Below are 53,448 nucleotides of genomic sequence, written 5' to 3'. Positions count from 1 at the left end.
CTCGAGGGCGGCGACCGCGTAGTCGGCGTGGAACCGCACGGGCGCGAGCACGTGCACGGCCCGCACCACCTGCCGACGCACCCGGTCGCCGTCGTCGAGGCCGCCCGGAGCGCTGTCGCCGCCGCCGTCCCCGAGCAGCGCGGTCAGCGCGTCGGCGCCCAGCCGACCGGGCGGTCGCGCGGCGTCCAGGTCGGCGAGCAGCTCGAGCACCTCCTCGCGTCCCAGCCAGAAGCCGGCGCCCTCGTCGCCGAGCAGCCAGCCGTGGCCGCCGGCCGTCCTGGTGAGGACGTGGCCGCGCACGACCCCCGCGCTCGCGCCCGTCCCGGCGATGAGCACCAGGCCGTCGGGGTCGGGGGAGCCGGCGGCGTAGGCGACGGTGAGGTCGGGCAGGTACTCGGGTGCCGCGTCGACGCCGCAGCCGGCCAGGGCCGCGGCGAAGCCCGCGGCGACCGGTCCCTCGCGCAGCGCGGACCCGCCGGCCACGCCGAGCACCACGCGCCCGACGCGTGGTGAGCCCGCCTCCGCCAGCGCCCGCCCGAGCGCCTCGCCGAGAGCGCCGGCGGCGGTCGCCGGGCTCGACACCGGGTTGCCCGCGCCGGCCCGGCCGCGCCCGAGGACGCGACCGTCCCGGTCGGCCACCACGACCCGGGTGCTCGTGCCGCCGAGGTCGGCGCCGACGACCGTTTCGCTCACGTTTGACGATCCGTTCTGATCGATCCGGGTCCTGGACGGGCTCATCCGATCACGCTACGGTTCCCGACGGCCGGGGTCGAGGACGACCGCGCGACCCGCCGACGCGTCCGAGGGGAGCACGATGACCGACCCGTCCGCGCCCACCGCAGCAGCCTTCCGCACCGCGCTCGACGAGGTGCTGGCGCGCGTGCAGGAGCAGGCCGACGGGCCGGTGCAGGACGCCGCCGACGTGCTCGCCCGCTGCGTGCTCGCCGACGGCGTGGTGCAGGCCTTCGGCACCGGCCACTCCGAGGCGCTGGCGATGGAGGTCGCGGGTCGCGCCGGCGGGCTGGTGCCGAGCAACCGGATCGCGCTGCGCGACCTGGTGCTGCGCGGCGGGGCCGACCCGGCGGTGCTGTCCGACGGCACGCTCGAGCGCGACCCGTCCGTCGCCGCCCGCCTGTACGAGCTCACCTCGCCGGCGCCGCAGGACGCCTTCGTGGTCGCGTCGAACTCCGGCGTGAACGGCTCGACCGTCGAGATGGCCCGCGTGGCGCGGGAGCACGGTCACCAGGTCGTCGCGATCACCTCGCTCACCCAGACCGCGCAGGTGCCGTCGCGGCACCCGTCCGGCCTGAAGCTGAAGGACGTCGCCGACGTCGTCCTCGACAACGGCGCGCCGTACGGTGACGCGATCCTGCCGCTGCCGGGCGGTGGCACGGTCTGCGGCGTCTCGTCGATCACCAGCGCGCTGCTCGCCCAGATGATCGGCGCCGAGGTCGTGCGCCGCGTCCTCGAGGCGGGCGTCGTCCCGCCGGTCTACCTGTCCGCCAACGTCCCCGAGGGCGACGAGCACAACCACGCCCTCGAGGCCCGCTACGCCGGCCGCATCCGCCGCGGCGCCTGACACCGCACCCACCCAGAGAAGGAGCACCAGATGTCCCTCCCGAACCAGCACTCCCGCAGGGTGTTCCTGCAGCGCGCGGCGTTCGCGTCGTTCATCGCCGCCGGCGGCGCCGGCACGCTGGCGTCGTGCGCGAGCGGCGGCAGCGGTGGCGGCGAGGCCACCGGCGAGGGCGAGGTGTCGGCCGACAACCCGTTCGGCGTCACCGCCGACGCCCCGCTCGACGTCGTCATCTTCAAGGGCGGCTACGGCGACGACTACGCCAAGTTCCACGAGGAGCTGTACGGCAAGAAGTTCCCCGACGCCGAGGTGAAGCACGCCGGCATCACCGACATCCGCCAGCAGCTGCAGCCGCGCTTCAACGCCGGCAACCCGCCCGACGTCGTCGACAACTCCGGCGCCGAGTCGCTGCCGATCTCGACCCTCGCCGACACCGGCCAGCTCGCCGACCTGACGATGCTGTTCGACGCCGAGTCGGTCGACGGCGGCACCGTGCGCGAGTCGCTCGTCCCGGTGGCGATCGAGGCCGGCACCTACGACGACAAGCCGCTGGTGCTCAACTACGCGCTGGAGTGCTACGGCCTCTGGTACGACGCGACGCTGTTCGAGTCGAAGGGCTGGACGCCGCCGGAGACCTGGACGGACTTCCTCGCGCTCTGCGAGGAGATCAAGGGCGCCGGCATCGCGCCGATGGCGCACCAGGGCAAGTACCCGTACTACATCCAGCAGGTCCTGATGGACATGGCCGTCAAGCACGGCGGCCTCGACGTCATCTACGCCATCGACTCGCTCGAGCCGGACGCCTGGAAGCACGAGTCGGTGCTCGCCGCCGCCGAGGCGCTCGCCGAGATCAAGGCGAAGGGCTACATGCTCGAGGGCACCGAGGGCCTCGACCACATCCAGTCCCAGACCGCCTGGAACGAGGGCAAGGCCGCGTTCATCCCGTCCGGCTCCTGGCTCGAGAACGAGCAGAAGGACGTCGCGCCGGCCGAGTTCCGCACCACGGTCGCGCCCACGCCGCTGCTCGACGGCGCCACGCTGCCCTACGGCTGCACCCGGCTCAGCGCGGCCGAGGCGTTCATCGTCCCCGAGCAGGCGGCGAACAAGGCCGGCGGCATGGAGTTCCTGCGGATCATGCTGTCGAAGGAGGGCGCGGCGAAGTTCACCGAGCTCACCGCAGCGCCCACCGTCGTGCAGGGCGGCGCCGAGGGCGTCGACCTCACCCCGGCGGCCGAGTCGGTGCAGGCGCTGGTCGACTCCGGCGGCGACGACAACTGGAACATGTACTTCCACGTCTGGTACACGCCGCTGGCCGACAAGATCGAGACGATCGTCGGCGAGCTCGCCGCCGGGCGCCTCGACGCCGCGGGCTTCACCGCCGAGGCGCAGAAGGCCGCGGACGAGACCGCCGCCGACCCCTCGACGAAGAAGCGCACGCGCGGCTGACGCGCCGCCGCACCGACCGCACGGACGACGAGGAGGCCCACCCATGCAGCACGGCAAGTACCGGTTCGTGGTGGGCTTCCTCGTCGTCCCGATCGTGCTCTACGCGGTCTTCGTCCTCTCGCCGTTCGTGCAGGCGTTCTACTACTCGCTGACGAACTGGACCGGCGTCTCGCCGCAGTTCGACTTCGTCGGCCTGCAGAACTTCGAGCGGCTCGCGAACGACTCGGTCTTCCTGCGCGCGATCCGCAACAACGCGGTGCTGCTCGTCGTGGTGCCGGTCGTGACGATCGTGCTGGCGCTGCTGTACGCGTTCCTGCTCAACGTCGGGGGGCGCGCCGGCGCGGCCGGCGTCCGGGGGGTGCGCGGCGCAGACTTCTACAAGCTCGTGTTCTTCATGCCGCAGGTGCTGTCGGTGCCGGTGATCGCCGTGATCTGGTCGGTGATCCTCACGCCCACCGGCGACGGCCTGGCCAACAGCCTGCTCGGCCGGCTCGGCGTCGACCCGAAGGGCTGGCTCGCCGACCCCTCGATGGCGCTGTGGTGCGTGGTGTGGGTGCTGGTCTGGGGCGGCGTCGGGTTCTACCTGGTGCTGTTCAACGCCGCGATGAGCTCGATCCCGCGCGACATCTTCGAGGCCGCGCTCATCGACGGCGCCGGCCGCGTCACGACGTTCGTGCGCATCACGATCCCGCTGCTGTGGGACACGATCCAGACCGCGTGGGTCTACATCGCGATCCTCGCGCTCGACGTCTACGCGCTGGTCGCGGTCATGACGGTCGGGCCCGGCGGGCCCGACAACGCGACCCAGGTGATGTCGCTGCAGATCGCGAGCAACGGCTTCCAGTACGGGCAGGCCGGGTACGCGTCCGCGATGGGCGTCGTGCTGTTCCTCACCACGCTGGTCATCGCCGTGGTGATGCTGCGCGCCACCCGGCGCGAGCAGATCGAGTACTGAGGGAGGCGACGTGTCGCTGACGAAGCAGGAGCCGGTGGCCCCGGCCGCCGCACCCGCGCGCCGGCCGGAGCAGGGGCGCCACGGGTCGGCCAAGGCCGACCTGGGCAACGCCGCCGCGCACGTGGTGCTGGCGCTGTGGACGGTCACCGTCGTCGTCCCGTTCGCCTGGGCGCTGCTGGCCTCGACCAAGACCACGCGCGAGATCTTCGGCAGCCCGTGGTCGCTGCCCGAGACGCCGCGGTGGGGCAACTTCGCCAGCGCCATGGACAAGGGCGTCGGGGAGTACCTGCTGAACAGCGTGGTCGTGGTCACCGGCGGCGTCGTGCTGACCATGCTGCTGGGCTCGATGGTGGCCTACGTGCTCGCGCGCTACCCCTTCCCGGGCAACCGCGCGATCTACTACCTGTTCGCCGCCGGGATGATGTTCCCGGTCTTCCTGGCGATCGTGCCGCTGTTCTTCGTCGTGCGCGGGTTCGGCATGCTCTCCACCTACCACGGGCTGATCCTCGTCTACACCGCGTACTCGCTGCCGTTCACCGTGTTCTTCATGCACGCCTTCTTCCGCACCCTGCCGACCTCGGTGGCCGAGGCCGCGGTGCTCGACGGCTGCTCGCACACCAGCGCGTTCTTCCGGGTGATGCTGCCGATGGCCAAGCCGGGGCTGCTCAGCATCGGCGTCTTCAACGTCCTGGGGCAGTTCAACCAGTTCGTCCTGCCGTCGTTCCTCTCGCCCGAGAAACCCGTTCTGGCCCAAGGCATCGCGACCATGCTCGCCAGCACGAGGTACGAGAGCGACTGGGGCGGCTTGTTCGCGGCGCTCGCGATCGCCATGCTTCCCGTCGTGATCGTGTACGTGGTGTTCTACCGGCAGATCCAGGCCGGGCTGACGAGCGGGACGCTGAAGTGAGCGCCACGCCCGACGAGCTGGCGACCGACCTGGTCGACGAGCCGCGGCGCGGCGAGCAGGTGCTCGACCGGTCCCGCCGCTGGCAGGCGCTGCTCGACGCCGTCGCCCAGCACGGCCGGCTGTCGGTCACCGAGGCCGTCGAGCGGCTCGGGGTGTCCGGCGCCACGATCCGCCGCGACTTCCTCGCCCTGGCCGAGCAGCAGCTCGTCACCCGCACCCACGGCGGCATCGTCGCCACCGCGGTGGCCTACGACCTGCCGGCCCGCTACCGCGGCGCGGGCCGCAGCGGCGCCAAGGAGCGCATCGCCGCGGCCGCCTGCGACCTGCTCGACGAGGGGACGGTCGTCGCCTTCAACGGCGGCACCACCACCTCGGCGGTCGCCCGCCGGCTCGCCGCCCGTCCCGACCTCGCCGCGACCTCGACGCGTCCGGCCATCACCGTCGTGACGAACGCGCTGAACATCGCGACCGAGATGGTGCTGCGCCCGCACGTGCGCACGGTGACCCTCGGCGGCGTCGCGCGCCAGCAGTCGTACGAGCTCACCGGGCCGCTCGCGGCGATCGTGCTCGAGCAGCTCTGGATCGACACCATGGTGCTCGGCGTCGACGGCTTCTCGCAGGCCGACGGCGCGTCGGCCCAGCACGAGGGCGAGGCCGGCATCAACGCCGAGATGGTGCGCCGCAGCAAGAAGGTCGTGGTGGTGGCGGGCTCGGAGAAGCTCGGCCGCCGCGCGTTCGCCCGCATCTGCGACGCCGGCGACATCGACGTGCTCGTCACCGACGACCACGCCGACGACGACCACGTGACGGCGCTGCGCGAGGCGGGCGTCCAGGTCGTGCTGGCCTGAGGTCCGCGTCGTGAGCGACCTGCAGTGCCCGGTGACGCTGCTCGTGACGACCGTCGCGCCGCAGGAGCACCCGGGCGAGGTGGTGCGCGTGGCGGCGGGTGCGGCGGACGCCCGGGAACGGCTCGACGACCTCGCCGACCTGCGCCGGGGCGAGACCGTCGTGGTCGTCACCGACGACGTGCCGGCCCTGGTGCTGCTGCTGACCGGGCGGCCGGCTTCCGGTGACGCGGTGCGCGTCGACGGCGACGCCGACGGGTGGCGGGTGTCAGCGCAGGGCTGAGACCTCGCGCAGCACGTCGTCGGCGCAGCCCCACGACAGCGTCACGCCGGCCCCGCCGTGGCCGTAGCAGTGCACCACCGCCCGCTCGTCGTCGACGACGGTCTCGAGCCGCACGGCCGGCCGCGCCGGCCGCAGCCCGACCCGGTGGGCGAGCACGCGGGCACCCCGCAGCCGCGGCTCGACCGCGGTCGCGCGCGCCAGGACCTGCTGCGCCACAGCGGGATCGGGCGTGGTGTCCCACTCGCCGTCGTCGGCGGTGCCGCCGACCACGACGTCGTCGCCGCGAGGCAGCACGTAGAGGGGACGGGCGGGGTCGGCGTCGTCGACCCACCAGCGGGTCAGGCCCGGGTTCTCGAGCACCACCACCTGCCCGCGCACGGGCCGCACCTCGGGGTCGCGCGCGGTGGCGCGGGCGCTGACGCCGGTGGCGTTCACGACGACGCCGCGCTGGGGGAGCGCGGCGAGGGGCATCCGCGTGATGGTGCCGCCCGCGGCAGCGAGGCGGGCGGCGAGCCACGGCAGGTACGTCGTGGTCCGCGCGACCGGCACCGTCGTCCGCCAGCCCGAGGCGTACCCGGGCAGCGGGTCGCGCTCGAGCTCGACGGCCGGGCGGCCGTCGAGCACCCAGTCCGGCCGCGGCGGCGACGGGTCGTGGTGCAGCTCGTGGCCCTCGGTGAGGCGGACGCCGGTCGCCGGGTCGTCGGCCAGCGCGGTCAGCTCGGTGAGCGTGGTGGCGGCCCAGGCGGCGACCCGCTCGCGCGGGTGCGCGAGGTACGGCAGCCACAGGCCGCCGGCGACGGCCGAGGTGGTCTCGAGCGGCAGGTCGCGGGCGAGCACGTGCGCGTCGTACCCCGCCTCGGCCAGGCGGACGGCGCAGCTCAGCCCGATGACCCCGGCCCCGACCACGACGACGCGCTGCACGGGTTCATCCTGCTGCATCTGGGACGCTGTGCGGTGGCCCGGGCGCCCGGTGCCGACGACCACGAGGGGGAGCCCGTGCTGAAGATCCTGCTGCAACCCGTCACCCGCCTGTTCGTCTGGACGACGTCGAGGCTGCGACGGGTGGTGATGGCGTACCTGCTCACCCGGTTGATCGCGGTGCTCACGTTCGGGGTGATCGAGAACTGGAGCTTCCTCGACGCCTACTGGTGGGGCGAGGTCGCGTCGCTGACGATCGGCTACGGCGACCTGTCGCCCGAGACCACGCTCGGGCGCCTGCTCGCCGGGCCGTTCCACTTCTTCTGGGTCTACTACTGCGGCCTGGCCATCGGCGGCCACATCGTGCTGATGGTGTTCAAGAACCGCAACGAGATGACGCACGAGGAGCAGGAGTGGCTCTTCCACGTCGTCACCGTGGTGTTCGGGTGGACCCGCTGGCTCGTGCAGGCCCGCCTCGACGACGACCCCACGCTCGCGCAGCGGGTGCCCGTCCCGTTCCGCGACGAGGCCGGCGTGCTGGCCGAGTGCCCCGAGCAGCCGCACGACACCGAGGAGGGCGACCTCGAGCCGTCCCGCTACGTGCGCGGGCTGGCCTCAGAACAGGCGTGAGGTGACGTCGTCGACGCCCTTCATGGCGTCGTAGTCGAGTGTCAGGCAGGCGATCCCGCGGTCGGTGGCCAGCACCCGCGCCTGCGGCTTGATCTCCTGGGCGGCGAACACGCCCTTCACCGGCGAGAGCAGCGGGTCGCGGTTCAGCAGCTCGAGGTAGCGGGTGAGCTGCTCGACGCCGTCGATGTCGCCGCGGCGCTTGATCTCGACCGCGACCGTCGTGCCGGACGCGTCGCGGGCCAGGATGTCGACCGGGCCGATCGCGGTGGGGTACTCGCGCCGCACCAGGCTGTGGCCGGTGCCGAGCCGCTCGATCTGCTCGGCGAGCAGCTTCTGCAGGTGCGCCTCGACGCCGTCCTTGACCAGTCCGGGGTCGACGCCGAGCTCGTGCGCGGAGTCGTGCAGCACCTCGTGGATGCGCACCAGCAGCCGGTCGTCGCTCTTGGCGTGCTGCACCCGCCAGACCGCCACGACCCCGGTGGCGGCGTCGTCCTCGTCGGGCTCGGCCTCGGCCATCGCGCACGGCGGGCTCATCCAGTTCAGCGGCTTGTACGAGCCGCCGTCGGAGTGCACGAGCACCGACCCGTCGGCCTTCACCAGCAGCAGCCGGGTGGCGAGCGGGAGGTGGGCCGTCAGCCGTCCCTCGTAGTCGACCGAGCAGCGGGCGATGACCAGGCGCACGGCCGACACCCTAGCCGGGGCGCCCGCCCGTCCCGGAACTCAGTCGTCCTCGAAGTACGTGAGCTCGACGGTGGCGACGACCGCCACCTGCGACGACGCGCGCAGCGCGTCCAGCACCGGCGCGGCGGGCTCCTGCCCGGTGAGGTCGACCCGGCTGAGCGGCAGGTAGCTCGAGACGTCGTCGGGGAAGGTCACCTCCACGACGAGCACGGCGTCCGGCGCGTCGGGGTGCTGGTAGCGCCCCTCGAGCGGGCCGCTGGCCCCGCTGCGGTCCATCTCGCCGTACTGGGTCGGCTCCCAGCCGAGCGCCCGCACGCGCTCGTCGACGTCGGTCGCGGCCAGCTGGGGGGTGGCGGCCGAAGAGGTCGCCCCGAGGACGCTCGCCCGCGAGCAGGACAGCGTGTACCCGTCCTGGACCTTCCAGTTGTTCTGGCCCTCCTCGCAGCCCTCGACCTCGACCCGCCCGACGCCCGCGCCGGCCTCGGCCAGCGCGTCCTCGACCGGGTCGGTGAGCTCGGCCAGCGGGGCCACCGCGTCCTCGCCCGCCTGCACGACCCGGCGGTCGTCGGGCTGCGCGGCGGGACGGATGCCGTCCCACCCGCCCGACAGGCCCCACCACAGCGCCCCGACGCCCAGCAGCACCAGCAGCACCACCGAGCCGAGGACCCACGCGACCACCTTCAGGGCTGTGCTCATGCCCCCACCCTGCCCGGCGGACGCGGCCGCGCCACTGAGTACGCGGGCCCGTCCGTGCTGGTGTGACGTGCGTGACGAAGCCCGGGTGCGGCGCGGACCCTCTGCGAGGATCGGCCCGGTCGAGGGGGCACCGACGAGTCGAGGGAGAGTCATGGCACGCGAGTTCGCCACCGTGGGCGTGGTGGGTCTGGGCACGATGGGCGCCGGCATCGCGGAGGTGTTCGCCCGCAACGGGCTCGCCGTCGTCGCGCACGAGCCCGACGCCGACGGCCTGGAGCGCGGCCGCGGCCACGTCGAGTTCTCCACCGGCCGGGCCGTCTCCCGCGGCAAGCTCGCCGAGGACGAGCAGGCCGCCCTGCTCGGCCGCATCACCTTCACCAGCGACCTCACCGACCTGGCGCCGTGCGACCTCGTGGTCGAGGCGGTGCCCGAGCACCTCGACCTGAAGCGGCAGATCTTCACGGCGCTCGACGCGATCGTGCGTCCCGAGGCCGTGCTCGCCACGAACACCTCCTCGCTGTCGGTCACCGAGATCTCCGTCGCCACCAGCAACCCGCGCCGAGTGGTGGGCATGCACTTCTTCAACCCCGCGCCGGTGCAGAAGTTCGTCGAGGTCATCCGCACGGTCGTCACCGAGGACGACGTCGTCGAGGACGTGAAGGCGCTCGCGGACCGGATCGGCAAGATGCCCGTGGTCGTGGGCGACAAGGCCGGCTTCATCGCGAACGCGCTGCTGTTCGGTTACCTCAACCACGCCGTCTCCATGTACGAGTCGCGGTACGCGACCCGCGAGGACATCGACGCGTCGATGACGCTGGGCTGCGGCCTGCCGATGGGCCCGCTCGCGCTGATGGACCTGATCGGGCTCGACACCGCCTACGAGATCCTCGACACGATGTACAAGCAGGGCCGCGACCGGCTGCACGCGCCCAGCCCGATCCTCAAGCAGATGGTCACGGCGGGCCTGAAGGGACGCAAGAGCGGCCGCGGCTTCTACACCTACGCCGAGCCCGGCTCGTCGAAGGTCGTCGCGGACGCGCTGACACCGGCGGACGGCGCCGCCGACACCGCTGGCCTGCGCCCGATCTCGTCCGTCGGCGTCGTCGGCTCGGGGACGATGGCCACGGGCATCGTCGAGGTGTTCGCCAAGGCCGGGTACGACGTGGTGGTCGTCGCGCGCAGCGTCGACAAGGCGCAGGCGGTCGTCGCCAAGGTGACGGCGAGCCTGGCGAAGGCGGTGGGACGCGGCAAGATCGAGCAGGCGGACGCCGACGCGGCCCTCGCGCGCATCACGCCGTCGTCGTCGCTCGAGGACCTGTCCGGCGTCGACCTCGTCGTCGAGGCGGTGGTCGAGGAGCTGTCGGTGAAGCAGGCGCTCTTCCGCGACCTCGACGGCATCTGCAAGCCGGGGGCGGTCCTCGCGACCACGACCTCGTCGCTGCCCGTGGTGGAGTGCGCGGCCGTGACGCAGCGTCCGGACGACGTCGTCGGTCTGCACTTCTTCAACCCGGCGCAGGTGATGCGCCTGGTCGAGGTGGTGCGCACCGTGGCGACCGCCGACGACGTGGTCGCGACCGCGGTCGACCTGTGCCGCCGCATCGGCAAGCACCCGGTCACCTGCGCCGACCGCGCCGGCTTCATCGTCAACGCGCTGCTGTTCCCGTACCTGAACGACGCGGTCAAGATGGTCGAGGCCAACTACGCCTCGACCGACGACATCGACACGGCGATGAAGACCGGCTGCGGCTACCCGATGGGCCCGTTCGAGCTGCTCGACGTGGTCGGGCTCGACGTCTCGCTGGCGATCGAGCGCGAGCTCTACCTCGAGTTCCGCGAGCGGGGCTACGCGCCGGCGCCGCTGCTCGAGCACCTCGTCACCGCGGGCTACCTGGGACGCAAGACCGGACGCGGGTTCCGCACCTACGCCTAGGTTCTGGGACGACTAGGGTGGCGCGATGACGCCGTCCGACGCCGAGGTCGAGACCGCTGCGGGCACCTACGCCGTGGCGACGTACGCGGGGGAGTCCGCGCCGGTGCTCGCCGTGCACGGCGCGACCTCGACGAACCGGCTGTGGCTGTGGTTCCACGAGGCGGCGCCGTGGGCCACGCTCGTGGCGCCCGACCTGCCCGGACGCGGCCTCACGCCGGCCCGCCCGGTCCGTCCGTCGTCGGTCGGGGTGCACGCCGACGAGCTGGTGGGGTTGCTCGACGAGCTCGGTCTCGGGACGGTCGACGTGCTCGGCATGTCGATGGGCGGGTTCGTCGCGGTCGAGCTGGCCGCCCGTCACCCCGACCGCGTCCGGACGCTCACGCTGCTCGACGGCGGGCTCCCGGTGCCGGCGCTCCTGCCGGAGGACCTGGTGGAGAAGACGTTCCGCGACCAGCACGACGGGACCGATTGGCCCGACGTCGCGACCTACGCCGCGCACCTCGCCGCCACCAGCACCCCGCTGATCGACCCGGCCGACCCGCGGTTCGTCGAGATGTGCGCGCGCGACCTCACCCGTGGTGCCGACGGCGGGCCGGTGCAGCGCGACGTCAACACGGTTGCCGCGGACGCGGTCTCGGTGCTGGCGTCCCCGCGGCCGGCCGAGGCGTTCGCCGAGGTCCGCGTGCCGACCCGGTTGCTGCACGCGGAGTGGGCGACGGGGGAGGGGACGGCGCCGATGTACCCGTCCGAGCACGTGGCCGGCTTCCCGACCCTGATGTCGGCCGCGCACGTGGCCGGCATCGACCACGCCGGGGTCGTCATGACCGACCGCGGCGCGGCAGCCGGTGCGGCGTTGCTGCGGGCGTCCCTCGACGAGGTCTGAGCCGTGGGCACCGGGGCTCAGTCGGAGGTCGACGACGCCGAGCCGGCGTCGGCGTAGCGGCGCGCGAGCTCGGCGAAGGCGTCGGCGAGCTCGGCGGGTCCGACGACCTCCATCGTCGTGTCGAAGCGGCCGTACGACGCGGCCAGGGCCGGCCACGACCAGGAGCCGAGCTCGAGGCTGCAGCGGTGGTCGTCGACCGCGCGCACCGTCCCGTCTCCCGCGAAGGGCAGCACGTCGCGAGCGGGCAGGTGGAGCACCACCGTGCCGCGGCACGGCCACTCGTTCACGTCCCGGCCCTTGAACCGTGCCGAGACGAACTCGTGCACGTCGCCGCCGGGGACGTCACGGGCGGTGAAGCGCGGTCCGGTGGGGGTCCGGGGGCGCACGCGGTCGACGGAGTAGAGCCTCCAGTCCTGGCGGTCCAGGTCCCACCCGAGCAGGTACCAGCGTCCGCGAGAGGTGGCGACGTGGTGGGGCTCGGTCCGGCGCGGTGGCGCCTCCGCCTCCGCCTCCGAGGACGGGTCGGCGGCGCGGGGGAGGTAGTCGAACCGGAGCACCTCGCGCGCCCGGATCGCGTCGGCGAGCGCGACCAGCACGTCCGGGTCGACGGTGCCGGGTGCGCCGTCCCCGCCTCGTTCGCTGATCGCCGTGACGTCGAGGGCGTCCAGCCGGTACCGGAGGCGCGACGGCATCACCTGCCTGATCGTCGACAGCGCCCGGACCGCCGCCTCCTCGATGCCCACGCCGGACGCGGACGCCGTCTGCAGACCCACTGCCACCGCGAGGGTCTGGTCGTCGTCGAAGAGCAGCGGCGGGAGGTCCTCCCCGCGGCCCAGCCGGTACCCGCCGTCGGGACCCATGGTCGCCTCGATCGCGTACCCCATCTCGCGCAGCCGCTCGATGTCGCGTCGCACGGTGCGGTGGGTGACGCCGAGACGCTGCGCGAGCAGCGAGCCCGGCCAGTCGCGACGGGTCTGCAGCAGCGACAGCAGGCCCAGCAGCCGCGAGGTCGTCGTCATGCCGGAAGTCTAGGTCCGTGTAGGACCGAAACGGCCCTATACAGGCCCGATGCTCGTTCCAGGCGGCGCCGACCGGCGCCGAGCCCCACGCCCGACGAAGGAGCCACCCATGGCCATCCGGACCACCACCCACCTGAACTTCCGCGGCGACGCCCGGGCCGCGCTCGACCACTACGCATCGGTCTTCGGCGGCCACGCCGTCGTCCGCACCTACGCCGACGTCGGCATGCCGCAGGACGTCCCGGGGTCCGATCGCGTCGTCTTCGGCCTGGTCACGTCGGACGCCGGCTTCCGCGTCATGGCCTACGACGTCCCCGGGGAGCAGACCGGGTCGCTCGTCGGCGGCGGCAGCGCGCGCCGCGAGCAGGGCACCACCCTCACCGACCAGGCGCTGTTCGTCTCGGTCGAGGCCGACTCGCTCGAGGAGGCGCAGGGCTACTGGGACGGCCTCGCCGACGGCGCGACCACGGTGGAGCCGCTCGCCGCCTCGGCCTGGAGCCCCGGCTTCGGCATGCTCACCGACCGGTTCGGCGTCACCTGGAGCATCAGCGTCGCGGCCTGACGAGGTCGCGCGTCCCGCCGGGGTGCCGGCCGCTCGACGACGAGCGGCCCGGCGCCCCGGTCCGACCGTCCGCCTGAACCCGCACCACGCTGGCGCTCGCAATCCACCGACGCCGTCAGCCGCGCAGCGACCGGACCATGCTCTGCAGCAGCCGGAACGCCTCGGCCTGCTCGGCGGCGGACAGGTCGGCCAGCATCCGCACCTCGACGGCGCGGACCGCGGCCGACGCCTCGTCCAGCAACCGGCGCCCGGCGGGGGTCAGTCGGGTCGGCAGCACCTTGCCGACCGGCGCCTCGGTGGCGCGGGTCACCTGGCCGTCGCGCTCGAGGGTCTGCAGCAGCACGTTCATCGACTGCCGGGTGACGAAGGTGCCGCGGGCGAGCTCCGAGCTCGACAGGCCGGGGCGCTGGGCCAGCAGCTCGAGGCACGCGTACTGGGTGACGGTCATCCCGAGCGGGCGCAGGACGTCCTCCATGGCGGCGCGCAGGACGCTGGAGACCTCCTTGAGGAGGTAACCGAGCGAGGTGCCGAGCTCGATCCCGTCTTGACCCATGTCAGTAGTCTGACATACCGTTGGTGTCAGTCACCTGACACAGGGTCGGGGGCGTCTACACGAAGGAGCACCATGCCTGCCACCGGCCCCGACTTCCTCTCGCTGCAGGCGAGCGACCTCGACGCCTCGCAGGCGTTCTACGAGACCTACCTCGGCCTGGTCCGCTCACCCACCGGCCCGCCGCACGCGGTCGTCTTCGACACGCAGCCGATCGCCTTCGCCCTGCGCGAGCCGCTCCCCGGTACCGACCTGGCCTCGGTCCCGCAGCCCGGCGTGGGCACCGCGATCTGGTTCCACGCCGACGACGTCGACGCGATCCACGCCCGGCTCGTCGCCGACGGACGCACCGTCGTGGGCGCCCCCGTCGACGGGCCGTTCGGCCGGACCTTCACCCTGGCCGACCCGGACGGCTATCTGATCACCCTCCACGACCGCCGCTGAGCGACCGCGACCTCAACTGACTCTCGCGGCGGAATGACTCGGGTGGCGCGGTGGCATCACTGATCGCACGGGAGCCACGATGCCGCGGGTCGATTGAGGGCCTCTTCCGCGTGCGAGATCTCGAGGGTGTTCGTTCAACCGACCCGCACCCGGGCGTCCGACCCCAATTTGACCCAGGACCTCGGTACCCGTGCTTCACTCAAGGCGTGGGCGTCGATTACACGTACTTCTCCGCAGCAGATGACGACGCCGCGGCGGCAACAATCGGTCGCGCGGGCGGCCCGAGCTCGCAGGAAGTGCTTGTAGCGGTGCCCGCTGCGACTGCGGAGCAGGGCGGATGGTGGCGACGCCGCAAGACGCCGGAACCCGAGTTCGCCGTCGATCTCACCCTGCCCGTTCTCGACACCCTCGAGCTGCGCGGCATCGATCCGTTCGTGCAGTTGGCGACGCTCGAGGCGATTATGACCGGACGTGCGTACGAGGACGTCATCCAGGACGAGCGCCACGGGCGCGCCGTTGCGGAGGACGACGAGGGTGTGGCGGCAGTGGTGACGCTGACGGACTCGGTCCGCGATGCGTTGGCCGCCGCAGACGAAGCAGAGCTCGCCAGGGTGGCACCTCTGTGGCTGCGGACCGAGGAGTTCGCGGTCAGGGACGACGAGGACCGCGAGTTTTTCACAGGGCTCTTCGCCGACCTCGCTGCACTGGCCCGACGGGCACACGCGGACGAATTGCATCTGTACTGCTGGATGTCTGTCTGACCTCATCACGGGAGCCGGCCGGCTCGCGGCGGAAGGACACGCCTCTCCGAGTCGCCCGTAGGGTCGAAACGTGGACGACATCTTGGAGGTCACCGTCGACCGGCTGACGCTGCTCTCGCACGTTGAGTGGCTGGAGTTGGAGCAGCCGGTCCTCCTGCAGCCGGGTGATCGCTGCCGGGCCGATCTCGTCGCTCGGCGGGTGGAAGTCACAACGGCCGCAGGGCGGACTATCAAGTTGGCAGTGAAGCCGACGACGCCCGACTCCAGCAGGTAGCACCCCAGTCGCTCTGCGCAGCGCCGGCAGGCGGCGAAGGAGGCTACACCGACTGCCGGCGAAGGACTCATCAGTGGGCTGTAGCCGACGTACCCTTGCGAAGCGGTCACGTCGTCAAGGGCCTATGGGAACGAAGGCACTAACGCCTCCCGCGTTAGTAGCTCCAAAGGAGACGAGCCGGTTCGAGTCCGGTATTCGGCGTGGCCGCACTGCAGCGTCCCTGACCTGACGTCAGCTGCGGGTGCCGCCAGTGTCCACGGCAAGCGTCCTCGATGTCGGACTGCCTGGCCGGGGGGTGAGCAGGCTCGCGGCGGAAGGACGCGAGTCAGCGAGACGCCAAGGCCTCTTCAACCGGCATCAGGGCGACGTGCGTCGAACGTGCAGCGAGAATCTGCGGTGCAGGCGATCATCTTGGTTGTGGGGGATCGCCGGAGTGATGACGTGGACGGGCTGCGCCGGGTGCTCGGAGAAGCACGCGCGGTCCGTGTCTTCGACGCCGGCTGCTTGCACTACGGCCCTGAAACGCCAGATCAGATTCTCAGCGACGAACCCGTCCTCGTGATCGACAGGGCCAAGGACGTTGCCGAGCTCATCGACCTGCTGGCCGTGACAACAGTCAGTGACGTGATGTGCATGTGCCCCGTCGACGCCACCGTCGAGCTCGTGGACCACGCCGGAACCAGGTTGGCCGCGGTCGGGCTGCATCACGGCAGCCACCTGCGCTGGTCGGACTGGATCGGCGACGCCGAACTCCATCAGCCCATGGTTCTGCTGGAGTGGCTCGCCGCTCGCGGCCTCGGCGCGCTGCTCGATGAAGCGCGGCGCTCGGACCTTCGACGGGACATCGCGCTGGCGCAGCAGGCGACGTGGAAAGCGGCCGTGCCGGACTGTGTGCAGGGGCTGGCTGATGACATGGTCGCGGCCGGCCCGTGGGAAACCGATCTTGTCGCCCTCGTCGATCAAGCGATGACGCAGACCTTCCCGGATGACGTACAGCGTTCTCGCTCGCTGCTGTCGTGGTTCAGCGCGGGCTCGGGTGCCTGCACCGCAGTTCCGGCCTACGAGGAGCTACCCGGTCGCCTCGTAGCAAGCATCCCAATCGACGTCGTGATGGCGGCGCTCGACGAGGAGCCAGTAGATGGTCCGGTCTGGGCGGGTGGCCTGCGGCACGTCGCGGGATGGAAATCACGTGCTGACTTCGAGCTGCGCCAGATCCCCGCATCCGTGTGGGACCGCCTGCTCGAACTTGCCAACTCGGGCAATGACCCCGACAAGCTGAAGCGCATCCGAACCAAACACGCCAAGTTCCGCTCGCCCGCATAGGTCGAAGCCCTCGCACGCCCTGTTGCGATCACCAGGCACAGGTCTGCCCGCACGACAGGCGGCGAAAGGACACGCCTCGCGGGACTCGGACTCCACCGCGCCAGACGGCTCGAGTCGGCCGACTGGACGTCGTCGCGTGGCACTGTTCGGGACATGAGCTACGACCTGGCGGTGTGGGAGGGGCCCACTCCTGAATCCGATCAATCGGCGGCGGAGCACTTCGCTCGGCTCATGGGCCAACTCGACGCCGGCGCGAGCGTCGCGCAGCCGTCGGCCGCCATCAACGAGTACGTCAACGCTCTTCTTGCTGTGTGGCCAGACATCACAACAGATGCTGGAGAGGACTCGCCCTGGGCCGACGGTCCCCTGATCGGCAACGCCTTCGGCAATGCCATCTACTTCGCGATGGTGTGGAGCCGGGCCGAGGAGGCCTCCGAAGTAGCTGCCTCGATAGCTCATCGACATGGGTTGGTCTGCTACGACCCCCAGCTGGAAGCCGTTCGATCACCCAGCTCGACCCGGCCCTCCAGTCCGTGAGGCTTGCAGCCCTCCGGTAGTCGGCGCGGGCCAAGCGGCTGGAATGCGGCGGCGTGGGGCACGACGCGTCGTCGAGCGCGAGTCGATCAAGCGAGGTGGTGCCACCAGTGGGTGCATTCATCGCCGCATTTCGACTGTCGGCGCCGGCGGTCAGCGACTGCATGGATCGCGATCAGCAGGCGGAAAGTAGTGCGCAGCTCGGACTCCGGCAGGTTGGTGACCGTGGCCAGTCGCTGTGCCAGACCGGGGCGGCTCAGGACCACCGCGGGTGTCGCCGTCGGCTTGATCCCCGACTCTTCGATTCCCTGGCGCACGTCGTCGGGACCGGCGCCAGCCTGGGTGATGTACCCGGCCAGCTTGTAGAGGACGCGGCGCATCTGGGACTCATCGAGCGCGTCGAACCACCGAACGCCCTCGTCGGAGGCGCGACGACGTTGCGCAAGCTCGTTCAGCAGAGTCTCGTACAAGTTCACCCCTCGCCCCTCGTCGACGAGCATGCCCGCGGGCACTTCGAGGTATCAAATGACTCGTCGCCCCCCTGCTGCGCGCGCCACGCCGTCAGGCGGCGCTATGTCGCGGCTGCGATGCGCGCAGCGAGCCAGGCCGTGATCTGCGGAACGTCCAGCCCGCCGGCGGTTGCCTCGAGCATCATCTGCTCGGCGTTGTCGAGGGTGTACGTCAGATCGCGGCCGTTGAGCAGGCAGAAGATACGGGCGGCCGACCACGCGAGGCGCTTGTTGCCGGCGAGCCTCGGCTGGGAAGCCGATCTCAACCGGTGTTGTCGAGGATCAGCTGGGTTGCGTCACGTGGCACGTCCCATTGTGGAAAGTGACCGCAGCGCTCGAACCAGTGCAGCGCCGCGTCGGGGAACAGCTCCGTCGCGCGGGCGGCCTGTCTCGGCGGGGTCACCAAGTCACGGCGCCCCCACCCGATCGTGACCCGGCCAGGCACGGCGCCAGCCGGGGCACCCGGTTGCTTGGGCCCCTTCGTCAGGGCGTCCATGGTCGCTGCTGTCGCCGGCGAGTCGGCCAGCCCGCGCACGTCTGGCAGCACCGTGTCGCGAGATAGCGCCCACGGCCGCGCAGACAGCTGGGCCAAGAGCAACGTCCGGGTCACGGGGTTTCCAAGCAGCGAGGGCAGGGCGCCTCGCAACACTCGGACCAGTGCGATCGAGGGCCGCAAGGTGGCGCCGAAGACGACCAGCTCGCGATCGCTCCAGAAGCCGCCCGGGTCCAACGCCACGGTGTCGCCGCCGACTCCCCGCCGCGCGAGCTCGAGGACGATGCGGCCGCCCATGGACTGGCCCACGGTGGAGACCCCGTCCAGCCCCTGTTCGCCGATGAACCCCGCAACGGAGTCGGCCAAAGTCGCGATCGAGACTTCACCGGTCAACGACGGTGTCTCACCGAACCCGGGTAAGTCGACAGCAATGACCTCGCGGCGCTCAGCCAAGGCGTCGACGATCGGGGCCCAGGACTGCCACCCTGCGCCCAGCCCATGCACTAACAGCAGAGGACTACCGCTTCCGCGTCGAACATGGTTGAGCGTCACGACCAGACGCTATCTCAGGCGGACCCGGCGGGCTTGGCCACCGGACCGTCCACGTCCAACCCCCGAAGGTGTGCTCGATCGCTTGACGGGCACCCGCGGCGGAGTGCAGCAGGTCGCCCAGGTAGGGAGCTCACGAGTGCTACCTCGGTCGTACCAGAGTAGGATGGCGTGATGAAGCTCAGCATCAGCCTCCCCGATGAGGACATCGCAGCACTTGATCGCTACGCACGCGAGGCCGGCATCTCGAGTCGGTCCGCGGCCATCCAGAGGGCCATCCGGCTCCTTGCCCAACCCGAGCTCGACGATGCCTACGCCGCGGCTTGGAAGGAATGGGAGGCATCTGGCGAGGCCGCGGCATGGGAGGACACCACAGCCGACGGGCTCGCCGATGCGTCGCGGTGAGATCCGCCTGGTCGACCTCGACCCAGCCCGTGACGCCGAAGCCAACAAGCGCCGCCCGGCCGTGATCGTCAGCAACGATCGAGCCAATGCCACCGCTGACCGGCTCGGACGGGGCGTCGTCACCGTTGTCCCGGTCACCAGCAATGTGGCGCGGGTCTACCCCTTCCAGGTCGCACTGCCCGCAGAGCGGACCGGCTTGCGGACGGACTCCAAAGCCCAGGCGGAGCAGATCCGCTCGGTATCGGTCGAACGCATCGGGCCACCGCTGGGATTGGTGCCGGCGCGACTGATGGGGCAGCTGGACGACGCCTTGCGGCTACACCTGCAGATCTAAATCAGAGCCATCCTCGACGTGGGCCTCGCCGATACGCGGCGGAATGGGGCACCTGCCCGAGGCCGTCGCAGGGGAGCGAGGCGGTTGCTGACTTCTAAAGTGGGCTCGTGCCGCTGAAGCCCGACCTTGGAGGCCACCAACCGAGCCCGCACGTCATTCGATACGCGAACCGCGTAGCGCGGCTCTCTCGCGGAGCTGCGCCGGCTGGCTACGCCTTGATCAAGCCCGACGTGCTTTCGACCCGACTCGCAGGCCATCTGTGGTGGCGTCGATGGGGGCCGCCACGCGATGCGTTCTGGGTCTGGACGGTCGTCGACGGACAGTTCACCGACTCGTACATCACCGAGCCGGATCGCGTCTTCGAGGAAACCGTCACGTGGGACCGCGGCGTCTTCGAGCACTACGGCGAGCTGCTTGCGGCCGAGTGGCTCACAGGTAGAGACGGAACTCGAGTTCGGGCCGACGCGTTCGGCGCTTGAGAAGCACAGTCCGCCTTTGGGCGGCTGGACACGCCAGCCGTCGTAGGGTCGAAGCGTGGACGAGGTCGTGGAGGTCACCGTCGACCGGCTGACGCTGCTCTCGCACATCCGGTGGCTCGAGTTTGAGGAACCTGTCTTCCTTAGTCCGGGCGATCGCTGCTGCGCCGACCTTGTCGCCCGACGGGTCGAAGTCATAACGGCGGCGGGGCGGACTCTCCAGTTGGCGGTGAAGCCGGCCACGCCCGACTCTATTAGGTAGCACTTCACGCTGATTGCTTGCGCCGGCAGGCGGCGCTGTGACGCAGGTGCTGACAGGCGTCGGCCATGCGCGACCTTTCGCGACGTTGAGATTGACTCGCCGCCCGCGCGGGTACGGCAGAAGTCACCTCGGCACGATCAGCCCCAAGTCAGAATGGACCATGACCTTCGCGATGACGGTGCACGGTCGTCGATCCATCTGGGTCGTCGCCGACCAGCTGCTCTCGCGAGACGGCCGCCCGGTGATGGAGACCGCCTCCAAGATCGTCCAGCTCGAGACGGTGGACGGGAAGGGCTTCCTAGCCTACGCGGGGCTCGGTATCACGAAGGCGGGCATGCAGCCGTCGAAGTGGATGAACGACACTCTTCGCGGGGTCCCAGGACTGACCTTCGAGGACAGCATGGGGAGGCTGTACGACGTCGCGCAGCAGCAGCTCCGGCCAATTCTGCAGCACATGCCCGGGCATCGGCACGACGTCGTTGGCATCGCGCACCTCAAGGACGGGTCTAGGCGCACCCTCTCCATGACCCTCCTGTGGAACCCATCCAATGGCCAGCACCACCAGCAGTTCCTGCGCCACACCATCCATGATGTGACGCCGGCTGCACCGATGCCGATCACGGTCATCGGATCCGGCGCCAGGGTGGTGAGCGCCGACCGAGGCTGGATGGGACCACTGCGCTCAGCCATCCGTGCTCGCGACGCAGGCCGAATCTCCGACTTCGCGGTGGCAGACATGCTGGCCCGGGTGAACTTGCTCGCCAACGACGGCGAACCGACCACGGTCGGGACCAACAGCATCGTGTGCTGGAAAGACACTGTGCACGGCGGTGGGAACTTCCAGTTCTACGACCACGACGCGAGGTCGCATCCGAACGCTTACCTGCCGACTCTGGACCGCGGGCTGGACCTTTCGGCCCTCGGCGGCGTGCTCGAATCCTTCATGGGCCCGCACCTGATGGCTCTGCTCAACGACGAAGCTGCACCGGAGATCGACACGACCGCTGTGGACGAAGCGCTGGGTCGGCTGCCGCGTCACCCCGACGATCGGCTGCGCTAACCGTCCCGAACTATGCGCACCTGGCTCGCTGCCGCGCGCACCTGCTCGAAGAGACGTGCAAGGCGCTCGGCGATGCGCAGCACCCGGTCGTCCGCGGGCAGGTCCCCTCGTAGCGCCTTCGTGCACAAACACGGGGTGCGGCGTACCCCACCTGCGCGCCGATCGCGTCGAACGTGACACCCGCCGCGGAAGCTCAAGGCTCCGTCACCATGGTCCGGGCCGAGACCGGTGGCGCCTGACGGGCCGGCCCTTCATGCCGGCTCGTAGACGAACGAGATCCGTCGCCGGCCGCCTGGAGCGCGGGAACGTCGCCACCGTTCGGTACCGGTGGCAATGCCAAGAGCTCCGCTGCGTGGGGCACTCTCAAACGTGCGTCGTTTGGGAGGTGGGTGGCGCGGGGCGTGGCTGATTGCGCACCAACGGCGTTACGGTGTTGGGCTAAGTGGCTCGGGCTGTTCAGGCCGTCTGGCGCGTAGCTTGGCTGCTTGGGCACGTACGAGGCAGCCAGTGTCATAGGTGACGAGAGTTACGATCCGGCCAGTGAGCTCGCGCAGGCGCCGGGCGTAGAAGACAAGTTCGTCGTCAGCGTGGGGCAAACGGACATGTCCTGGTTCGTCGAGCAGCAGGTGGGCGTCGACTTCCTTGGTAATGATGGCTGGCCGGTCCACAGCCCCGTCGAAGCGCTTCTCGATCTCGCGCAGAGCGTCGCGGGCGCGAGTACCAAGACCGCCTGCGGTCGTACGGTTGCCTTGACCACGGGCCCTATTCTTGATGTTGTCGAGCTCGTCGAGCAGCAACAGAGGTAGGACCAGGTCAACCCGGCTGGCCTGGGGGTTGGCCAACTGGTGCCAGTCCACGTCGGTCCACGATCGCGGATGGTGCAGGAGGACGTTGGTGTCCGGCACAACGAACGCGGCACCGCGGTTTTGGCTCCACCGTCCGGTGAAGGCTGTGTGTTCTTGGATTGCCGCTTCAAGAACGTCAATCCGCTCGGCGACTTCGAGGTGGACCAAATCACTAGTGTCTCCACCGGTATGGGGGTCGATGCTGCGTAAGAAGAAGTACTGCCGTCCGGTCAGGAGCCGGTCAATCGAGTCCTGCGTGACCAGTAGGCGCAGCACGCTGAGTTGTGCTGTCACGATCCGTTGATAGTTGCTCAGCCAGGTGCGCCGCAGAAGGCCCATCGGAGGCCCGGCCCCACGGAAGTTGACCAGCGCTACGTGGCAATCACGAAGCGCCTTGGTCACCTCGACGATAGTGCGGCCTGGGCGCGGCTCGGCAATCATCGTGACACTGTGCCCGACCTCGCGGGCTGTTGGTGGCCTCTGGCCGCCACGCTCCGACTGTTGCTCAACCGCGGATCGGGCGCGCTCCCGGACCGACGCAGTCCTTCGCGGCTCAGGACCGCGGCGTTCGCCTGCGGCGGGTGGGCGCCGCTCGCACGCATCCAAGCCGGGCATATGGGGGTGGTCTCGTTGTGCTCGAGATGGCTTGGAAGTAGGCGCAGAACGTCGGACTCCTACGAAGGAAGCCACTGGTCGTGGGATCGGGTCGCCGACATAGGGGGCAGGCCTGGGCCGCTGCAAAGCACGCCCGTGCCCGTTTCGCGGTGTCGCTAGAAGCGCCAACACGCAGGAGTTGAAACTGCGAGCAAGGACGAATGTGTGTTGGGTTTCAAACCGTTGGTACACCGAGGTGAACGAGGGATCGCTCCAACGTGCTTATCGTGGCGGCTGCTTTGGGCACTCGGGGCGACGGCAATTCATCGGTCCAGTGCCGCTTCTTGGTTCGGTAGAAACTGCGAAGGACGAACTCGACCAAATGGTATGGCGACACGGGGCCGCTGATCGGGATTCGACAGTGTTTATACGCGCCGATCGTGAGATGAGAGACCGGATGATGCAAGTCAGCAACGACTTCTGAGCGACTGTCAAAGTCAAAACGTAGGGGTACGGTGACTACGCGCGAGTCGATGACGTCACCATACAACTCATCGGCTAGATACAATTCGGGATCTGTCTGGAATGCGAGAAGGTCTGGAGAAGGCAAGAAACTGACCGAATAGCGTCGCAAAGCGCCGTCGCCCTTGGCGTGGAACTCGTAGCTCGCCCGCAAGAGTGCCCCGTCAAGAAATCGAAGATCGAAACTGTTGCTGCTGGCTAGAGACGCATAGGTATCCGCGTAGGCCCAATTTCCCATCGTTCGCGGGGCGTGACTCCAGTACGACGATCGAAGCTCAACAAGGCCCTCTCCCACTTCTCGCTTCGACGGAGTCTGAAATTGATCGACGAGACTCTCCTCTATCAAGAATCTCGTGAGTCCCCGGAACTCAGCGGCGTACTCATCGATGAGCACGACTCACTCCGGCGTACCTGGAGCAGTAGCGTCTGCATCACTCGCCCGCTGAAGCATGGACGCTAGCCGTGCACGGGTTTGCGGATCCAGGTCGTCTGGGAAGATCTCCCCATTCTCCCAATCTTCGAGAATGGAGGCCAGTGTCCGATCTGCGCGACGCACTTTGCTGACCACCGCTCGAGACATGTCGCGGTGAACTATCTGCATGATGCTTCGTTCAGCCTCGGTGGGGTAACGGAACGCAAGCGTAAAGTTGTGTCGTAGAATGTTCTCGTACTCTGCGACCAACCGATCCATCTCGGCGCCAACGCCCACAACGCGAACCCAGCCTTTGCTCCGAGTGATTGCAGTAAACAGCCGATTACGCATACTGGCCAAGTTGACTGTGCTCGCCATACACTCGTGTGCGTTTACCACATACACCATTCCAGCTTCGTTGCCTTTCGCGCGGTAAATTCCGGTGAACGTGACGCTCTGCTCGTCCCGGCGAAAGAACACGTCCGCTGAGGTATCGACCCCGGCTAAATGGCTCGAAATCGAAGCGTCATATAGTCTGGCGCGAATTGGACCGATATTCTTGCGAGTTGTGAAGGGGTCAGGATTAATGACGATGATGTCAGTGGCCATAAGTTCGTCGTTGCTCAGATTGCGTTGAATTTGACTAGCAACCCATTCGTTCTGTTCTGCAGGACTATCGAAACGTACGAATTGGACTAGGTCATCCACGGGTGAGTGTGTCTCAAGGAAAGCGGGGGTTGATTCCGCTGTTCTTGCCAGCCTCACCGTCTCGTTGTCTTCGAGAGAGCCTTCTTCGACGCGATATCCGATATCAGCCCACAAGTCCTTCTGTTCGAACATCTGCACCAAGCCCGTAGTGCGATTGCTCGGTGGCTCTCGGTAAACACCAAAGCCAAGTGCGTGCGCGGTTACGAGCACAGGTCGAGAGTTTCGGTAGCACTTCTGCAGAATGATGTCGCGGCGGTCGATATCGGCGGATGCGGGGTCGAACTGAACGCGAGGAACTTCGCTGTCGGGCTGCATGCCAAAAATTTCCTCGGCTGGCGGCAAGCCAGTACCGGTGAGAGTTTGCAATTCGTCATACGCATAGACCAGGCGTTTGACCGGGCCGAGCAAGTCGTAGCACATGCGCAAGAATTCTGGCGGCAGGTCTTGCGCCTCATCGACCAGGATGGCGTCGTAAAGCGCTAGAGGGCTCCCCTCGGCCAGCGCCTCGCGGCAAGCTCCGGCGAAAGCGTCGGCGCTTCCATATCGATTCTTCGCGCTCCCAAAGTCACGGAAGAGGATGTTATTGGCTGAGCAGTACTTGCGATAAATTCCATCTCGGGACTCACCGCCACCTCCGCCCCAGGAGGCGAGGATGTGCACGCGTGTCCAATCCGGCTCCTCTTGTGCTTGGGCGATCGTGAAATTGTTGATCAGCCTTCGGAACTGATCTGAGAGTGAACGCGTATTGAAGGTGACTGCAATGTTCCAGTCTGGTCTCGTGGTGTGGAGGTAAGCAGCCTTCAGTGCCAGCACGACTGTTTTTCCAGAGCCCGCGAGGCCCCTGATGCGCTGAACTTCATCGGTCGTCTCGTGACTGCTTTGCTCTGCTGGAGGTCTAGGGTCGCAATCGACTCCTCGAGGCGTCGAAGTTTCGCGCCCCGCGAATCAGGCTGAAGCACGGAACGAGTGATTGCAGAGGTACGGATCTGTGATATTGACTGCAGGGCGGACAGGGCTTGCCTAGACACGTCTTCATCCGCTTCCGCCCAATTGAGATTGCCGAGCAACTCGTCAAGATTGCTGGAATTCGCAATCGGGTATTCGGCGCTACCTGCAGCCTGAATCTGAAGATCGCTGGCTCCTGGCGCAACCGTCATCGTGTGCAACGGAATTTTCAGGCGCCTCCGCGCCACTAGGGCAGAATGCTGCTTCAATCGCACTTCAATTCGGTTGTATGCGTCGTCTTGTCGGCCAGCGACGTCCCCGAGGTCGTTCCCTTCAACAAGATCAAAGATGATGACTCCGACAGCAGGCGACACGTAGACGGCGTCGATCGGGCCACGGCGGTCAGCTGCTGTCGCTATCGGATAACCGGTGAACAGCTGTCCGCCCTGTAGTACCGAAGTACTCTCAAAGTACTCGGCGAGCCAGGCGCTCGACACGGGCTTGCCACTGGCGCCCCGGACTACGTCGTTGGTGGCCACAAACTGCACTCTGCCACGACTAGCGGACCACGTGTGTGGCTGCGCAGTCGTCCGCCGTCGTCGTCGAGAGCCAGGCGCGCCCGGTGCCCGCATCGACATCGCTCGGACGCCGTACCAGGCGCTGAGACCCTGTCCCAAGTGAGTGTTGCCGCCACGCCCCTTGTGGGCGGTGTGACGCACGTACGACGAGCCCGCGCGCTGACGCCGAACCTCTTGTTTCGACCGCGGCTCGTCCGTCCCACCGGGCGCGCATGCAGCAACACCGACTGAGCCGCGCGTAACGTCGAGGCCGGCCGGCGCGTCCTGGTGGTGGACGGTCGACCGGCCGTCCGGGACGCGGGGAGGTGCGGGTGGAGGTCGAGGACTTCCTCGAGTCGCGCGCCCCGCGCTTGCTGCGGGTGGCGGTGCTGCTCACCGGGCGCACGCACGACGCCGAGGACCTCGTGCAGGACGTCCTGGCGACCGTCGTGCTGCGGTGGCGGCGCGTCCGACGAGCTGACGACGTCGACGCCTACGTGCGCCGCATGCTGGTCAACGCCTGGATCTCGCGCAGCCGCCGGATGTCGAGCAAGGAGCTGGTGCACCACGACGTCGTCACCAGCGACGTCCGCTCACCGGCCCAGCCCGACCCCGCCCGGCAGGTCGTCGACGCCCAGGTGCTCTGGGACGCCGTGACCACGCTGCCCCCGCGCCAGCGTGCAGCCGTCGTGCTGCGCTTCTACGAGGACCTGCCCGACGTCGACGCCGCTGCCGCACTGGGCTGCAGCACCGGCAACTTCCGCGTCCTCGTGCACCGCGGCGTCGCCGCGTTGCGCGAGCGCAGCGGCCTGCACGACACCACCGACAGCTCGAGCGCCGACCTGCGGGCCGGCGCCACCGACTCACCCACGAGCGAGGCACTGCGATGACCACCACCCTGCGCACCCGCGACCCCGGACCCGAGCTGCCCGGCCTGGTCGAGACCCTCGACAGCGCCTCGGCGCACCACTTCGACCTCGCGGCGCTACGCGTCGGAGTCGCCGGGTTGGTGCGCCACCGTCGCCGTCGCCGGCGGCAGGCCGTCGTCGCGGGCGGAGCGGTGGCCGCCGTCCTCGTGGCGGGCGGGCTGACGTGGTCCCTAGGGCCGGGTCCGGACGCCGGCGGCGTCGCGGCTCCGCCGTCGCCGAGCGCGAGCGCCGAGTCGTCCGCGGGTGCGGTCGAAGTGCGGCCGTCGCCGACCACTGCAGCGGTCGGTCGTACGTTCGTCCCGGACGAGGTCCTGCTGACGGACGACGAGGTCGGCAACGGTCGTCGCCTGGTGAGCGACCTCGGCCAGTACGCCGACGTGGCCGTGGTGTCGGGCCAGCAGTGCAACCTCGGCCTCCCGGGCCTCGCGCCGGTCGGTGGCCGCAGCGCGTCGTACTTCGACGAGAGCAGGTCGGCGGCCGGCTCGGTCGAGCTGGCCGTCACGGTGTTCGCGCCGGGGGAGGGCGGGCAGGCGCTCGGCGTCCTGGCCGACGACACCGGTCGCTGCCGCTGGGTCGACCAGGTCGTGCCGACGGGCGACGGCTGGGTGTCGCCCGAGCGGCTCGCCGTGCGGGGCGACGACGTCTTCGGCGCCCCGGTGGTCCGCGCCGTCGTGCGCTCCGGCGACGTCCTGGTCGGCGTCCAGGTCGTCGACGCCCGCGGGGCCGAGCAGGCGCAGGCCGACGCGCAGCGGCTGGCCGACCTGGTGGCCGAGCGTGCCCGCGCGTCGATGCCGGCCGCCCAGGACTGACCTCGCACCGGTCCGCGACACTGGATGCGTGCCGCGCTCCAACCGCCCCCGCCGCCGCGGCGGCGCACCACGCCCGGACGAGGACGTCGACCTCGGCCGCGCGCTCGCGGGTATGCAGCGGCACGAGTCCCACCCCGACGGCGACTGGCTCGTGCGACGGGTGAGCGGGGCGTCGTCCGGACGCGCGTACCGGTGCCCCGGCTGCCAGCAGGAGGTGCCCGCCGGGACGCCGCACGTGGTGGCCTGGCCGGCCGACACCGTCGTGGGGGACGGGCTCGAGCAGCGCCGGCACTGGCACTCGTCCTGCTGGGACAGGCGCGACCGGCGCCGTCCCCGTTGATCCACCGGGTGCTGCACGACCGTTGTGCAGCAGCATGAGAACGACTACCATCGAACACGTGTTCGACAAGGATGCAGCGAGCGACGAGGGTGAGCTCGCGCGGCTGCGCTCGCTCACGGAGGAGGTCCGGACGCTGCCGTGCGCCGACGCCGACGCCGCGCGCATCGACCAGCTCGGCGCGCTCGAGGACCTCAAGCGAGCCGCCTCGGCCGCGCAGGCGCGCATCACGGACGCCTTCGCGCGGTCCCAGCGCGCGGCGCAGCTCGAGGCCGGCGTGCCCTCCGGGCGCGCGTCGCGGGGCGTGGCCGACCAGGTGTCCAGGGCACGCCGCGAGACGCCCAGCCGCGGCGACACCTTCGTCGGGCTCGCGCGGGCGCTCGTGCGCGAGATGCCCTGCACGCTGGCGGCGCTCACCTCCGGACGCATCGACGAGTGGACCGCGACCGGCCTCGTCCGCGAGACGGCGGTGCTGAGCCTGGAGCACCGCACCCAGGTCGACGCGGAGCTCGCGCAGATGCTCGCTGAGGACGGCCGGTCGCGCGGCGAGCTGGTGCGCGCCGCGAAGAGCGTGGCCCAGCGGCTCGACGCCGCCGCCGCCGTGCGTCGTGCCGCCAAGGCCGCGGCCGATCGCCGGGTGTCGATCCGACCGGCGCCGGACGCGATGGTGTGGGTCGGCGCGCTGCTCCCGGTGGTCGACGGCGTCGCGACGTACGCCGCGCTCGACCGCGGCGCGGCGTCGGCCAAGGCGTCAGGCGACCCGCGCGGACGCGGGCAGCTGATGGCCGACCTGCTCGTGCAGCGTGTCACCGGACGCGACCCGCTCACGGCCCCCGTGGACGTGCGGATCGAGCTGGTGATGGCCGACACCGCCCTGCTCGGCGACCTCGACGACCCTGGCCGCGACGAGCCCGCCAGCGTCCGCGCCCGAGGCATGGCGCCGATGCCGATCCCCGCCCCGGTGGCCCGCGACCTGGTCGCCCGCGCGGGTGCATCGGGACGCGCCTGGCTGCGCCGGCTCTACCAGGCACCGCGGCGCGACCGGCTCGTGGCGATGGACTCGCGGTCGCGACTGTTCCCGACCGGTCTCGCCGAGCTGATCACCCTCGACGACCAGACCTGTCGCACCCCCTGGTGCGACGCGCCGATCCGCGCCGGCGACCACGTCCGACCTGTCGCCGCGGACGGGGCCACCAGCCGCGAGAACGGTCAGGGCCTGTGCCAGCGGTGCAACCTCGCCAAGGAGGCGCCCGGCTGGAGCGCCGCCCGCGCCCCGGACGGGGCGGTCACCTCGACCACCCCCACCGGCCACAGCACGACCACCCGACCACCGCCCCCGCTCGGCCGGCCGGCGCGCGCAGACGACGACGGGGGACCGGTCGACATCGTGTTCGCCGTGCCCTGGCACCGGCGCGCCGCGTGAGAGCGGAAAGGGGATCAGTGCGCCGTCAGCCGCGCCAGCGCGCCACCCAGCGGGCTCGGCCGGCCCGAGCGCCGCTCGTGCGCGTCCGCGGCCCGCGCCATCAGCAGGCCCGCGTTCACGCCCAGCCAGCGCAGCGGTTCCGGCTCCCACTGCCGCGGCCGGTGACCCACCCAGGGCAGCGCCGTGCGCGCGGTCTCGTTGCCGAGCACCAGGTCGGCGAGCGTCGCGCCCGCCAGCTGGCTGAGGGCCACGCCGTCGCCGACGTAGCCGCCGGCCCAGGCGATCCGCGACGACGGGTCGAGCCGCACCGACGGGTGCCAGTCGCGGGGGATGCCGAGCGGTCCGCCCCAGGTGTGGTCGATGCCGATGCCGGCCAGCCGGGTGGCGCCGCCGGGTACCTCGGCCAGCACCGGGAAGTACTGCCGCAGCAGCGCAGCGAGCGCGGTGTGCACCCGCGGGTGCTGGTCGAAGCCCGGCCGCACCGACGACCCCCAGTGGTAGGGCGCCCCGCGCCCGCCGAACGCCAGCCGGCCGTCCTGCGTGCGCTGCCCATAGACCACCAGGTGCTGGTGCTCCGAGAAGGTCTGCCCGTCGGCGAGCCCGATCTCGTCCCAGACCGCCTGCGACAGGACGGGAGTGGCGACCATCAGCGAGTAGACCGGGGCGACCGCCCGCCGCCGACCACGGTCGAGCTGCGGCGTGTACCCCTCCGTCGCGAGCACCACGTGCGAGCACGACACGGTCCCGTGACCGGTGCGCACCTGACCAGGGCGCACCTCGAGCGCCCGCGTGCCCTCGACGACCCGCACACCGCGTCGCGAGGCCGCCTCGGCCAGGCCGGTGACGAGCCGGAACGGGTGCAGCGACGCGCAGTCCGGCGTGAACGTGCCGCCGACGGAGCCCTCCACCTCGACGTGGGCCCGCACCCCGTCCGCGTCGAGCAGCTCCAGCCGCGCGCCGGGGTCCGACGCCGCGGCCGTCACGTCGTGGCGGGCGTGCTGCAGCCCCGCCGGGCCGCGCGCGAACACCACGCTGCCGCCCTTGCGGAACCCCGCGTCGATCCCCTCGTCCGCGGCGAGCCGGCCCACGTCGTCGACGGCCTCGCGGCACGCCGCCGCCATCGCCACCGCGGCGTCGCGCCCGTGCCGGGAGGCGACCGCCTCGAAGGGGAGCGGGAACAGCGCCGAGCACCAGCCGCCGTTGCGCCCGCTCGCGCCGAAGCCCGGGTGCTGGTCCTCGACCACCAGCACCCGCAGCGAGGGGTCGGTGCGCGCCAGGTGCAGCGCCGTCCACAGCCCGGTGAACCCCGCGCCGACGACGCAGACGTCGACGGTCGTGTCGCCGTCCAGTGGCGGCCGTGCCGCGGGGACGCCGCCCGCCTGCCAGAGCGGCGTCGTCGTCACAGGCGGTTCCACGCCTCCGTGAGCACCGAGCGCAGGATCGACTCCATCTCGTCGAACTCGGCCTGCCCGCTGATCAGCGGCGGGGCCAGCTGCACGACCGGGTCGCCGCGGTCGTCGGCGCGGCAGTACAGGCCGGCCTCGAACAGCGCCTTCGACAGGAACCCGCGCAGCAGCCGCTCCGACTCGTCGTCGTCGAAGGTCTCCCGCGTCGTCTTGTCCTTGACCATCTCGATGCCGTAGAAGAACCCGTCGCCGCGCACGTCGCCGACGATCGGCAGGTCGAGCAGCTGCTCCAGCGTCGAGCGGAACGCGGGCGCCTGCTCGTGCACGTGGGCGTTCAGGCCCTCGCGCTCGAAGATGTCGAGGTTCGCCATCGCGACTGCCGCCGAGACCGGGTGGCCACCGAAGGTGTACCCGTGCGGGAACGTCGTCGTCCCCTTCGAGAACGGCTCGAACAGCCGGTCGGACGCGATCATCGCGCCGATGGGGGAGTAGCCCGACGTCATGCCCTTGGCGCACGTGATCATGTCGGGCACGTAGCCGTAGTCGTCGCACGCGAACATCGAGCCGATCCGTCCGAACGCGCAGATCACCTCGTCGCTGACGAGCAGCACGTCGTACTCGTCGCAGATCTCGCGCACCCGCTCGAAGTACCCGGGAGGCGGCGGGAAGCAGCCGCCGGAGTTCTGCACCGGCTCGAGGAAGACGGCGGCCACGGTGTCGGGACCCTCGAACTCGATCGCCTCGGCGATGCGGTCGGCGGCCCAGCGCCCGAACGCCTTGTCGTCGTCGCGCAGGTGCTCGGGGGCGCGGTACTGGTTGGTGTTCGGCACCTTGAACGCGCCGGGCACCAGCGGCTCGAACGGCTCCTTGGCCGCCGGGATGCCGGTGATCGACAGGGCTCCCTGCGGGGTGCCGTGGTAGGCCACCGACCGCGAGATCACCTTGTGCTTGTTGGGCTTGCCGGTCAGCTTGAAGTACTGCTTCGCCAGCTTCCAGGCGGTCTCGACCGCCTCGCCGCCACCGGTCGTGAAGAACACCCGGTTCAGGTCGCCCGGCGCGTACGCCGCGAGCCGCTCCGCCAGGTCGATCGCGGACGGGTGGGCGTACGACCAGAGCGGGAAGAACGCCAGCTCGGACGCCTGCTTCGCCGCGGCCTCGGCGAGCTCGGTGCGGCCGTGGCCGACCTGCACGACGAACAGGCCGGACAGGCCGTCGAGGTAGGACCGCCCGTGCTGGTCGAAGACCCGCACGCCCTCCCCGCGCACCATCACCGGCACCGGCGAGGTGTCGAGGCTCGAGTGGCGGGAGAAGTGCATCCACAGGTGGTCGCGCGCCGCGTCGGTGCGCAGCGTGCCCTGCGGCGTGCTGCCCCCGCCGGCGTCGGCGCTGACGTGCTCGGGCGTGGTGGTCATCGCGTTCCCCAGTCGTAGTGCTGCTGATGGAGCTTGAGGTAGACGAACGTCTCGGTCGTGCGGACGCCGGGCGTCGACCGGATCCGCGTGGTGAGCAGGTCGAGCAGGTGGTCGTCGTCCTCGCAGACCACCTCGAGCAGGATGTCGAACGAGCCCGCCGTGATGACGAGGTAGTCGACCTCCTCGATCTCGCCGAGCTGCTGGGCGACCTGCTGCATGTCGCCGTCGCAGCGGACGCCGATCATCGCCTGGCGGGTGAAGCCCACCTGGAGGGGGTCGGTGACGGCGACGATCTGGATGACGCCCGACTCGACCAGGCGCTGCACCCGCTGCCGCACGGCCGCCTCCGACAGGCCCACCGCCTTGCCGATGGTCGCGTACGCGCGCCGTCCGTCCTCCTGCAGCTGCTCGATGATCCGCTTCGACACCTCGTCGAGCGGCTGTCGGCTGGCGGTCGGCACTCGGCCATCCTGACGGCGGTGTCGTCCCTGCGGCAACCCGTTCGCGAGGGAATCCGTGGCGCGAGCGGACACAGACGCACGGATCCGTCATCGGCCGGACGATTCTCGGCTGATCCCGTACCCATCGCGGGGGTCCTCTGGTTACCCTGCGTCCAACCCGCCCGCCGGGACGGGACGTGCGTGGACCGCTGACGAGGAGGACACCAGGTGCGCGAGCTCCGCAGCTTCGTGGCAGGTGGGTACGTCGAGCCGCAGGGGGAGGGGCGCAGCGACGTCGTCGACCCCAGCACCGGGCAGGTGGTGGCGACCGCGCCGGTCGGCACCGAGGCCGACGTCGACGCCGCGTACAAGGCCGCCGAGCAGGCGTTCACCACGTGGGGACGCACCACGCCGGCCGAGCGCCAGCAGGCGATGCTGAAGATCGCCGACGCCATCGAGGCGCGCGCCGACGAGCTGATCCGGCTCGAGGCGGAGAACACCGGGAAGCCGCACGCCCTCACGGCGAGCGAGGAGATCCCGCCGATGGTCGACCAGCTCCGGTTCTTCGCCGGCGCGGCCCGGGTGCTCGAGGGCAAGTCGGCCGGCGAGTACATGAGCGGCCACACGTCCTACGTGCGGCGCGAGCCGATCGGCGTCGTCGGGCAGGTCACGCCCTGGAACTACCCGATGATGATGGCGGTCTGGAAGTTCGCGCCCGCCCTCGCGGCCGGCAACACGATCGTGCTGAAGCCCTCGGACACCACGCCCGAGACCACGCTACTGATGGCCGAGATCGCCTCGGAGTTCCTGCCCGAGGGCACCTTCAACGTCGTCACCGGCGACCGCGACACCGGCCGCGCGGTGGTGTCGCACCCCACTGCGCAGCTCGTGGCCATCACCGGCTCGGTGCGCGCCGGGTCGCAGGTGGCCTCGGCCGCCGCCCCCGACCTCAAGCGGGTGCACCTCGAGCTCGGCGGCAAGGCCCCGGTCATCGTGTTCGACGACGCCGACGTCGAGGCCGCAGCCGAGGGGATCGCCGGAGCGGGCTACTTCAACGCCGGCCAGGACTGCACGGCCGCGACCCGCGTCCTGGTCGCCCCGGGCGTGCACGACGACTTCGCCGCCGCGCTCGCCGAGCAGGCCCGCGCCACCAAGGTCGGCCTGCCCGACGACGACGACGCCGCGCTCGGCCCGGTGAACAACCCGGCCCAGCTCGAGCGGGTCACCGGCTTCCTCGACCGGCTGCCCGACCACGCCCAGGTGCGCGCGGGCGGCAGCCGCCTCACCGCCGACACCTTCGCGAACGGCTACTTCCTCGAGCCGACCGTCGTGTCCGACCTGCGCCAGGACGACGAGGCCGTCCAGGACGAGATCTTCGGCCCGGTCATCACCGTCCAGCGGTTCAGCGACGAGGACGAGGCGATCAGGTGGGCCAACGGAACCCGCTACGGCCTGGCCTCGAGCGTGTGGACGCGCGACGTCGGCCGCGCGATGCGCGTGTCGCGCGCGCTCGACTTCGGCTGCGTGTGGGTCAACACGCACATCCCGATCGTCGCCGAGATGCCGCACGGGGGCTTCAAGCACAGCGGGTACGGCAAGGACCTGTCGATGTACGGCCTCGAGGACTACACCCGCGTCAAGCACGTCATGATCGCCTTCGAGTGAGCCCCATCCCGTCCGACGCCCCCGGAAGGACCAGCACCCGATGACCACTCGCCGTCCCCTCAGCCCCGCCGAGCGAGCCGCCCGGCTCGCGTCGGCACCGCCCGAGGTCCGCGCGCTCGCCCGGCTCGGCCTCGGATCCCGTGCCGCGCAGCAGATCTCGCGCCGGTCGGCGCTCCAGGGCGCCGGCCTGCTCGGCCTCGGCGCGTTCCTCGCCGCCTGCGGCACGTCCGGCACGCCGGGCTCGACGGCGAGCGGCAGCGGGGGCGCGCCGACCGCCGCGCAGGACCGCTCGGACTCGGAGAAGCAGCTCGCCTGGGCGAACTGGACGCTCTACCTCGACCTGGCCGAGGACGGCACGACGTACCCGACGCTCGAGGCGTTCACGCAGGAGACCGGCATCGAGGTCGACTACAGCGAGGACGTCGACGGCAACGACACCTACTTCGGCAAGGTGCAGGGCCAGCTCGCGAACGGCGACGACATCGGCCAGGACATCGTGACGCTCACCGACTGGATGGCCGGGCGGATGATCTCGCTCGGGTACACCCAGGAGCTCGACCAGGCGAACATCCCGAACTGGGAGAACATCCTCACCGACCTGCGCGAGGTCGACTTCGACCCCGGCCGCAAGCACTCCCTCACCTGGCAGTCCGGGTTCGGCGGCATCGCCTGGAACAAGGCGGAGGTGCCCGGCGGACTGCGCACCGTGTCGGACCTGTGGAAGCCCGAGCTGAAGGGCCGGGTCGAGGTGCTCGACGAGATGCGCGACACCATCGGCCTGATCATGCTCGAGCAGGGCGTCGACCCCTCCGGCGACTGGGGCGCAGCCGAGTTCGAGGCGGCGGTCGAGGTGCTGCAGGAGCAGGTGTCGAACGGCCAGATCCGTCAGGTGAAGGGGAACTCGTACAAGGAGGACCTGATCTCCGGCGACGCGCTCGCGGTCATCTGCTGGTCCGGCGACATCACGCAGCTGAACTTCGAGAACGGCGAGCAGTGGGAGTTCGCCATCCCCGAGGCGGGCGGCACGCTCTGGAGCGACAACCTGATGGTGCCCATCGGGTCGCCGCACAAGAAGAACGCCGAGACGCTGATGAACTACTACTACGACCCGGCGGTCGCGGCGCAGGTGGCGGCGTACGTCAACTACATCTGCCCGGTGCAGGGCGCCCAGGAGGCGATGGTCGAGATCGACCCCGCCCTCGCCGAGGACACGAGCATCTTCCCGGACGAGGAGACGCTGTCGCAGGTCAAGGTCTTCCGCAGCCTCACCGCGGACGAGGAGACCGAGTTCGGCGGCGCGTTCCAGACCGCGATCGGGAACTGAGGCGGTGGCCGGCGAGGAGGGGCGCGACCTCGAGCTGCGTTCTGTCACGAAGCGGTTCGGCGACTTCGTCGCGGTCGACGACCTGTCGCTGACGATCCCGTCGGGGTCGTTCTTCGCCCTGCTCGGGCCGTCGGGCTGCGGCAAGACCACGACGCTGCGGATGGTCGCCGGCCTCGAGCACCCCACGAGCGGCCAGGTGCTCATCGCCGGCGACGACGTCACCTCGACCCGGGCGCACCAGCGTCCGGTCAACACGGTGTTCCAGAGCTACGCCCTCTTCCCGCACCTGGACGTCGTCGAGAACGTCGCCTTCGGCCTGCGCCGCAAGAAGGTCGGTGACGCCACCGAGCGCGCGCTGGCGGCGCTCGACCTGGTCGAGCTGCGGCACCTGGCGCGGCGCCGCCCGGCCCAGCTGTCCGGCGGCCAGCAGCAGCGCGTCGCCCTCGCGCGCGCCGTGGTGAACAACCCGGCGGTGCTGCTGCTCGACGAGCCGCTCGGCGCCCTCGACCTCAAGCTGCGCCGCCAGATGCAGGTCGAGCTCAAGCGCATCCAGGACGAGGTGGGCCTGACCTTCGTGCACGTCACCCACGACCAGGAGGAGGCCATGACGATGGCCGACACCGTGGCCGTGATGAACGCGGGCCGGATCGAGCAGATGGGTGCGCCGGAGGAGCTGTACGACTTGCCGCGCACCGCGTTCGTGGCGAACTTCCTCGGCCGCTCGAACCTGGTGCCCGGCACGGTGGTCGACGACCACGGCGAGGTCCTGGGCGTGGAGGTCGCCGGTCGCCGCGTGCACGTGCCCGCCGACCGCGCCGTCGCCCGCAGCGGCCGCGTCCTGGTCGGGTTCCGTCCGGAGAAGGTGCACCTGGTGACCGGCGACGAGGAGGTGCCCGACGGCACGAACGTCCTCGGCCCCGGCCGGGTGCTCGACGTCTCGTTCTCGGGCGTCAGCACCGAGTACCTCGTCGACGTCGCCGGTCTCGGGACGATGAGCGTCTTCGCCCAGAACCTGGACGCGTCGGTGCGAGCCGCGCGCGGTGACGAGGTGCACCTGGCGTGGCTGCCGCGGCACACCTTCGGCCTCGCGGGCGACCAGGACTCCCACGCGGGCGAGGAGGGCCTGGCCGCCGAGAAGGTGCTCGCGTGAGCCTGTCCGGCCTCGCGCACGCGGCCGCGACGTCCGGCGACGACACCGCCTCGGGCGACGACACCCGTCGGCGCGGCCGGGTCGGGTACCTGCTCCTCCTGCCGGGCCTGCTCTACCTGCTGCTGTTCTTCGTCGCCCCGGTCGGTGCGCTGCTGCTCACCTCGCTCTACGAGCGGGTGCCGGGCGGCCCCGTCGGTGCGACGCAGCCGGCGTTCCGGCTCGCCAACTACACCGAGGCGATCGCCGCGTACGGGCCGCAGTTCGGCCGCTCGTTCCTGTACGCGCTGCTCGCCACGGTGTTCGCCCTCGCGATCGGCTACCCGCTCGCGTACGTCATCGCGGTGCGCTGCCGCGGACGTCCGCTGCTGCAGGGCCTGCTGCTCGTCACCGTGATCGCACCGTTCTTCACCAGCTTCATCCTGCGCACCATCGCGTGGAAGCAGATCCTCGCGGACGAGAGCGTCGTGGTCTCGGTGCTCAAGACGATCCAGCTGCTGCCCGACGACGCGCGCCTCACCGCGACGCCGATCGCGGTGGTGGCCGGCCTGACGTACAACTTCCTGCCGTTCATGACGCTGCCGATCTACGCGAGCCTCGAGCGGCTCGACCTGCGGCTCGTCGAGGCGGGCGGCGACCTGTACGCCGGTGCGGCGCAGACGTTCCGCCACGTGACGCTGCCCCTGTCGCTGCCGGGGGTGGTGTCGGGCACGCTGCTCACCTTCATCCCGGCCGCCGGCGACTACGTGAACTCGGCGCTGCTCGGCAACGCCGGCACCTCGATGGTCGGCAACGTCATCGACTCGCGGTTCTTCCGCGTCGTCGACTACCCGACCGCGTCCGCGCTCTCGGTGCTGCTCATGCTCGCGATCCTGGTGCTCGTCGGTCTCTACGTGCGCCGGGCGGGGACGGAGGAGCTGCTGTGAGTCGCTTCTCGCTCGGGCGTTACGTGCTGCCCGTGTTCGCCGGCATCGCCCTGCTCTACCTGCTGACGCCGATCGCGTACACGTTCGCGTTCTCGTTCAACGACGCCGGGCGCACCAACCTGGTGTGGCGCGGTTTCACCCTGGACAACTGGAAGGACCCGTGCGGCGCACCCGACGTGTGCCGGGCGGTGGTGAACAGCATCCAGATCGGGCTCATCGCCACCGCGATCGCCACCGTGCTCGGGACGATGATCGCGATCGCCCTCGTGCGCTACCGGTTCCGCTTCCGGTCGACCGCGAACCTGCTGCTGTTCCTGCCGCTCGCCACGCCCGAGGTCGTCCTCGGCGCCGCGCTGCTCGCCCAGTTCCTCAACCTGCGCGTCAACCCCGGCTTCGCCACCGTCGTCCTCGCGCACGTGATGTTCTGCATCAGCTTCGTCGTCGTGACCGTCAAGGCCCGCGTCGCGGGCCTCGACCCGCGGCTCGAGGAGGCGGCGGCCGACCTGTACGCGGGTCCGATGCAGGCGTTCTGGCGGGTCACCTTCCCGCTGCTGCTGCCCGGCATCGCGGCCGCGGCGCTGCTGTCGTTCTCGCTGTCGTTCGACGACTTCATCATCACGAACTTCAACAGCGGCAACACCGACACGTTCCCGAAGTTCGTCTACGTGGCCGCCACCCGCGGCATCCCCGCGCAGGCGAACGTGGTCGGCTCGGCGATGTTCGTCATCGCCCTCGTCATCGTCGTCGCGGGGCAGCTGCTCGCCGCCCGGCGCCGCAAGCAGCTCGCCCGCCGCGCCTGACCTGGCCCGGCACCACCGAGAGAGGCACCCATGAGGATCCTGCTGGTCGGCGCCGGCGGCGTCGGCGACGCCTTCGTCCGCATCGCCGCACGACGCGACTTCTTCGAGCTGCTGGTGGTGAGCGACTACGACCTCGCGCGCGCCGAGCGGTCGGTCGCGGCCGTGGCCGAGCGGCACCCGGGCGACGACCGGTTCGTCGCGGCGCGGGTCGACGCGTCCGACGAGGCGTCGGTCGAGGCGCTCGCGCGCGAGCACGGCGCGACGCACGTGATGAACGCGGTCGACCCCCGCTTCGTGATGCCCGTGTTCCGGGGCGCGTTCGCCGCCGGGGCCGACTACCTCGACATGGCCATGTCGCTGTCGAAGCCCCATCCGGAGCAGCCCTACGAGCTGCCCGGCGTCAAGCTCGGCGACGAGCAGTTCGCGCTGGCGGGGGAGTGGGAGACCGCCGGTCGCCTCGCGCTGGTCGGCATCGGCGTCGAGCCCGGCCTCTCGGACGTGTTCGCGCGCTACGCCGCCGACCACCTGTTCTCCGAGATCGACGAGCTCGGGACGCGGGACGGCTCGAACCTGGTCGTGGCCGGCCGCGACGGCGAGCCGTCGTTCGCGCCCTCGTTCTCGATCTGGACGACGATCGAGGAGTGCCTGAACCCGCCGGTGATCTGGGAGCGAGGCCGGGAGTGGTTCACCACCGCGCCGTTCAGCGAGCCCGAGGTGTTCGACTTCCCGGCGGGCATCGGCCCGGTCGAGTGCGTGAACGTCGAGCACGAGGAGGTGCTCCTGATGCCGCGCTGGGTCGACGCCAGGCGGGTCACCTTCAAGTACGGCCTCGGCGAGGAGTTCATCTCGGTGCTGCGCACGCTGCACGCGCTCGGCCTCGACCGCACCACGCCCGTCTCGGTGCCGAGCTCGGCCGGGCGCGTGGAGATCTCGCCGCGCGACCTGGTCGCCGCCTGCCTGCCCGACCCCGCGACGATCGGCGACCGGATGACCGGCACGACGTGCGCCGGCATGTGGGTCACCGGCACGGGCAAGGACGGCAACCCGCGCGAGGTGTACCTGTACCACGCGGTCGACAACGAGTGGTCGATGGCCGAGTACGGCTCGCAGTGCGTGGTCTGGCAGACCGCGATCAACCCGGTCGTGGCGCTCGAGCTGCTCGCGAACGGGACGTGGTCGGGTGCAGGCGTCCTCGGCCCCGAGGCGTTCGACGCGGTGCCGTTCCTCGACCTGCTGCAGGACGGCTACGGCAGCGCGTGGGGCATGGAGGAGCGCACGCCCTCCTGAGTCACCGGACCAGCCGGGCCAGCACGCGGTCGAACGAGGCGGTGTGGGCGTCGACCTGCGACGCGGCGGTCGTCGGCGCCATCAGCGCCATGTTGTGGAACGGCGTGAGCAGCAGGCCGTCCGCCAGGGCGGCGAGGTGCATGCAGGTCTGCAGCGCGAAGTCGTCGGCGGCCGCGGCCTCGGCGCCGTCCCGTGGCGGCGCGTCGCTGAACGCGTACTCGGCGCGCCCGCCGAGCCGGGTGACGTGCCAGGGCACGCCGTGGGCGTCGATGCCGGCCTGCACGCCGTCGGTCCACCGGACGGCGAGGGACTCCATGTGCGCGAACGCGTCCGGGGTCAGCACCTCGGTGAGGGTGGCGCGGATCGCGGCCAGCGACAACGCGTTCCCGGCCAGGGTGCCGCCGACGCCGCCGAGGTCGACGTCCTCGAGCTCGACCGACGCGAGCACCCGGTCGGCGAGGTCGGCCGTCATCCCGAAGGCGCCGCACGGCACGCCGCCACCGATCGCCTTGCCCAGCGTCACGACGTCGGGTCGGAGCCCGTCCCGGGCGGTCATGCCGCCGGGGCCTGCGCACAGCGTGTGCGTCTCGTCGAGCACCAGCAGGGCGCCGTGCTCGCGGGTCAGGCGGCGGAGCGCGTCGTGCCAGCCGTCGTCGGGGAGCACGATGCCGATGTTCGTCATCGCGGGTTCGACCAGCACGCAGGCGATCTCGCCGGTGGCCAGCTCGCGCTCGAGGGCCGCGACGTCGTTGAACGGCACGACCGCGGTGGTGACGGACGGGTGCACCGGCGGGCCGATGCTGCCGCGCCGCGGCACCACGCGCCCGGCGTCCAGCGTCGCGAAGGTCTCGTCGACGCTGCCGTGGTAGCAGTAGTCGACCACGAGCACCTTAGGCCGCCCGGTGAGGTGGCGGGCGTAGCGGATGACGTGCCGGTTCGCGTCGGTGGCCGACAGCGTGAACTGCCACTGCGGCAGGCCGAACCGGCGTGCGAGCTCGGCCGCGGCGTCGGGCGCGTCGGTGCTCGGCAGCATGGTCGTGATGCCGCGCGCGGCCCGGTGCGCCACCGCCGCGGCGGTGGGCCCGGGGCTGTGGCCGGTCATCGCACCGGTGTCGCCCAGGCACAGGTCGGCGACCTCGACGCCGTCGAGGCAGGTGAACACCGAGCCGGACGCCTCGGCGACGCAGAGCGGGAACGGCCCTGCCCACTTGGCCATCCAGCTCATCGGCACGCCGGCGGGCAGGTGCGCGCGGGCCCGCTCGTGCTCGGCGGCGCACCGCGGGTGGGCGGCGACGAGGCGCGCCTCCTCGGCCGCGTGCACCTCGTGCACGTGGGCCGGGTCGACCCCGGTCACGCGCCCAGCACCTCGTCGACCGCGCCGACCAGCACCTCGAGGCCCTCGGCGAGCTGCTTGTCGGTGATGACGAGTGCGGGCAGCAGGCGGATGACGTTGCCGTACGTGCCGCAGGTGAGCGTCAGCACGCCCCGGGCGTGGCAGCGCGCCGAGATCGCCGACGCCGCAGCGGCGTCCGGGGTGATGCCGTCGTCGCCCACCAGCTCGAACGCCATCATCGCCCCGCGGCCGCGGACGTCGCCGACGCCCGCGTGGCGGGCCTCCGCCTCGCGCAGCGCCGACCCGACCCGGTCCTCGATCCAGCGCGCCCGCTCGACCAGCCCCTCCTCGGCGTAGACCTCGATCGCGGCCAGCGCGGCAGCGCACGCCACCGGGTTGCCGCCGTAGGTGCCGCCCAGGCCGCCGGGGTGGACGGCGTCCATCGCCTCGGCCCGCCCCGTCACGGCCGCGAGCGGCAGGCCGGCGGCGATGCCCTTGGCGGTGGTGACCAGGTCGGGCACGACGTCCTCGTGCTCGCAGGCGAACATCGCCCCCGTCCGCGCGAAGCCGGTCTGGATCTCGTCGGCGACGAGCAGCGCGCCGTTCGCCCGGCACCACTCCTGGAGCGCGGGCAGGAACCCCGGCGCGGGGACGACGAAGCCGCCCTCGCCCTGCACCGGCTCGATCACGACGGCGGCGACCTGGTCGGCTCCGACCTGCTTCTCGACCAGGTCGAGCGCGCGGCGCGCGGCCTGCTCGCCGGTCAGCCCCTCGGGGTCGCGGAACGGGTACGACATCGGGGCGCGGTGCACCTCGCCCGCGAACGGCCCGAAACCCTTCTTGTACGGCATCACCTTGGCCGTCATCGCCATCGTGAGGTTGGTGCGGCCGTGGTAGCCGTGGTCGAACACGACCACGGCGTCGCGCCCGGTGGCGTGCCGCGCGATCTTGACCGCGTTCTCGACGGCCTCGGCGCCCGAGCTCAGCAGCACGCTGCGCTTGTCGTGGTCGCCGGGCGTCAGGCGGGCGAGCGCCTCGCAGACCTCCAGGTACCCCTCGTAGGGCGAGACCATGAAGCAGGTGTGGGTGAACCGCGACACCTGCTCGCGCACCGCCTCGACCACGCGCGGGTGCGCGTGCCCGACGCCGGTGACCGCGATGCCGGAGCCCAGGTCGATCAGGGTGTTGCCGTCGACGTCGGTGAGCAGCGCCCCCTCGGCGCCGGCGACCCAGGCCGGCAGGACGCTCGACACGCCCGCCGCCACGGCGGCCTGCCGCCGCGCGGTCAGCTCGCGCGAACGGGGGCCCGGCAGCTCTGTGACGAGCCGACTCGGACGGGCAGCGGTGCGGATCACGTCGGTCATGACCGCAGGGTAGTGCCGAGAACGCCCGCCGAGGAGCCCTTCTGCCACGGAATCCGCGACCGGCGACGTCTGGCGAGCGGGTTCGGCGCGGTGTTGGATGGGGGCATGGCGCTGAGCGGACGCGAGCAGGACGTCGTCGGGTCGGTGCGCACCGACCTGTTCGTCGCGGGGGAGTGGCGGGCGGCCTCGGCCGGGGCCCGCATCGACGTGGAGGACCCGGCCACCGGCGAGGTGATCGCCTCCGTCGCCGACGGCACGGTCGAGGACGGTGCCGCCGCCCTCGCGGCCGCCGCCTCCGCCCAGCGCGACTGGGCGGCGACGCCACCGCGCGACCGCGGCGAGATCCTGCGCCGCGCGTTCGAGCTGCTGACCGAGCGGGCCGACGACCTCGCGCTGCTGATGACGCTCGAGATGGGCAAGCCCGTCGCCGAGTCCAAGGGCGAGATCACCTACGCCGCCGAGTTCTTCCGCTGGTTCAGCGAGGAGGCCGTGCGCATCGCCGGACGCTGGTCGACGGCACCGAACGGCGCCTCGCGGCTGCTGACGATGAAGCAGCCGGTCGGGCCCTGCCTGTTCATCACGCCGTGGAACTTCCCGATGGCGATGGGCACCCGCAAGATCGGCCCGGCCGTCGCGGCCGGCTGCACGATGGTGGTCAAGCCCGCGTCGTCGACGCCGCTGTCGATGCTGGCGCTGGCTTCGATCATGACCGAGGCCGGCCTGCCCGACGGCGTGCTCAACGTCGTCACCACCTCCTCGACCGGCGAGGTGATGGAGCCGCTCATCCGCGACCCCCGGCTGCGCAAGCTCTCGTTCACCGGGTCGACCGGCGTCGGCAAGCGGCTGGTCGAGCAGTCGGCCGAGCAGCTGCTGCGGGTGTCGATGGAGCTCGGCGGCAACGCGCCGTTCCTGGTCTTCCCGGACGCCGACCTCGACGCCGCCGTCGAGGGCGCGATGCTGGCGAAGATGCGCAACGGCGGCGAGGCCTGCACCGCCGCGAACCGCTTCCTCGTCCACGCCGATGTCGCCGACGACTTCACCGCCCGCCTGGCCGAGCGGATGGGCGGCCTCAAGGTCGGCCGCGGCACCGACGACGGCGTGCAGGTCGGCCCGCTCGTCGACGCCGCCACCCGCGACAAGGTGTCCGACCTGGTGTCCGACGCCGTCGACCGCGGCGCCGACGTCCGCGCCGGCGGCGGGGCGATGGGCGAGCGCGGGTACTTCTACGCGCCGACCGTGCTCGCCGACGTCCCGCCGGACGCGCGCATCCTCGGCGAGGAGGTCTTCGGACCCGTCGCCCCGGTCGTGACGTTCACCGACGACGACCAGGCCGTCGAGCTGGCCAACGACACCGAGTACGGGCTCGTGGCCTACGTGTTCACCCAGCGGCTCGACCGCGCGCTGTCGGTGGTCGAGCGGCTCGACACCGGCATGGTGGGCCTGAACGCCGGCGTCGTCAGCAACCCGGCCGCCCCCTTCGGCGGGGTCAAGCACTCCGGCTTCGGGCGCGAGGGCGGCGCCGAGGGCATCGAGGAGTACCTCGAGACCAAGTACGTCGGCATCGCGACCTGACGGCCGTGACGGGGCCCGGCCCGGCGTCGTCCACACTGGTGGCGTGAGAGACGTCGTCCTGCTCGGGAGCACGGGGTCCGTCGGCACGCAGGCGGTCGAGGTCGTCCGGGGTGCCCCCGACCGGTTCCGGGTCGTCGCGCTCGCCGCCGGCGGCGGCGACGTCGACCTGCTGGCGCGCCAGGCCGCCGAGCTCGACGTCGAGGCCGTCGCCGTGGCGCGGCCCGAGGTGGTCGACGAGCTCGTGGCCGCGATCGCCGTCCACGGCGGTCGTCGCACCCCCGAGGTGGTCGCCGGCCCCGAGGGGGTCGAGCAGGTCGCCGGGCACCGCGCCGACGTCGTGCTGAACGGCATGACCGGCTCGGTCGGCCTGCGCCCGACGCTCGCGGCGCTCGCCTCGGGCGCGACGCTCGCGCTCGCGAACAAGGAGTCGCTGATCGTGGGCGGCCCCCTCGTCCTGGACGCCGCGCGCGCCGCCGGCGGCGAGGGACCGGGCGCCACCGACCGCGTCGTCCCGGTCGACTCCGAGCACTCCGCGCTCGCGCAGTGCCTGCGCGGCGGGAGGCGGGACGAGCTCGCGCGCCTGGTGCTGACGGCGTCCGGCGGACCGTTCCGCGGCCGCACCCGCGCCGAGCTGGCCGAGGTGACGCCGGAGCAGGCGCTCGCGCACCCGACCTGGGCGATGGGCCCGATGGTGACCACGAACTCGGCGACGATGGTGAACAAGGCGCTCGAGGTGATCGAGGCGCACCTGCTGTTCGGGGTGCCGTTCGACCGGATCGACGTCGTCGTGCACCCGCAGTCGGTCGTGCACTCGATGGTCGAGTTCACCGACGGCTCGACGCTCGCCCAGTGCTCGCCGCCGGACATGCGGCTGCCGATCGCCCTCGGCCTCGGCTGGCCCGACCGGGTGCCCGGCGCCGCCGCGCCCGTCGACTGGTCGACCGCGTCCACCTGGGAGTTCGCGCCCCTCGACGACGACGCGTTCCCCGCCGTCCGGCTGGCCCGCGAGGTCGGTGAGGCCGGCGGGACGTTCCCGGCCGTCTACAACGCCGCCAACGAGCAGGCCGTGCACGCCTTCCTCGGAGGGCACGTGCCGTTCCTCGCGATCGTGGACACTGTCAGGGCGGTGGTGGACGACTGGTCCGCTCGCCGCGACGGGGGCGGTGACCTCGCCGTCGACCTGACCGTCGAGGCCGTGCTGGCCGCCGAGACGTGGGCGCGCGGGCGCGCCGACGAGCTGCTGGGAGGAGGGGGCGCCGGTGCCTGACTGGCTCGAGTACGTCGGCGGCATCCTGATCGTCGTCGTGGTGCTGGCCGCCTCGATCGCGCTGCACGAGGTGGGCCACATGGTGCCCGCCAAGCGCTTCGGCGTGAAGGTGACGCAGTACATGATCGGGTTCGGCCCGACGATGTTCTCCTGGCGCCGCGGCGAGACCGAGTACGGCTTCAAGTGGATCCCGGCCGGCGGCTACATCCGGATGATCGGCATGTTCCCGCCGCGGCCGGGGGAGGACGAGCACCACCTGCGCGACTCCTCGACCGGCGCGTTCCAGACCCTCGCCGACGACGCCCGGCACGCCAGCGCCCAGGAGATCCGTCCCGGCGACGAGGACCGCGTCTTCTACAAGCTGTCGGTGCCGAAGAAGGTCGTCGTCATGCTCGGCGGCCCGACGATGAACCTGCTCATCGGCATCGCCCTGCTCGGCGTCCTGCTCGTCGGGTTCGGCGACCCGCGCAACCCGGTGCTCACCACGACCATCGAGGAGGTCCAGGTCTGCATGGCCGACGCCTCCGACGTCGACGCGCTGTGCGACCCGGACAGCGACGAGGGGCTGCCCAAGACGCCCGCGTTCGAGGCGGGCCTGCGCCCCGGCGACGAGGTGCTCTCGTACGGCGGCACCGCGATCGACAGCTGGGAGCAGGTGCGCGGGCTGATCCGCGAGAGCGTCGACACCCCCACCGAGGTCGTGGTGCGGCGGGCCGGCGAGGAGGAGCGGCTCACCGTCACGCCCGTCCCGAACCAGGTGGCGGTGCTCGACGACGCGGGCGACGCCGTGCTCGGCGACGACGGCGAGCCCGAGACGGTCGAGGCCGGCTTCCTCGGCCTGGTGCCGCAGCAGACCACCGAGCCCACGTCGGTGACGGCCGTCCCCGGGTTCGTCTGGGACACCGTCACCCAGACCGCCCGGCTCGTCATCGCGCTGCCGGTGCGCATGGTCGACGTCGCGCAGGCCGCGTTCGGCACCGAGGAGCGCGACCCGACCGGCCCGATCGGCATCGTCGGCGTCGGCCGCCTCACCGGCGAGATCGCCTCGCTCGACGACATCCAGACCCGCGACAAGGTCTCGACCATCATCGGGATCCTCGGCCAGGTGAACATCGCGCTGTTCGTGTTCAACCTGCTGCCGCTGCTGCCGCTCGACGGCGGGCACGTCGCGGGCGCGCTGTGGGAGGGGCTGCGCCGCCAGCTGGCGCGGCTGCGGCGCAGGCCCGACCCCGGGCCGGTCGACGTCGCCAAGGCGCTGCCGCTGGTCTACGTGGTGTCGGTCGTGCTGATCGCGATGTCGATCATGCTGCTGTACGCCGACATCGTCCGGCCGATCACGCTGCGGGGCTGACCGCGGGGTCCTGCGCGTCCGGCCGGGCCGGGTGGGACACTGGTGGCATGTCCGTCCCGATCTCGCTCGGCATGCCCGCGGCGCCGCCGCCCGTGCTGGCCCCCCGCCGCAAGACCCGCAAGATCAAGGTCGGCAAGGTCGAGGTCGGCGGTGACGCGCCGGTCAGCGTCCAGTCGATGACGACGACGCCGACCACCGACGTCAACGCCACGCTGCAGCAGATCGCCGAGCTCACGGCGACCGGCTGCGACATCGTCCGGGTGGCGTGCCCGTCGCAGGACGACGCCGACGCGCTGCCGGCGATCGCGCGCAAGTCGCAGATCCCGGTCATCGCCGACATCCACTTCCAGCCGAAGTACGTCTTCGCCGCGATCGACGCCGGCTGCGCGGCCGTCCGGGTCAACCCGGGCAACATCCGCAAGTTCGACGACCAGGTCGGCGCGATCGCCAAGGCGGCCAAGGACGCCGGGGTCTCGCTGCGCATCGGCGTCAACGCCGGCTCGCTCGACCCGCGGCTGCTGGAGAAGTACGGCAAGGCCACGCCCGAGGCGCTGGTCGAGTCGGCCGTCTGGGAGGCCTCGCTGTTCGAGGAGCACGACTTCCACGACTTCAAGATCTCGGTGAAGCACAACGACCCCGTCGTGATGGTGCGCGCCTACGAGCTGCTGTCCGAGCGGGGCGACTGGCCGCTGCACCTCGGCGTCACCGAGGCCGGTCCCGCCTTCCAGGGCACGATCAAGTCGGCCACCGCGTTCGGCGCGCTGCTGTCGAAGGGCATCGGCGACACCATCCGCGTCTCGCTGTCGGCGCCTCCGGTCGAGGAGGTCAAGGTCGGCAACCAGATCCTGCAGTCGCTGAACCTGCGCCCGCGCAAGCTCGAGATCGTCTCCTGCCCGTCCTGCGGGCGCGCCCAGGTCGACGTCTACACCCTCGCCGACGAGGTCACGGCCGGCCTCGAGGGCATGGAGGTGCCGCTGCGCGTCGCCGTCATGGGGTGCGTCGTCAACGGCCCGGGTGAGGCCCGCGAGGCCGACCTCGGGGTCGCCTCCGGCAACGGCAAGGGCCAGATCTTCGTCAAGGGCGAGGTCATCAAGACCGTGCCCGAGAGCAAGATCGTCGAGACCCTGATCGAGGAGGCGATGCGCATCGCCGAGTCGATGGAGGCCGACGCGTCCGGCGACGGCGCCGGATCCCCTACGGTGACCGTGGGCTGACCCACCCGGGCGGCTCCCGGACGCGAGGGGGCGCGGGGTGTTCCGACGGCAGCAGCTGCGCCCGCTCGGGCCGGGCGACGCCGCCGACCTGCTGTCGCTGTGCGAGCGCGACCCGGTCACCGACGTGTTCGTCGCGGCGCGGGTCGAGCGCTACGGCATCGACCGCCCCGGCACCCGCGGCGGCGACCTCTACGGCTGGTTCTCGCGCGGTGAGCTGGTGTCGGCGTGCTGGTTCGGCGCCAACCTGGTGCCGGTGCAGGCCGTGCCGGAGGCGCTCAGCGCCTTCACCCAGCACGCGCTGCAGACCGGGCGGCGGTGCTCGTCGCTGGTCGGTCCGGCCGACGACGTGCTGTGGATGTGGTCCGAGCTCGAGCGGCGCTGGGGACCGGCCCGCGAGGTGCGCGCCGACCAGCCGCTGCTGGCCCTCGACCACGCGCCCGCGGTGGCCCCCGACCCCGCCGTGCGCCGCGCCCGTCGCGAGGACCTCGACCTGCTGGTGCCCGCCGCGGTGGCGATGTTCACCGAGGAGGTCGGCTACTCGCCGGTGGCCTACGACGGCGGGCACGCCTACCGCCAGCGGGTCGCCCAGCTGGTCGACGACGGGTCGGCGTTCGTGCGGGTCGAGCCGCTCGAGGGGACCGACCAGGTCGTCTTCAAAGCCGACCTCGGCGCGCTGAGCCGGCGGGTGGCGCAGGTGCAGGGCGTCTACGTCGACCCGCGGCTGCGGGGCCGCGGCCTCGCGGCTCCCGGGATGGCCGCCGTCGTCGAGCTCGCCCGGGCCGCCGGGGTCGGCACGGTCAGCCTCTACGCCAACGCCTGGAACGCCCCGGCGCTCGCGGCCTACCGCCGGGTCGGCTTCGAGCAGGTCGGCCGGTTCGCCACGATCCTGTTCTGACCGGGCACAGCGCTCGGAACAGCGCGCTGTCAGCGGCTGTACCGCGTCGTCCACAGGCGTCGTTCCGAGCCGTCTGTCCACATCTCCCGCTGAGGAGGTGGCTGCGACCGCCACGGGCACCGGATGGTGCGTGCCGTGGACCTGCGGGCGGTGGCGAGGACGGCGGCGGCGCACCAGGGAGTGCTGTCGTGGGGTGACCTGGTCGCCCGGCACCCGCGCCGGCAGGTCGAGGCCGCGCTGCGCGCAGGGGAGCTCGAACGCGTCGCCCGCGGGCGGTACGCCCTGCCCACCGCTCCCGGACCGCTGCGATCGGCCCTGGTGCACGGGGGAGCGGTGTCCCACGAGACGGCTGCGCGGCTGTGGTTCCTGGACACCCTGCACGAGGTCAGCACGACCCACGTGACCGTCGGGCAGCGCGCGTGCGGTCGGCCGGCTCGTGGAGTGCGGTTGCACTGGTCCGACCTCGATCCGGCCGAGGTGCGCGGTCGGGTGACGAGCCCGCTGCGCACGGTGCTGGACTGCGCCCGCACGCTGCCGTTCGCCGACGGGCTGGCGATCGCCGACTCCGCCCTGCGGCGGGCGGTGGTCGAGCCCGATCAGCTCCTCGTCGCGGCGGCCCGGTTGGCGGGTCCGGGTTCGGCCCGGGCGCAGAGGGTCGCGGTGCACGCGGACGGGCGTGCCGCGAACCCGTTCGAGTCGGGCCTGCGGGCCATCGTGCTCGATCTCGGCGTCGTCGACCTCGTGCCGCAGCTGCGGGTGCGGGTGACCGGCCTGTCCGGCTACGTCGACCTCGGCGACCTCGCGCTGCGGCTCGTGGTCGAGGCGGAGGGCTTCGAGCACCACGGCACGCGCGCGGCGTTGCACCGCGACTGCCGCCGGTACACCGCGCTCGCCCGTGCCGGCTGGGCCGTGCTGCGCTTCTCGTGGGAGGACGTCATGTTCCACCAGGACTGGGTGGGGGACTCGGTGCGAGAGGCCGTCGCGCTGAGACGGGCAGAGCGCTCGGAACGAAGGACGCGTCCGAGCGGGGCCGTGCGGCGGGTGCCTCGCGGTTCCGAGCGCCGTGCTCGCGGAAAGGCGGGTAACGGGCCCGGATAGGCTCGGCGCATGCTGCGGATGTCCACGTTGTTCCTGCGCACGCTGCGCGACGACCCGGCCGACGCCGAGGTCCCGAGCCACCGGCTGCTGGTGCGCGCCGGCTACATCCGCCGCGCGGCGCCGGGCATCTACTCGTGGCTGCCGCTCGGGTACCGGGTGCTGCGCAACGTCGAGCGGGTCGTGCGCGAGGAGATGGACGCCGCGGGGTTCCAGGAGGTGCACTTCCCGGCGCTGCTGCCCCGCGAGCCCTACGAGGCGACCAACCGCTGGACCGAGTACGGCGACAACATCTTCCGGCTCAAGGACCGCAAGGACGCCGACTACCTGCTCGGGCCCACCCACGAGGAGATGTTCACGCTCCTGGTGAAGGACCTGTACTCCTCGTACAAGGACCTGCCGCTCGCGATCTACCAGATCCAGACCAAGTACCGCGACGAGGCGCGTCCCCGCGCGGGGCTGCTGCGCGGCCGCGAGTTCACGATGAAGGACTCGTACTCGTTCGACGTCGACGACGCCGGTCTGGAGCGGAGCTACCAGCAGCACCGCGACGCCTACGTGCGCACCTTCGACCGGCTCGGCATGGAGTACGTGATCGTCAAGGCCACCTCGGGCGCGATGGGCGGCTCGGCCAGCGAGGAGTTCCTCGTGCCGGCCGTCAACGGCGAGGACACCTTCGTGCGGTGCACCTCGTGCGACTACGCCGCCAACGTCGAGGCCGTCGAGGTGCCCGCGCCCGAGCCCACCCCGCTCGACGGGCTGCCCGCCGCGCACGCGGAGCACACCCCGGACACGCCCACGATCGACACCCTCGTCGCGCACCTGAACGAGCACTTCCCCCGCGAGGACCGGCCCTGGCGCGCCGGCGACACCCTGAAAAACGTGCTGGTCGTGCTGCGCCACCCCGACGGCACCCGCGAGCCGCTCGCGATCGCCGTGCCCGGCGACCGCGAGGTCGACGCCAAGCGGCTCGGCGCGCAGGTCGAGCCTGCCGAGGTCGAGGCGTTCACCGAGGCCGACTTCGCCGCCCACCCCGGCCTGGCGAAGGGCTACATCGGTCCCGGCGCGCTCGGCAGCACCATCAGCACCGGCATCCGCTACCTGCTCGACCCCCGGGTCGTGGCCGGCACCCGCTGGGTCACCGGCGCCGACGAGGCCGGGCGACACGTGGTCGACCTGGTGGCGGGGCGCGACTTCCCGGCGGCCGGCGAGGAGGGGTCGGACGGCACGATCGAGGCCGCCGAGGTGCGCGACGGCGACGCCTGCCCCCGGTGCGGCCACCCGCTCGAGACCGCGCGCGGCATCGAGATGGGCCACGTCTTCCAGCTCGGACGCAAGTACGCCGAGGCGCTGGGGCTCAAGGTGCTCGACGAGAACGGCAAGCTCGTCACCGTGACGATGGGGTCGTACGGCATCGGCGTCTCGCGCGCCGTCGCGGCGATCGTCGAGAACAGCCACGACGAGCTCGGCATCGTGTGGCCGCGCGAGGTCGCGCCCGCCGACGTGCACCTGGTGGCCACCGGCAAGGACGACGACGTCTGGAAGGCCGCCGAGCAGCTCGCCGGCGAGCTGGAGGCGCTCGGCGTGCAGGTGCTGTTCGACGACCGCTGGAAGGTCAGCCCCGGCGTGAAGTTCAAGGACGCCGAGCTGGTCGGCGTGCCCACGATCGTCACCGTGGGCAAGCGGCTCGCCGACGGCGTGGTCGAGGTCAAGGACCGGCGCACCGGCGAGCGGCAGGACCTCGAGGTGGCGGGCGCCGCGCAGGCGCTGCGCGACCTGGTCCGCCGGTGAGCGAGCGGTCGCGGGGCCCGGTCGAGGCCGTCGTCTTCGACTGGGGCGGCACGATCACGCCCTGGCACCGGATCGACCTCGACCAGCAGTGGCACCACTACGCGCGCGCCCACGCCGCGCACGCCGACGAGGCCGACGACCTCGCCCGGCGCATCTGGGACGCCGAGGAGGCGGCCTGGAAGGGCGGCCGGGTCGACGGCGCGAGCGCCCGCATCGACGAGATCCTCGCCGCCGCAGGCGTGCTCACCGACCACGAGGGCCACGCGCCGGCGCTCGCGGCCTACCAGGAGTTCTGGGAGCCGCACACCCGCACCGACCCCGACATCCCGCCGCTGTGGGAGGGCCTGCGCGAGCGCGGCATCAGGGTCGGCGTGCTGAGCAACACGATCTGGACCCGCGAGTACCACCGCGCGGTGTTCGAGCGCGACGGCGTGCTGCACCTGGTCGACGGCGACGTCTACTCCAGCGAGATCCCCTGGGTGAAGCCGCACCCCGAGGCGTTCGCGGCCGCGCTGCGGGCGGTCGGCGTCGACGACCCGGGCCGGGCCGTGTACGTCGGCGACCGCCCGTTCGAGGACGTGCACGGCGCGCAGGCGGTCGGCATGCGGGCGGTGCTCGTCCCGCACTCCGACATCCCCCTCGACCAGCAGGTGGCCGGCATCGGCCGCGACGACGTCGCACCGGACGCCGTGGTGCACCGGCTGCTCGACCTGCTCGACGTCGTCGACGGCTGGCGCTGACCACGGCGGTGGACGCCGTCCTCGCCGACTGGTTCGGCGGCCTGCCGTGGTGGGGCGTCGCGCTGCTGCTGCTGGCCGCGGTGCTCGCCGGGTTCATCGACGCCGTGGTCGGCGGCGGCGGGCTGGTGCAGCTGCCCGCGCTGCTGCTCGTGCCGGGCATCGCCCCGGTGCAGGCGCTCGCCACCAACAAGCTCGGCAGCATCTGCGGCACGATCACCAGCTCGATCACCTACTACCGGCGGGTGCGGCCCGACCTGCGGACGGCGCTGCCGATGGCCGCCCTGGCCTGCGGCGGCGCGGCCGGTGGGGCGCTGTGCGCGAGCCTGCTGCCGGCGTCGGTGTTCCGTCCGGTCATCGTGGTCGCGCTGCTCGCCGTGGCCGCCTACACGATCACCCGGCCCTCGCTGGGCGAGGAGACCTCGCTGCGGTTCTCGGGCCACCGGCACCTCGTCGCGGCCGGCGGCGCGGGCCTCGGCATCGGCTTCTACGACGGCATCCTCGGCCCCGGTACCGGCTCGTTCCTCGTCTTCACCCTCGTCGGCCTGATGGGCTACGCGTTCCTCGAGGCCAGCGCCAAGGCGAAGATCGTCAACTTCGCGACCAACCTCGGCGCGCTGCTGGTGTTCGTCCCGCAGGGCGCCGTGCTGTGGGGGCTGGGTCTGGCGATGGGGGTCGCGAACCTGCTCGGCGGCTACCTCGGCGCGCGGACGGCGATCGCCCGCGGCAGCCGCTTCGTCCGGGTCTTCTTCCTGGTGGTCGTGGGGGCGCTCGTGCTGCGCCTCGGCTGGCAGGTCGTCACCGGCTCCTGAGCCGGGCGGATCAGGCGAGCTCGGGCAGCCCGGGGAACGCCGGCACGGGGCCCCATGCCGCCAGCTCGGTGGCGGCCGCGGCCAGCTGGTGCCCGGCCAGCGCGCGCCAGCCGCCCGTCGACGCCGCCACCAGGTCGGCCGCTGCCACGGCGACGTCGGTCTCGAGCCCGTGCGCGAGCGTCCGGGCGGCCGCGGGGTCGGCGACCGGCGGCACCGACCACGCC

At 71.4% G+C, this 53,448-nt stretch carries 58 protein-coding genes; 39 read left to right on the top strand and 19 right to left on the bottom strand.

Annotated features, from left to right (window positions below; genetic code table 11):
- On the bottom strand, positions 1-693 hold a 693-nt coding region (locus tag ACYVKY_RS00570), incomplete at its 3' end, for a BadF/BadG/BcrA/BcrD ATPase family protein (protein WP_460433040.1).
- Between the two features lie 121 nt (positions 694-814).
- Here ACYVKY_RS00570 and ACYVKY_RS00565 point away from each other — a divergent pair.
- The 6 genes from ACYVKY_RS00565 to ACYVKY_RS00540 are packed head-to-tail and all read left to right on the top strand — an operon-like array spanning position 815 to position 6,012.
- Positions 815-1,579, top strand: coding sequence for a sugar isomerase domain-containing protein (locus ACYVKY_RS00565; RefSeq protein ID WP_460433039.1), 765 nt, complete (start codon positions 815-817; stop codon positions 1,577-1,579).
- Between the two features lie 30 nt (positions 1,580-1,609).
- The gene (gene ngcE / locus ACYVKY_RS00560; protein ID WP_460433038.1) at positions 1,610-3,022 is read left to right on the top strand and encodes a type 2 periplasmic-binding domain-containing protein; all 1,413 of its coding nucleotides are present in this window, start codon (positions 1,610-1,612) and stop codon (positions 3,020-3,022) included.
- A 43-nt stretch (positions 3,023-3,065) separates the two neighbouring features.
- The gene (locus tag ACYVKY_RS00555) at positions 3,066-3,977 is read left to right on the top strand and encodes a carbohydrate ABC transporter permease (protein WP_460433037.1); all 912 of its coding nucleotides are present in this window, start codon (positions 3,066-3,068) and stop codon (positions 3,975-3,977) included.
- A 10-nt stretch (positions 3,978-3,987) separates the two neighbouring features.
- Complete coding sequence (locus ACYVKY_RS00550; protein ID WP_460433036.1) at positions 3,988-4,884, top strand: carbohydrate ABC transporter permease; 897 nt, start codon at positions 3,988-3,990, stop codon at positions 4,882-4,884.
- A complete protein-coding gene (locus tag ACYVKY_RS00545; protein WP_460433035.1) occupies positions 4,881-5,732 on the top strand; it encodes a DeoR/GlpR family DNA-binding transcription regulator in 852 nt (283 codons plus the stop codon). The genes ACYVKY_RS00550 and ACYVKY_RS00545 overlap by 4 nt, the downstream gene beginning before the upstream one ends.
- Before the next feature lie 10 nt (positions 5,733-5,742).
- Positions 5,743-6,012: a hypothetical protein gene (locus ACYVKY_RS00540; RefSeq protein WP_460433034.1), complete on the top strand. Its 270-nt coding sequence runs from the start codon at positions 5,743-5,745 to the stop codon at positions 6,010-6,012.
- Here the strand turns inward: ACYVKY_RS00540 and ACYVKY_RS00535 are convergent.
- Positions 5,998-6,933 (bottom strand): FAD-dependent oxidoreductase, encoded by a 936-nt coding sequence (locus ACYVKY_RS00535; RefSeq protein WP_460433033.1) that lies wholly within the window; start codon positions 6,931-6,933, stop codon positions 5,998-6,000. The genes ACYVKY_RS00540 and ACYVKY_RS00535 overlap by 15 nt on opposite strands.
- Before the next feature lie 33 nt (positions 6,934-6,966).
- Between ACYVKY_RS00535 and ACYVKY_RS00530 the strand changes: the two genes are divergently transcribed.
- Positions 6,967-7,560 (top strand): potassium channel family protein, encoded by a 594-nt coding sequence (locus ACYVKY_RS00530; protein ID WP_460433032.1) that lies wholly within the window; start codon positions 6,967-6,969, stop codon positions 7,558-7,560.
- Here ACYVKY_RS00530 and nucS read toward each other — a convergent pair.
- Both nucS and ACYVKY_RS00520 read right to left on the bottom strand, forming a co-directional pair.
- Positions 7,546-8,241, bottom strand: coding sequence for an endonuclease (gene nucS, locus ACYVKY_RS00525; protein ID WP_460433031.1), 696 nt, complete (start codon positions 8,239-8,241; stop codon positions 7,546-7,548). The genes ACYVKY_RS00530 and nucS overlap by 15 nt on opposite strands.
- Before the next feature lie 39 nt (positions 8,242-8,280).
- Positions 8,281-8,937, bottom strand: coding sequence for a hypothetical protein (locus tag ACYVKY_RS00520; RefSeq protein ID WP_460433030.1), 657 nt, complete (start codon positions 8,935-8,937; stop codon positions 8,281-8,283).
- A gap of 151 nt (positions 8,938-9,088) precedes the next feature.
- Here ACYVKY_RS00520 and ACYVKY_RS00515 point away from each other — a divergent pair, with 151 nt between their 5' ends.
- A complete protein-coding gene (locus tag ACYVKY_RS00515; protein ID WP_460433029.1) occupies positions 9,089-10,867 on the top strand; it encodes a 3-hydroxyacyl-CoA dehydrogenase family protein in 1,779 nt (592 codons plus the stop codon).
- A 25-nt stretch (positions 10,868-10,892) separates the two neighbouring features.
- A complete protein-coding gene (locus ACYVKY_RS00510) occupies positions 10,893-11,750 on the top strand; it encodes an alpha/beta fold hydrolase (protein WP_460433028.1) in 858 nt (285 codons plus the stop codon).
- A gap of 17 nt (positions 11,751-11,767) precedes the next feature.
- Here the strand turns inward: ACYVKY_RS00510 and ACYVKY_RS00505 are convergent, their stop codons facing one another.
- The gene (locus tag ACYVKY_RS00505) at positions 11,768-12,769 is read right to left on the bottom strand and encodes a helix-turn-helix transcriptional regulator (protein ID WP_460433027.1); all 1,002 of its coding nucleotides are present in this window, start codon (positions 12,767-12,769) and stop codon (positions 11,768-11,770) included.
- 109 nt (positions 12,770-12,878) lie between these two features.
- Between ACYVKY_RS00505 and ACYVKY_RS00500 the strand changes: the two genes are divergently transcribed.
- Positions 12,879-13,331, top strand: coding sequence for a VOC family protein (locus tag ACYVKY_RS00500; RefSeq protein ID WP_460433026.1), 453 nt, complete (start codon positions 12,879-12,881; stop codon positions 13,329-13,331).
- A gap of 115 nt (positions 13,332-13,446) precedes the next feature.
- Here the strand turns inward: ACYVKY_RS00500 and ACYVKY_RS00495 are convergent, their stop codons facing one another.
- Complete coding sequence (locus ACYVKY_RS00495; protein WP_460433025.1) at positions 13,447-13,884, bottom strand: MarR family winged helix-turn-helix transcriptional regulator; 438 nt, start codon at positions 13,882-13,884, stop codon at positions 13,447-13,449.
- A 72-nt stretch (positions 13,885-13,956) separates the two neighbouring features.
- On the opposite strand from ACYVKY_RS00495, the gene ACYVKY_RS00490 reads away from it, so the two are divergent.
- From ACYVKY_RS00490 to ACYVKY_RS00470, 5 genes are all read left to right on the top strand, one after another.
- Positions 13,957-14,325 carry a VOC family protein gene (locus ACYVKY_RS00490; protein ID WP_460433024.1) on the top strand — a complete coding sequence of 123 codons (369 nt, stop codon included), beginning with the start codon at positions 13,957-13,959 and terminating at the stop codon, positions 14,323-14,325.
- A gap of 206 nt (positions 14,326-14,531) precedes the next feature.
- Positions 14,532-15,086, top strand: coding sequence for a hypothetical protein (locus ACYVKY_RS00485; RefSeq protein ID WP_460433023.1), 555 nt, complete (start codon positions 14,532-14,534; stop codon positions 15,084-15,086).
- Positions 15,087-15,156: 70 nt separating this feature from the next.
- The gene (locus tag ACYVKY_RS00480; protein ID WP_460433022.1) at positions 15,157-15,360 is read left to right on the top strand and encodes a hypothetical protein; all 204 of its coding nucleotides are present in this window, start codon (positions 15,157-15,159) and stop codon (positions 15,358-15,360) included.
- A 396-nt stretch (positions 15,361-15,756) separates the two neighbouring features.
- Positions 15,757-16,683, top strand: a complete 927-nt coding sequence (locus tag ACYVKY_RS00475) for a hypothetical protein (RefSeq protein WP_460433021.1) — start codon at positions 15,757-15,759, stop codon at positions 16,681-16,683.
- Positions 16,684-16,836: 153 nt separating this feature from the next.
- Positions 16,837-17,220: a hypothetical protein gene (locus tag ACYVKY_RS00470; RefSeq protein ID WP_460433020.1), complete on the top strand. Its 384-nt coding sequence runs from the start codon at positions 16,837-16,839 to the stop codon at positions 17,218-17,220.
- Positions 17,221-17,306: 86 nt separating this feature from the next.
- Here ACYVKY_RS00470 and ACYVKY_RS00465 read toward each other — a convergent pair whose 3' ends face one another.
- The 3 genes from ACYVKY_RS00465 to ACYVKY_RS00455 all read right to left on the bottom strand — a co-directional run bounded on the left by ACYVKY_RS00465 (position 17,307) and on the right by ACYVKY_RS00455 (position 18,771).
- Positions 17,307-17,693 (bottom strand): DUF5958 family protein, encoded by a 387-nt coding sequence (locus ACYVKY_RS00465; RefSeq protein WP_460433019.1) that lies wholly within the window; start codon positions 17,691-17,693, stop codon positions 17,307-17,309.
- 95 nt (positions 17,694-17,788) lie between these two features.
- Positions 17,789-17,992 (bottom strand): hypothetical protein, encoded by a 204-nt coding sequence (locus tag ACYVKY_RS00460; protein ID WP_460433018.1) that lies wholly within the window; start codon positions 17,990-17,992, stop codon positions 17,789-17,791.
- Entirely contained in the window at positions 17,989-18,771 is a 783-nt protein-coding gene (locus ACYVKY_RS00455; protein ID WP_460433017.1) for an alpha/beta fold hydrolase, read from the bottom strand. Before ACYVKY_RS00455 ends, ACYVKY_RS00460 begins: the two co-directional genes overlap by 4 nt.
- Before the next feature lie 171 nt (positions 18,772-18,942).
- On the opposite strand from ACYVKY_RS00455, the gene ACYVKY_RS00450 reads away from it, so the two are divergent.
- From ACYVKY_RS00450 to ACYVKY_RS00430, 5 genes are all read left to right on the top strand, one after another.
- Entirely contained in the window at positions 18,943-19,173 is a 231-nt protein-coding gene (locus tag ACYVKY_RS00450) for a ribbon-helix-helix domain-containing protein (protein ID WP_460433016.1), read from the top strand.
- Positions 19,160-19,507: a type II toxin-antitoxin system PemK/MazF family toxin gene (locus tag ACYVKY_RS00445; protein ID WP_460433015.1), complete on the top strand. Its 348-nt coding sequence runs from the start codon at positions 19,160-19,162 to the stop codon at positions 19,505-19,507. The genes ACYVKY_RS00450 and ACYVKY_RS00445 overlap by 14 nt, the downstream gene beginning before the upstream one ends.
- Before the next feature lie 107 nt (positions 19,508-19,614).
- Positions 19,615-19,986, top strand: a complete 372-nt coding sequence (locus tag ACYVKY_RS00440; protein ID WP_460433014.1) for a hypothetical protein — start codon at positions 19,615-19,617, stop codon at positions 19,984-19,986.
- Positions 19,987-20,041: 55 nt separating this feature from the next.
- Positions 20,042-20,245 (top strand): hypothetical protein, encoded by a 204-nt coding sequence (locus ACYVKY_RS00435; protein WP_460433013.1) that lies wholly within the window; start codon positions 20,042-20,044, stop codon positions 20,243-20,245.
- 37 nt (positions 20,246-20,282) lie between these two features.
- Positions 20,283-21,305, top strand: coding sequence for a hypothetical protein (locus tag ACYVKY_RS00430; protein ID WP_460433012.1), 1,023 nt, complete (start codon positions 20,283-20,285; stop codon positions 21,303-21,305).
- A 425-nt stretch (positions 21,306-21,730) separates the two neighbouring features.
- Here the strand turns inward: ACYVKY_RS00430 and ACYVKY_RS00425 are convergent, their stop codons facing one another.
- The 4 genes from ACYVKY_RS00425 to ACYVKY_RS00410 all read right to left on the bottom strand — a co-directional run bounded on the left by ACYVKY_RS00425 (position 21,731) and on the right by ACYVKY_RS00410 (position 25,870).
- Entirely contained in the window at positions 21,731-22,591 is an 861-nt protein-coding gene (locus ACYVKY_RS00425; protein WP_460433011.1) for a PIN domain-containing protein, read from the bottom strand.
- A gap of 388 nt (positions 22,592-22,979) precedes the next feature.
- On the bottom strand, positions 22,980-23,660 hold the full coding sequence (locus ACYVKY_RS00420; RefSeq protein WP_460433010.1) for a DUF2290 domain-containing protein: 681 nt from the start codon (positions 23,658-23,660) through the stop codon (positions 22,980-22,982).
- A gap of 3 nt (positions 23,661-23,663) precedes the next feature.
- The gene (locus ACYVKY_RS00415; protein WP_460433009.1) at positions 23,664-25,199 is read right to left on the bottom strand and encodes a DEAD/DEAH box helicase; all 1,536 of its coding nucleotides are present in this window, start codon (positions 25,197-25,199) and stop codon (positions 23,664-23,666) included.
- Positions 25,187-25,870, bottom strand: coding sequence for a hypothetical protein (locus tag ACYVKY_RS00410; protein ID WP_460433008.1), 684 nt, complete (start codon positions 25,868-25,870; stop codon positions 25,187-25,189). The genes ACYVKY_RS00415 and ACYVKY_RS00410 overlap by 13 nt, the downstream gene beginning before the upstream one ends.
- Before the next feature lie 350 nt (positions 25,871-26,220).
- On the opposite strand from ACYVKY_RS00410, the gene ACYVKY_RS00405 reads away from it, so the two are divergent.
- The 4 genes from ACYVKY_RS00405 to ACYVKY_RS00390 are packed head-to-tail and all read left to right on the top strand — an operon-like array spanning position 26,221 to position 29,386.
- A complete protein-coding gene (locus ACYVKY_RS00405) occupies positions 26,221-26,778 on the top strand; it encodes a SigE family RNA polymerase sigma factor (protein WP_460433007.1) in 558 nt (185 codons plus the stop codon).
- Positions 26,775-27,626: a hypothetical protein gene (locus ACYVKY_RS00400; protein WP_460433006.1), complete on the top strand. Its 852-nt coding sequence runs from the start codon at positions 26,775-26,777 to the stop codon at positions 27,624-27,626. The genes ACYVKY_RS00405 and ACYVKY_RS00400 overlap by 4 nt, the downstream gene beginning before the upstream one ends.
- A 28-nt stretch (positions 27,627-27,654) precedes the next feature.
- Positions 27,655-27,966, top strand: a complete 312-nt coding sequence (locus tag ACYVKY_RS00395; protein WP_460433005.1) for a hypothetical protein — start codon at positions 27,655-27,657, stop codon at positions 27,964-27,966.
- Positions 27,967-28,024: 58 nt separating this feature from the next.
- Positions 28,025-29,386, top strand: coding sequence for an HNH endonuclease (locus ACYVKY_RS00390; protein ID WP_460433004.1), 1,362 nt, complete (start codon positions 28,025-28,027; stop codon positions 29,384-29,386).
- 14 nt (positions 29,387-29,400) lie between these two features.
- Here the strand turns inward: ACYVKY_RS00390 and ACYVKY_RS00385 are convergent, their stop codons facing one another.
- Genes ACYVKY_RS00385 through ACYVKY_RS00375 form a run of 3 tightly spaced genes read right to left on the bottom strand, consistent with a single transcriptional unit; the run spans position 29,401 to position 32,665 of the window.
- Positions 29,401-30,789, bottom strand: a complete 1,389-nt coding sequence (locus ACYVKY_RS00385) for an NAD(P)/FAD-dependent oxidoreductase (RefSeq protein WP_460433003.1) — start codon at positions 30,787-30,789, stop codon at positions 29,401-29,403.
- Positions 30,786-32,204: an aspartate aminotransferase family protein gene (locus tag ACYVKY_RS00380; RefSeq protein WP_460433002.1), complete on the bottom strand. Its 1,419-nt coding sequence runs from the start codon at positions 32,202-32,204 to the stop codon at positions 30,786-30,788. Before ACYVKY_RS00380 ends, ACYVKY_RS00385 begins: the two co-directional genes overlap by 4 nt.
- A complete protein-coding gene (locus tag ACYVKY_RS00375) occupies positions 32,201-32,665 on the bottom strand; it encodes an Lrp/AsnC family transcriptional regulator (protein ID WP_460433001.1) in 465 nt (154 codons plus the stop codon). The genes ACYVKY_RS00380 and ACYVKY_RS00375 overlap by 4 nt, the downstream gene beginning before the upstream one ends.
- Before the next feature lie 207 nt (positions 32,666-32,872).
- On the opposite strand from ACYVKY_RS00375, the gene ACYVKY_RS00370 reads away from it, so the two are divergent.
- The 6 genes from ACYVKY_RS00370 to ACYVKY_RS00345 are packed head-to-tail and all read left to right on the top strand — an operon-like array spanning position 32,873 to position 39,793.
- On the top strand, positions 32,873-34,309 hold the full coding sequence (locus ACYVKY_RS00370; RefSeq protein WP_460433000.1) for a gamma-aminobutyraldehyde dehydrogenase: 1,437 nt from the start codon (positions 32,873-32,875) through the stop codon (positions 34,307-34,309).
- 40 nt (positions 34,310-34,349) lie between these two features.
- A complete protein-coding gene (locus ACYVKY_RS00365) occupies positions 34,350-35,633 on the top strand; it encodes an ABC transporter substrate-binding protein (RefSeq protein ID WP_460432999.1) in 1,284 nt (427 codons plus the stop codon).
- A 4-nt stretch (positions 35,634-35,637) separates the two neighbouring features.
- Positions 35,638-36,783, top strand: a complete 1,146-nt coding sequence (locus tag ACYVKY_RS00360) for an ABC transporter ATP-binding protein (RefSeq protein WP_460432998.1) — start codon at positions 35,638-35,640, stop codon at positions 36,781-36,783.
- Positions 36,784-36,785: 2 nt separating this feature from the next.
- The gene (locus ACYVKY_RS00355; RefSeq protein WP_460433041.1) at positions 36,786-37,706 is read left to right on the top strand and encodes an ABC transporter permease; all 921 of its coding nucleotides are present in this window, start codon (positions 36,786-36,788) and stop codon (positions 37,704-37,706) included.
- A complete protein-coding gene (locus tag ACYVKY_RS00350) occupies positions 37,703-38,506 on the top strand; it encodes an ABC transporter permease (protein WP_460432997.1) in 804 nt (267 codons plus the stop codon). The genes ACYVKY_RS00355 and ACYVKY_RS00350 overlap by 4 nt, the downstream gene beginning before the upstream one ends.
- Positions 38,507-38,536: 30 nt before the next feature.
- Positions 38,537-39,793 (top strand): saccharopine dehydrogenase family protein, encoded by a 1,257-nt coding sequence (locus ACYVKY_RS00345; protein WP_460432996.1) that lies wholly within the window; start codon positions 38,537-38,539, stop codon positions 39,791-39,793.
- 1 nt (position 39,794) lies between these two features.
- Here ACYVKY_RS00345 and ACYVKY_RS00340 read toward each other — a convergent pair whose 3' ends face one another.
- Together ACYVKY_RS00340 and gabT are read right to left on the bottom strand one after the other, a co-directional pair.
- Positions 39,795-41,147: a PLP-dependent aminotransferase family protein gene (locus ACYVKY_RS00340; RefSeq protein ID WP_460432995.1), complete on the bottom strand. Its 1,353-nt coding sequence runs from the start codon at positions 41,145-41,147 to the stop codon at positions 39,795-39,797.
- Entirely contained in the window at positions 41,144-42,490 is a 1,347-nt protein-coding gene (gabT, locus tag ACYVKY_RS00335; RefSeq protein ID WP_460432994.1) for an aspartate aminotransferase family protein, read from the bottom strand. The genes ACYVKY_RS00340 and gabT overlap by 4 nt, the downstream gene beginning before the upstream one ends.
- Before the next feature lie 105 nt (positions 42,491-42,595).
- On the opposite strand from gabT, the gene ACYVKY_RS00330 reads away from it, so the two are divergent.
- The 9 genes from ACYVKY_RS00330 to ACYVKY_RS00290 all read left to right on the top strand — a co-directional run bounded on the left by ACYVKY_RS00330 (position 42,596) and on the right by ACYVKY_RS00290 (position 53,224).
- On the top strand, positions 42,596-44,062 hold the full coding sequence (locus ACYVKY_RS00330) for an NAD-dependent succinate-semialdehyde dehydrogenase (protein ID WP_460432993.1): 1,467 nt from the start codon (positions 42,596-42,598) through the stop codon (positions 44,060-44,062).
- Between the two features lie 43 nt (positions 44,063-44,105).
- Entirely contained in the window at positions 44,106-45,329 is a 1,224-nt protein-coding gene (gene dxr, locus ACYVKY_RS00325; RefSeq protein ID WP_460432992.1) for a 1-deoxy-D-xylulose-5-phosphate reductoisomerase, read from the top strand.
- Entirely contained in the window at positions 45,322-46,680 is a 1,359-nt protein-coding gene (locus tag ACYVKY_RS00320) for a M50 family metallopeptidase (protein ID WP_460432991.1), read from the top strand. Before dxr ends, ACYVKY_RS00320 begins: the two co-directional genes overlap by 8 nt.
- A 47-nt stretch (positions 46,681-46,727) precedes the next feature.
- Positions 46,728-47,894 (top strand): flavodoxin/ferredoxin-dependent (E)-4-hydroxy-3-methylbut-2-enyl-diphosphate synthase, encoded by a 1,167-nt coding sequence (gene ispG, locus ACYVKY_RS00315; protein ID WP_460432990.1) that lies wholly within the window; start codon positions 46,728-46,730, stop codon positions 47,892-47,894.
- 37 nt (positions 47,895-47,931) lie between these two features.
- The gene (locus ACYVKY_RS00310) at positions 47,932-48,789 is read left to right on the top strand and encodes a GNAT family N-acetyltransferase (RefSeq protein WP_460432989.1); all 858 of its coding nucleotides are present in this window, start codon (positions 47,932-47,934) and stop codon (positions 48,787-48,789) included.
- A gap of 123 nt (positions 48,790-48,912) precedes the next feature.
- Complete coding sequence (locus tag ACYVKY_RS00305; RefSeq protein ID WP_460432988.1) at positions 48,913-49,887, top strand: DUF559 domain-containing protein; 975 nt, start codon at positions 48,913-48,915, stop codon at positions 49,885-49,887.
- A 9-nt stretch (positions 49,888-49,896) separates the two neighbouring features.
- On the top strand, positions 49,897-51,675 hold the full coding sequence (locus ACYVKY_RS00300; RefSeq protein WP_460432987.1) for a proline--tRNA ligase: 1,779 nt from the start codon (positions 49,897-49,899) through the stop codon (positions 51,673-51,675).
- Positions 51,672-52,415, top strand: a complete 744-nt coding sequence (locus tag ACYVKY_RS00295; protein WP_460432986.1) for an HAD family hydrolase — start codon at positions 51,672-51,674, stop codon at positions 52,413-52,415. Before ACYVKY_RS00300 ends, ACYVKY_RS00295 begins: the two co-directional genes overlap by 4 nt.
- 8 nt (positions 52,416-52,423) lie before the next feature.
- A complete protein-coding gene (locus ACYVKY_RS00290) occupies positions 52,424-53,224 on the top strand; it encodes a sulfite exporter TauE/SafE family protein (protein ID WP_460432985.1) in 801 nt (266 codons plus the stop codon).
- 10 nt (positions 53,225-53,234) lie between these two features.
- Here ACYVKY_RS00290 and ACYVKY_RS00285 read toward each other — a convergent pair.
- A partial coding sequence (locus ACYVKY_RS00285) for a DUF4439 domain-containing protein (RefSeq protein ID WP_460432984.1) occupies positions 53,235-53,448 on the bottom strand: 214 nt, incomplete at its 5' end.

The organism is Angustibacter speluncae (assembly GCF_054777815.1).
This window is presented reverse-complemented; position numbering and strand designations above follow the sequence as displayed.

Coding starts and splice junctions, on each gene's coding strand:
- ACYVKY_RS00565 (WP_460433039.1), top strand. CDS start 815: ATGACCGACCCGTCCGCGCCCACCGCAGCAGCCTTCCGCACCGCGCTC.
- ngcE (WP_460433038.1), top strand. CDS start 1,610: ATGTCCCTCCCGAACCAGCACTCCCGCAGGGTGTTCCTGCAGCGCGCG.
- ACYVKY_RS00555 (WP_460433037.1), top strand. CDS start 3,066: ATGCAGCACGGCAAGTACCGGTTCGTGGTGGGCTTCCTCGTCGTCCCG.
- ACYVKY_RS00520 (WP_460433030.1), bottom strand. CDS start 8,937: ATGAGCACAGCCCTGAAGGTGGTCGCGTGGGTCCTCGGCTCGGTGGTG.
- ACYVKY_RS00515 (WP_460433029.1), top strand. CDS start 9,089: ATGGCACGCGAGTTCGCCACCGTGGGCGTGGTGGGTCTGGGCACGATG.
- ACYVKY_RS00510 (WP_460433028.1), top strand. CDS start 10,893: ATGACGCCGTCCGACGCCGAGGTCGAGACCGCTGCGGGCACCTACGCC.
- ACYVKY_RS00505 (WP_460433027.1), bottom strand. CDS start 12,769: ATGACGACGACCTCGCGGCTGCTGGGCCTGCTGTCGCTGCTGCAGACC.
- ACYVKY_RS00500 (WP_460433026.1), top strand. CDS start 12,879: ATGGCCATCCGGACCACCACCCACCTGAACTTCCGCGGCGACGCCCGG.
- ACYVKY_RS00495 (WP_460433025.1), bottom strand. CDS start 13,884: ATGGGTCAAGACGGGATCGAGCTCGGCACCTCGCTCGGTTACCTCCTC.
- ACYVKY_RS00490 (WP_460433024.1), top strand. CDS start 13,957: ATGCCTGCCACCGGCCCCGACTTCCTCTCGCTGCAGGCGAGCGACCTC.
- ACYVKY_RS00470 (WP_460433020.1), top strand. CDS start 16,837: ATGAGCTACGACCTGGCGGTGTGGGAGGGGCCCACTCCTGAATCCGAT.
- ACYVKY_RS00450 (WP_460433016.1), top strand. CDS start 18,943: ATGAAGCTCAGCATCAGCCTCCCCGATGAGGACATCGCAGCACTTGAT.
- ACYVKY_RS00445 (WP_460433015.1), top strand. CDS start 19,160: ATGCGTCGCGGTGAGATCCGCCTGGTCGACCTCGACCCAGCCCGTGAC.
- ACYVKY_RS00425 (WP_460433011.1), bottom strand. CDS start 22,591: ATGATTGCCGAGCCGCGCCCAGGCCGCACTATCGTCGAGGTGACCAAG.
- ACYVKY_RS00400 (WP_460433006.1), top strand. CDS start 26,775: ATGACCACCACCCTGCGCACCCGCGACCCCGGACCCGAGCTGCCCGGC.
- ACYVKY_RS00380 (WP_460433002.1), bottom strand. CDS start 32,204: ATGACCACCACGCCCGAGCACGTCAGCGCCGACGCCGGCGGGGGCAGC.
- ACYVKY_RS00365 (WP_460432999.1), top strand. CDS start 34,350: ATGACCACTCGCCGTCCCCTCAGCCCCGCCGAGCGAGCCGCCCGGCTC.
- ACYVKY_RS00345 (WP_460432996.1), top strand. CDS start 38,537: ATGAGGATCCTGCTGGTCGGCGCCGGCGGCGTCGGCGACGCCTTCGTC.
- gabT (WP_460432994.1), bottom strand. CDS start 42,490: ATGACCGACGTGATCCGCACCGCTGCCCGTCCGAGTCGGCTCGTCACA.
- ACYVKY_RS00330 (WP_460432993.1), top strand. CDS start 42,596: ATGGCGCTGAGCGGACGCGAGCAGGACGTCGTCGGGTCGGTGCGCACC.
- ispG (WP_460432990.1), top strand. CDS start 46,728: ATGTCCGTCCCGATCTCGCTCGGCATGCCCGCGGCGCCGCCGCCCGTG.
- ACYVKY_RS00305 (WP_460432988.1), top strand. CDS start 48,913: ATGGTGCGTGCCGTGGACCTGCGGGCGGTGGCGAGGACGGCGGCGGCG.
- ACYVKY_RS00300 (WP_460432987.1), top strand. CDS start 49,897: ATGCTGCGGATGTCCACGTTGTTCCTGCGCACGCTGCGCGACGACCCG.